The organism is Pseudomonas glycinis (genome assembly GCF_054871425.1).
The window spans coordinates 285,108-341,465 of sequence record NZ_JBTYHF010000002.1; the positions used below are offsets into that span (position 1 = coordinate 285,108).

51 protein-coding genes (2 of these 51 running past the window's edge) are annotated in these 56,358 nt (G+C 60.9%); 14 read left to right on the forward strand and 37 right to left on the reverse strand.

The window, feature by feature from the left end; genetic code table 11:
- The 3 genes from ACYSTU_RS05360 to ACYSTU_RS05370 form a co-directional block, all read right to left on the reverse strand.
- Positions 1-860 carry the 5' portion of a putative 2-aminoethylphosphonate ABC transporter ATP-binding protein gene (locus tag ACYSTU_RS05360; RefSeq protein ID WP_498996625.1) on the reverse strand. It extends 217 nt beyond the left edge of the window, so the window shows 860 of its 1,077 coding nt (coding positions 1-860); its start codon is at positions 858-860; its stop codon lies off the left edge, out of view.
- Between the two features lie 221 nt (positions 861-1,081).
- A complete protein-coding gene (locus tag ACYSTU_RS05365) occupies positions 1,082-1,945 on the reverse strand; it encodes a LysR family transcriptional regulator (RefSeq protein ID WP_038861192.1) in 864 nt (287 codons plus the stop codon).
- Positions 1,946-1,958: 13 nt separating this feature from the next.
- Complete coding sequence (locus tag ACYSTU_RS05370) at positions 1,959-4,214, reverse strand: heavy metal translocating P-type ATPase (protein ID WP_498996628.1); 2,256 nt, start codon at positions 4,212-4,214, stop codon at positions 1,959-1,961.
- A gap of 84 nt (positions 4,215-4,298) precedes the next feature.
- Here ACYSTU_RS05370 and cadR point away from each other — a divergent pair, with 84 nt between their 5' ends.
- On the forward strand, positions 4,299-4,748 hold the full coding sequence (gene cadR / locus ACYSTU_RS05375) for a Cd(II)/Pb(II)-responsive transcriptional regulator (RefSeq protein WP_016772685.1): 450 nt from the start codon (positions 4,299-4,301) through the stop codon (positions 4,746-4,748).
- A gap of 125 nt (positions 4,749-4,873) precedes the next feature.
- Here the strand turns inward: cadR and ACYSTU_RS05380 are convergent, their stop codons facing one another.
- From ACYSTU_RS05380 to ACYSTU_RS05390, 3 genes are all read right to left on the reverse strand, one after another.
- Positions 4,874-5,845 (reverse strand): thymidylate synthase, encoded by a 972-nt coding sequence (locus ACYSTU_RS05380; RefSeq protein ID WP_498996630.1) that lies wholly within the window; start codon positions 5,843-5,845, stop codon positions 4,874-4,876.
- Positions 5,846-5,895: 50 nt separating this feature from the next.
- Complete coding sequence (lgt, locus tag ACYSTU_RS05385) at positions 5,896-6,711, reverse strand: prolipoprotein diacylglyceryl transferase (protein WP_016772683.1); 816 nt, start codon at positions 6,709-6,711, stop codon at positions 5,896-5,898.
- A gap of 79 nt (positions 6,712-6,790) precedes the next feature.
- The gene (locus tag ACYSTU_RS05390) at positions 6,791-7,573 is read right to left on the reverse strand and encodes a sulfite exporter TauE/SafE family protein (RefSeq protein WP_016772682.1); all 783 of its coding nucleotides are present in this window, start codon (positions 7,571-7,573) and stop codon (positions 6,791-6,793) included.
- A 130-nt stretch (positions 7,574-7,703) separates the two neighbouring features.
- On the opposite strand from ACYSTU_RS05390, the gene ACYSTU_RS05395 reads away from it, so the two are divergent.
- A complete protein-coding gene (locus tag ACYSTU_RS05395; RefSeq protein ID WP_217878976.1) occupies positions 7,704-8,450 on the forward strand; it encodes an NRDE family protein in 747 nt (248 codons plus the stop codon).
- A gap of 338 nt (positions 8,451-8,788) precedes the next feature.
- On the opposite strand, the gene ptsP is transcribed toward ACYSTU_RS05395, so the two are convergent.
- A complete protein-coding gene (gene ptsP, locus ACYSTU_RS05400) occupies positions 8,789-11,068 on the reverse strand; it encodes a phosphoenolpyruvate--protein phosphotransferase (protein ID WP_024014698.1) in 2,280 nt (759 codons plus the stop codon).
- A gap of 22 nt (positions 11,069-11,090) precedes the next feature.
- Entirely contained in the window at positions 11,091-11,570 is a 480-nt protein-coding gene (locus ACYSTU_RS05405; RefSeq protein ID WP_003229203.1) for an RNA pyrophosphohydrolase, read from the reverse strand.
- Positions 11,571-11,713: 143 nt separating this feature from the next.
- Between ACYSTU_RS05405 and ACYSTU_RS05410 the strand changes: the two genes are divergently transcribed.
- Positions 11,714-12,370, forward strand: a complete 657-nt coding sequence (locus ACYSTU_RS05410) for a histidinol-phosphatase (RefSeq protein ID WP_130900345.1) — start codon at positions 11,714-11,716, stop codon at positions 12,368-12,370.
- A gap of 105 nt (positions 12,371-12,475) precedes the next feature.
- Here ACYSTU_RS05410 and ACYSTU_RS05415 read toward each other — a convergent pair whose 3' ends face one another.
- Positions 12,476-12,889: a DUF2269 family protein gene (locus ACYSTU_RS05415; protein WP_498996634.1), complete on the reverse strand. Its 414-nt coding sequence runs from the start codon at positions 12,887-12,889 to the stop codon at positions 12,476-12,478.
- Between the two features lie 41 nt (positions 12,890-12,930).
- The gene (gene ilvA, locus ACYSTU_RS05420; protein WP_024014702.1) at positions 12,931-14,445 is read right to left on the reverse strand and encodes a threonine ammonia-lyase, biosynthetic; all 1,515 of its coding nucleotides are present in this window, start codon (positions 14,443-14,445) and stop codon (positions 12,931-12,933) included.
- A 318-nt stretch (positions 14,446-14,763) separates the two neighbouring features.
- Here ilvA and rpiA point away from each other — a divergent pair, with 318 nt between their 5' ends.
- Positions 14,764-15,438 carry a ribose-5-phosphate isomerase RpiA gene (gene rpiA, locus ACYSTU_RS05425; protein ID WP_007913886.1) on the forward strand — a complete coding sequence of 225 codons (675 nt, stop codon included), beginning with the start codon at positions 14,764-14,766 and terminating at the stop codon, positions 15,436-15,438.
- Between the two features lie 141 nt (positions 15,439-15,579).
- Here the strand turns inward: rpiA and ACYSTU_RS05430 are convergent, their stop codons facing one another.
- The 4 genes from ACYSTU_RS05430 to ACYSTU_RS05445 all read right to left on the reverse strand — a co-directional run bounded on the left by ACYSTU_RS05430 (position 15,580) and on the right by ACYSTU_RS05445 (position 19,938).
- Positions 15,580-16,497, reverse strand: coding sequence for an SdiA-regulated domain-containing protein (locus ACYSTU_RS05430; protein WP_262136553.1), 918 nt, complete (start codon positions 16,495-16,497; stop codon positions 15,580-15,582).
- 117 nt (positions 16,498-16,614) lie between these two features.
- Complete coding sequence (locus tag ACYSTU_RS05435) at positions 16,615-17,538, reverse strand: SdiA-regulated domain-containing protein (RefSeq protein ID WP_498996639.1); 924 nt, start codon at positions 17,536-17,538, stop codon at positions 16,615-16,617.
- Positions 17,539-17,836: 298 nt separating this feature from the next.
- The gene (locus ACYSTU_RS05440; RefSeq protein WP_024014705.1) at positions 17,837-18,502 is read right to left on the reverse strand and encodes a fumarylacetoacetate hydrolase family protein; all 666 of its coding nucleotides are present in this window, start codon (positions 18,500-18,502) and stop codon (positions 17,837-17,839) included.
- Between the two features lie 41 nt (positions 18,503-18,543).
- Positions 18,544-19,938: a D-2-hydroxyglutarate dehydrogenase gene (locus ACYSTU_RS05445; RefSeq protein ID WP_252879061.1), complete on the reverse strand. Its 1,395-nt coding sequence runs from the start codon at positions 19,936-19,938 to the stop codon at positions 18,544-18,546.
- Between the two features lie 205 nt (positions 19,939-20,143).
- On the opposite strand from ACYSTU_RS05445, the gene serA reads away from it, so the two are divergent.
- Positions 20,144-21,373, forward strand: coding sequence for a phosphoglycerate dehydrogenase (gene serA, locus ACYSTU_RS05450; RefSeq protein WP_024014707.1), 1,230 nt, complete (start codon positions 20,144-20,146; stop codon positions 21,371-21,373).
- A 123-nt stretch (positions 21,374-21,496) separates the two neighbouring features.
- On the opposite strand, the gene ACYSTU_RS05455 is transcribed toward serA, so the two are convergent.
- Positions 21,497-21,922: a DUF4399 domain-containing protein gene (locus tag ACYSTU_RS05455; RefSeq protein ID WP_039757489.1), complete on the reverse strand. Its 426-nt coding sequence runs from the start codon at positions 21,920-21,922 to the stop codon at positions 21,497-21,499.
- Between the two features lie 135 nt (positions 21,923-22,057).
- Between ACYSTU_RS05455 and ACYSTU_RS05460 the strand changes: the two genes are divergently transcribed.
- Positions 22,058-22,621, forward strand: coding sequence for a transporter substrate-binding domain-containing protein (locus ACYSTU_RS05460; RefSeq protein ID WP_262136555.1), 564 nt, complete (start codon positions 22,058-22,060; stop codon positions 22,619-22,621).
- Between the two features lie 224 nt (positions 22,622-22,845).
- Here ACYSTU_RS05460 and ACYSTU_RS05465 read toward each other — a convergent pair whose 3' ends face one another.
- Together ACYSTU_RS05465 and ACYSTU_RS05470 are read right to left on the reverse strand one after the other, a co-directional pair.
- Entirely contained in the window at positions 22,846-23,331 is a 486-nt protein-coding gene (locus tag ACYSTU_RS05465; protein WP_258604072.1) for a 2-thiouracil desulfurase family protein, read from the reverse strand.
- A gap of 2 nt (positions 23,332-23,333) precedes the next feature.
- A complete protein-coding gene (locus tag ACYSTU_RS05470; protein WP_498996651.1) occupies positions 23,334-23,966 on the reverse strand; it encodes a 2OG-Fe(II) oxygenase in 633 nt (210 codons plus the stop codon).
- A gap of 108 nt (positions 23,967-24,074) precedes the next feature.
- On the opposite strand from ACYSTU_RS05470, the gene ACYSTU_RS05475 reads away from it, so the two are divergent.
- Positions 24,075-24,806 carry a DUF2059 domain-containing protein gene (locus ACYSTU_RS05475; protein WP_123441772.1) on the forward strand — a complete coding sequence of 244 codons (732 nt, stop codon included), beginning with the start codon at positions 24,075-24,077 and terminating at the stop codon, positions 24,804-24,806.
- A 104-nt stretch (positions 24,807-24,910) separates the two neighbouring features.
- Here ACYSTU_RS05475 and bipL read toward each other — a convergent pair whose 3' ends face one another.
- A complete protein-coding gene (gene bipL, locus ACYSTU_RS05480; protein ID WP_024014713.1) occupies positions 24,911-25,858 on the reverse strand; it encodes a phospholipase BipL in 948 nt (315 codons plus the stop codon).
- Positions 25,859-25,957: 99 nt separating this feature from the next.
- On the opposite strand from bipL, the gene ACYSTU_RS05485 reads away from it, so the two are divergent.
- Together ACYSTU_RS05485 and ACYSTU_RS05490 are read left to right on the forward strand one after the other, a co-directional pair.
- Positions 25,958-26,536: a DUF6436 domain-containing protein gene (locus tag ACYSTU_RS05485; protein WP_136493142.1), complete on the forward strand. Its 579-nt coding sequence runs from the start codon at positions 25,958-25,960 to the stop codon at positions 26,534-26,536.
- Positions 26,537-26,638: 102 nt separating this feature from the next.
- Entirely contained in the window at positions 26,639-29,047 is a 2,409-nt protein-coding gene (locus ACYSTU_RS05490) for a penicillin acylase family protein (protein WP_498996658.1), read from the forward strand.
- Between the two features lie 201 nt (positions 29,048-29,248).
- On the opposite strand, the gene ACYSTU_RS05495 is transcribed toward ACYSTU_RS05490, so the two are convergent.
- Complete coding sequence (locus tag ACYSTU_RS05495; protein WP_498996662.1) at positions 29,249-30,214, reverse strand: GlxA family transcriptional regulator; 966 nt, start codon at positions 30,212-30,214, stop codon at positions 29,249-29,251.
- 312 nt (positions 30,215-30,526) lie between these two features.
- On the opposite strand from ACYSTU_RS05495, the gene ACYSTU_RS05500 reads away from it, so the two are divergent.
- Positions 30,527-31,168 (forward strand): HD domain-containing protein, encoded by a 642-nt coding sequence (locus ACYSTU_RS05500; RefSeq protein ID WP_498996668.1) that lies wholly within the window; start codon positions 30,527-30,529, stop codon positions 31,166-31,168.
- Positions 31,169-31,342: 174 nt separating this feature from the next.
- Here the strand turns inward: ACYSTU_RS05500 and ACYSTU_RS05505 are convergent, their stop codons facing one another.
- The 7 genes from ACYSTU_RS05505 to ACYSTU_RS05535 all read right to left on the reverse strand — a co-directional run bounded on the left by ACYSTU_RS05505 (position 31,343) and on the right by ACYSTU_RS05535 (position 39,700).
- Positions 31,343-32,233 (reverse strand): ABC transporter permease subunit, encoded by an 891-nt coding sequence (locus tag ACYSTU_RS05505; RefSeq protein WP_016772664.1) that lies wholly within the window; start codon positions 32,231-32,233, stop codon positions 31,343-31,345.
- Positions 32,230-33,111, reverse strand: coding sequence for an ABC transporter permease subunit (locus ACYSTU_RS05510; RefSeq protein ID WP_177421658.1), 882 nt, complete (start codon positions 33,109-33,111; stop codon positions 32,230-32,232). Before ACYSTU_RS05510 ends, ACYSTU_RS05505 begins: the two co-directional genes overlap by 4 nt.
- Positions 33,112-33,146: 35 nt before the next feature.
- Positions 33,147-34,289, reverse strand: a complete 1,143-nt coding sequence (locus tag ACYSTU_RS05515; protein ID WP_016772662.1) for an ABC transporter ATP-binding protein — start codon at positions 34,287-34,289, stop codon at positions 33,147-33,149.
- Positions 34,290-34,352: 63 nt separating this feature from the next.
- Positions 34,353-35,450 (reverse strand): polyamine ABC transporter substrate-binding protein, encoded by a 1,098-nt coding sequence (locus tag ACYSTU_RS05520; RefSeq protein ID WP_498996677.1) that lies wholly within the window; start codon positions 35,448-35,450, stop codon positions 34,353-34,355.
- A gap of 186 nt (positions 35,451-35,636) precedes the next feature.
- The gene (locus ACYSTU_RS05525; protein ID WP_197892345.1) at positions 35,637-36,749 is read right to left on the reverse strand and encodes a polyamine ABC transporter substrate-binding protein; all 1,113 of its coding nucleotides are present in this window, start codon (positions 36,747-36,749) and stop codon (positions 35,637-35,639) included.
- 171 nt (positions 36,750-36,920) lie between these two features.
- Entirely contained in the window at positions 36,921-38,285 is a 1,365-nt protein-coding gene (locus tag ACYSTU_RS05530) for an aspartate aminotransferase family protein (RefSeq protein ID WP_474321901.1), read from the reverse strand.
- A gap of 56 nt (positions 38,286-38,341) precedes the next feature.
- Positions 38,342-39,700, reverse strand: a complete 1,359-nt coding sequence (locus tag ACYSTU_RS05535) for a glutamine synthetase family protein (protein WP_016772658.1) — start codon at positions 39,698-39,700, stop codon at positions 38,342-38,344.
- Positions 39,701-40,428: 728 nt separating this feature from the next.
- On the opposite strand from ACYSTU_RS05535, the gene ACYSTU_RS05540 reads away from it, so the two are divergent.
- A complete protein-coding gene (locus ACYSTU_RS05540) occupies positions 40,429-41,805 on the forward strand; it encodes a glutamine synthetase family protein (protein WP_016772657.1) in 1,377 nt (458 codons plus the stop codon).
- A gap of 285 nt (positions 41,806-42,090) precedes the next feature.
- Complete coding sequence (locus tag ACYSTU_RS05545; protein ID WP_016772656.1) at positions 42,091-42,717, forward strand: TetR/AcrR family transcriptional regulator; 627 nt, start codon at positions 42,091-42,093, stop codon at positions 42,715-42,717.
- Between the two features lie 167 nt (positions 42,718-42,884).
- On the opposite strand, the gene ACYSTU_RS05550 is transcribed toward ACYSTU_RS05545, so the two are convergent.
- The 8 genes from ACYSTU_RS05550 to ACYSTU_RS05585 all read right to left on the reverse strand — a co-directional run bounded on the left by ACYSTU_RS05550 (position 42,885) and on the right by ACYSTU_RS05585 (position 50,242).
- Positions 42,885-43,100 carry a TOBE domain-containing protein gene (locus tag ACYSTU_RS05550; protein WP_003229256.1) on the reverse strand — a complete coding sequence of 72 codons (216 nt, stop codon included), beginning with the start codon at positions 43,098-43,100 and terminating at the stop codon, positions 42,885-42,887.
- 106 nt (positions 43,101-43,206) lie between these two features.
- Positions 43,207-44,013 (reverse strand): aliphatic sulfonates ABC transporter ATP-binding protein, encoded by an 807-nt coding sequence (gene ssuB / locus ACYSTU_RS05555; RefSeq protein WP_323164133.1) that lies wholly within the window; start codon positions 44,011-44,013, stop codon positions 43,207-43,209.
- Entirely contained in the window at positions 44,010-44,792 is a 783-nt protein-coding gene (gene ssuC / locus ACYSTU_RS05560) for an aliphatic sulfonate ABC transporter permease SsuC (RefSeq protein WP_027610511.1), read from the reverse strand. Before ssuC ends, ssuB begins: the two co-directional genes overlap by 4 nt.
- Positions 44,793-44,801: 9 nt before the next feature.
- Entirely contained in the window at positions 44,802-45,950 is a 1,149-nt protein-coding gene (gene ssuD, locus ACYSTU_RS05565; protein ID WP_016772653.1) for an FMNH2-dependent alkanesulfonate monooxygenase, read from the reverse strand.
- A 25-nt stretch (positions 45,951-45,975) separates the two neighbouring features.
- Positions 45,976-46,950 carry a sulfonate ABC transporter substrate-binding protein gene (locus ACYSTU_RS05570; protein WP_323164132.1) on the reverse strand — a complete coding sequence of 325 codons (975 nt, stop codon included), beginning with the start codon at positions 46,948-46,950 and terminating at the stop codon, positions 45,976-45,978.
- Positions 46,951-47,039: 89 nt separating this feature from the next.
- Positions 47,040-47,633: an NADPH-dependent FMN reductase gene (gene ssuE, locus ACYSTU_RS05575; protein WP_039757455.1), complete on the reverse strand. Its 594-nt coding sequence runs from the start codon at positions 47,631-47,633 to the stop codon at positions 47,040-47,042.
- A 321-nt stretch (positions 47,634-47,954) separates the two neighbouring features.
- On the reverse strand, positions 47,955-48,593 hold the full coding sequence (locus ACYSTU_RS05580) for a peroxiredoxin (RefSeq protein WP_024014725.1): 639 nt from the start codon (positions 48,591-48,593) through the stop codon (positions 47,955-47,957).
- A 290-nt stretch (positions 48,594-48,883) separates the two neighbouring features.
- Positions 48,884-50,242 (reverse strand): OprD family porin, encoded by a 1,359-nt coding sequence (locus tag ACYSTU_RS05585; protein WP_323164131.1) that lies wholly within the window; start codon positions 50,240-50,242, stop codon positions 48,884-48,886.
- Between the two features lie 364 nt (positions 50,243-50,606).
- Here ACYSTU_RS05585 and tauA point away from each other — a divergent pair, with 364 nt between their 5' ends.
- Positions 50,607-51,596, forward strand: coding sequence for a taurine ABC transporter substrate-binding protein (gene tauA / locus ACYSTU_RS05590; protein ID WP_125917067.1), 990 nt, complete (start codon positions 50,607-50,609; stop codon positions 51,594-51,596).
- A 136-nt stretch (positions 51,597-51,732) separates the two neighbouring features.
- Here tauA and argA read toward each other — a convergent pair whose 3' ends face one another.
- Complete coding sequence (gene argA, locus ACYSTU_RS05595; protein WP_016772647.1) at positions 51,733-53,034, reverse strand: amino-acid N-acetyltransferase; 1,302 nt, start codon at positions 53,032-53,034, stop codon at positions 51,733-51,735.
- A 270-nt stretch (positions 53,035-53,304) separates the two neighbouring features.
- Positions 53,305-54,450: an acetylornithine deacetylase gene (gene argE / locus ACYSTU_RS05600; RefSeq protein ID WP_323164130.1), complete on the reverse strand. Its 1,146-nt coding sequence runs from the start codon at positions 54,448-54,450 to the stop codon at positions 53,305-53,307.
- A gap of 156 nt (positions 54,451-54,606) precedes the next feature.
- On the opposite strand from argE, the gene ACYSTU_RS05605 reads away from it, so the two are divergent.
- Complete coding sequence (locus ACYSTU_RS05605) at positions 54,607-55,977, forward strand: CYTH domain-containing protein (protein WP_110599916.1); 1,371 nt, start codon at positions 54,607-54,609, stop codon at positions 55,975-55,977.
- Between the two features lie 181 nt (positions 55,978-56,158).
- Here ACYSTU_RS05605 and ACYSTU_RS05610 read toward each other — a convergent pair whose 3' ends face one another.
- Positions 56,159-56,358: the 3' portion of an Lrp/AsnC family transcriptional regulator gene (locus tag ACYSTU_RS05610; RefSeq protein WP_258710694.1), read on the reverse strand. It continues 265 nt past the right edge of the window; 200 of the gene's 465 nt are visible here — the last part of the coding sequence; the start codon falls outside the window, past its right edge — the gene reads right to left on this strand; the stop codon is at positions 56,159-56,161.

Consider the following 56,358-nt stretch of genomic DNA (forward strand, 5'->3'; position numbering starts at 1 on the left):
GCCTCCGGGCGGCAGAACAGTCGACCCGAAGCGCCGTGTACGCTGCCCTCGGCCAGGCGCAGATTCATCCCACCGACCCGGGCGTGACTGTCGCTGCTGCGCTGAAACGGCAGCCAGTTGCCCTGGCCGACAAACTCGGCCACGAACGGCGTGGCCGGGCGGTTGTAGATTTCCTGCGGCGTGGTGTACTGCTCGACGCGGCCGTTGTTCATCACCGCGATGCGATCGGCCATCAGCATCGCTTCGTCCTGATTGTGCGTGACCATCAGCGTGGTGATGCCGAGGTTGCGTTGCAGCTGACGCAGCTCGGTGCACAGATGCTCGCGCACCCGCGCGTCGAGGGCCGACATCGGTTCGTCGAGCAACAGCAGCGACGGCGCCGGCGCCAATGCGCGAGCGAGCGCTACTCGCTGTTGCTGACCGCCGGACAATTGGCCTGGATACTTTTTCTCACTGCCGCTGAGGCCGACCAGTTCCAGCATCTGACCGACACGCCGGCGCACTTCATCGCGCCCGCTGCCGGCGAGGCCGTAGGCAATGTTCGCCTCGACCGTCAGATTGGGAAACAACGCGTAGGACTGGAACAGAATCCCGTAATCCCGCGCTTGCGGGGCAAGATGCGAGACATCGCGATCGCCCAGATACAACTCGCCGCTGTCCTGCTGCTCCAGCCCGGCAATGCAGCGCAGCAGCGTGGTCTTGCCACAGCCCGACGGGCCGAGCAGGCACACCAGTTCGCCGGCGGCGACATCGAGGGAGACGTTGTCCAGCGCAGTGAACGCACCGAAACGCTTGTGCACGCCGCGCACTTTCATCGGCGCGCCGGGGTTGGTCAGGGCAGTTGCGATGGCAGGATTCATGGACGGACCTCAGCAAACGGATGAGGCCAATCCTAGAGTTGTAATGCGTCCGTCATGTGGCAGCGAGGCAAAAACCGCTGATAGTGGTATTCGAGGATTTTGGTTCACTGCAGATCGTTCCCACGCTCTGCGTGGGAATGCCTCATCGGACGCTCCGCGTTCGGCTTTTGGGACGCAGAGCGTCCCGGGCTGCATTCCCACGCGGAGCGTGGGAACGATCATTACGCAGGAGACATCTCTTGGGCCAGGCCAAGAAACGCCGCGGGCAACCGCGCGCCCTTTCTTTCCTTCAGGCAATACAGATACTCCGGAATCTGCGGCGCATTCTCGATGGTCAGCACCCTCAGTTGCGGATCATGCGGCACCTCCTGCCGCGCAATGATGCTGATGCCGATATTGCGCAGCACCGCCTCACGAATCGACTCGCGGCTGCCGATCTCCAGCAACGGCCCGAAGCTGACCCCGGCGCTGGCCAGCAACTCTTCGGTCAAGCGCCGAGTAGTCGAACCCGGCTCGCGCATCAACAACGTATGCCCGGCCAGCGCGTTCAGCGTCACATGTTCCTGCGCCGCCAACGGATGATTGCGATGCACCGCCAGCACCAGCGGATCGGTGCCGAGTACCCGGCGAATCAGCCGCGCATCGTCGAGCAACTGCGACGAGGCCGCGACATCCACGCGGTAATCCTCCAGCGCTTCCAGCACCTGCTGCGAGTTGCCGATTTCCACCGACACTTCCACCTGCGGCAAACGCTCGCGGAAGGTCTTCACCAGATCGAGGATGTAATACGGCGCCGTCGCGGCAATACGCAGCGTGCCCTGCACTTGCCCGCTATTGCGCAGGAAAAACTCGATGTCCGCCTCTTGCTGCAACAGGGTCTTGACCATCGGCAGCAGCCGCGCGCCTTCGTCACTGACGCTTAAACGGCGCCCGCCACGGTAGAACAACTCCACCGAATACTGACTCTCCAGATTGCGGATCTGCGTGGTCACGGTCGGTTGGCTGAGGCCGAGCTTTTTCGCCGCCAGCGTGATGCTGCCCAGGCGGGCGACCATGTAAAACGCTTTCAGCTCGGCACTCAGCACACTCTTTCCTCATCTATTTGCGCAGCAGGCGCAAACCGTTGAACACCACCAGCAGGCTCACACCCATATCGGCAAACACCGCCATCCACATGGTGGCGAGCCCGGCGAAGGTTACCGCAAGAAAGATCGCCTTGATCACCAGCGCCAGTGCGATGTTCTGTTTGAGGATGCTCGCGGTGTTGCGCGACAGGCTGATGAACGCAGGGATCTTGCGCAGATCGTCGTCCATCAGGGCGACATCGGCGGTTTCGATCGCCGTGTCGGTGCCGGCGGCGGCCATGGCGAAACCGATCTCGGCACGGGCCAATGCCGGGGCATCGTTGATGCCGTCGCCGACCATGCCGACCCGGTGGCCCTGCTTGTACAGATCTTCAATGGCTTGCAGCTTGTCGGTCGGCAGCAAATCGCCGCGCGCCTCGTCGATCCCGACCTGGGCGGCAATCGCTTGCGCGGTGTGGACGTTATCGCCGGTCAGCATCAGGGTTTTCACCCCGAGTTCATGCAACTGACGAATCGCTTCGCGGCTGGTTTCCTTGACCGTGTCGGCCACGGCGAACAGTGCCAAGGGTCCTGCGCTGTCGAGCAGCAGCACCACGGATTTGCCCTGCTTTTCCAGCGCGAACAGCTTCTCTTCCAGCTGCGGTGAGCACAGGCCAAGTTCTTCGACCAGACGATGGTTGCCCAAGTGATAAGTCTGGCCGTTGATGTCACCTTTGACGCCCCGCCCGCCCAACGCGGCGAAGTTACCCACAGTCAGCGCGGCGAAGTTTTTATCCACAGCAGCATTGGCAATCGCCAGCGACACCGGGTGATCGGAGCGCCCGGCCAGCGCGGCAGCGATGGCCGGCGCGCTGGCATCGGCTGTCGGATCGAGCGACAGGTAATCGGTCTGCACCGGTTTGCCGTGGGTGATCGTGCCGGTCTTGTCCAGCGCCAGATAATCGAGCTTGAAGCCGCCTTCCAGATACACGCCGCCCTTGACCAGAATGCCCTTGCGCGCCGCCGCCGCGAGGCCACTGACGATGGTCACCGGGGTGGAAATCACCAGTGCGCACGGGCAGGCAACCACCAGCAACACCAGCGCGCGGTAGATCCAGTCGAACCACGCCGCGCCCATGAACAACGGCGGGATGATCGCCACGGCCAAGGCGAAGACGAACACCGCCGGGGTGTAGATTTTCGAGAATTGGTCAACGAAACGCTGGGTCGGCGCCCGTGCGCCCTGGGCCTGTTCGACGGCGTGAATGATCCGCGCTAGGGTCGAATTGTTCGCCGCAGCGGTCACCGTATATTCCAGCGAACCGGCCTGGTTGATGGTGCCAGCGAAGACTTTATCGCCGACAGTTTTTTCCACCGGCAGGCTTTCACCGGTTATCGGCGCCTGGTCGATGGTCGAGCTGCCGCTGACCACCGCGCCGTCCAGGGCGATGCGCTCGCCGGGTTTTACCCGCACGCGCGCGCCGAGATCGACGCTTTTCACCTCTTGTTCGCGCCAGTTGCCGTCAGCCTGCAAGACCGTCGCCTGCTCCGGCGTCATCTGCATCAAGCCGCTGATTGCGTTGCGCGCTCGGTCCAGCGAGCGTGCTTCGATCAACTCGGCGACGGTGAAGAGGAACATCACCATCGCCGCTTCCGGCCACTGGCCGATGAGGATCGCGCCAGTCACCGCAATGCTCATCAGCGCATTGATGTTGAGGTTGCGGTTCTTCAGGGCGATCCAGCCCTTTTTATAGGTGCCGAGGCCGCCGCTGAGGATCGACACCAGCGCAACAATCGCCACCACCCAATCCGGTGCGGCGCTGGTGAAATGAATGACTTCGGCGCCCAGCGCGGTCAGGCCGGACAGCGTCAGTGGCCACCAGTGTTTTTTCACCGCAGCCGGGGCCGGCGCGTCGACACCCGCCTCGAGTGGCTCGGCGTGCATGCCGAGGGATTTGATCGCGTCGGTAATCGGCTCGGTGCCCGGCAGATTATGGGTCACTCCAAGCACGCGGTTGATCAGGTTGAATTCCAGCTGCTGCACGCCGGCCAGTTTGCCGAGTTTGTTCTGGATCAGCGTCTGCTCGGTCGGGCAGTCCATCGCCTCGATGCGGAAGCTGCTCAGGCGCGCGTCGGCGCTGGTCTTTTCGCTCAATTGCACCCGCGCAGGTGCGGCGGCTTTTGACGAGCAGCAGGCATCGCCGCCATGCGCATGTTTATGCACGGGCTGCAATTTATGACTGTGATCGTGTCCGTCGCCGGGCTTGTGGGTGTGCAGGGAATCGCTCATTGGTCGCGTCCATGAAGGTGCCTGTTGCCAAGTAAAGACCCTGTAGCCACTATAGGGTCAAGCACCCTTTTGGAGATGGCCGTCATGAAGATCGGCGAACTGGCGAAACTCACCGACTGTGCGGTGGAAACCATCCGCTACTACGAGCGCGAAAACCTCCTGCCGGAACCGGCGCGCAGCGACGGTAACTATCGCGTCTACACCCAAGCCCACGCCGAACGCCTGACCTTCATCCGCAACTGCCGCACCCTCGACATGACCCTCGAAGAAATCCGCAGCCTCCTCGCCCTGCGCGACAGCCCGCAGGATCAGTGCGAGAGCGTCAATGCGCTGATCGACGAACATATTCAGCATGTGAAGGCGCGAATTGATGGGTTATTGGCGTTGCAGACACAACTGCTCGACCTGCGCCAACGCTGTGGCGAAGGGCCGGAGGCGGATCAATGCGGGATCTTGCAGCGGCTGGAGGTGAGTGGCGGGGTTGTCGCGACCGAAGTTGAACATTCCCACGTCGGCCGTAGCCACGGCCATTGAGCCCAACACACAACCAAATGTGGGAGCGAGCCTGCTCGCGAAAGCGGTGTATCAGTCGACACATCTGTGACTGACACGCCCTCTTCGCGAGCAGGCTCGCTCCCACAGGGATATTGCGGTGTGGTTTAGACCGCCATCGGCGCGGTCATCGGCGGATGGTGCTCATAGCCTTCCAGCGAGAAGTCGCTCGGCTCGACCAATTCCAGCCACTCCGGCTGATATACACCGGTCTTGGCAAACTCCGGCACGCGGTCGGAGATCTTCAGTTTCGGCATGGCAAACGGCTCGCGCTGGAGCTGTTCGTTGAGCATGTCCAGGTGGTTCTCGTAGACGTGCGCATCGCCGATGAAATAGGTGAACCAGCGCGGCGTGTAGCCGGTCAGGCGCCCGATCAGGCTCAGCAACGCGGCGCCCTCGGTGAGGTTGAACGGCGTACCCAGGCCCAGATCGTTGGAACGGATGTAGAGCGTCAGAGAAATCTCTTTGGTCTCGACGTTCGGATGGAACTGGTACAGCAGATGGCATGGCGGCAGGGCCATTTCATCGAGCTGGGCGCAGTTCCAGCCGTGGAACAGAATGCGCCGGCTGCCCGGATCCTTGATGATCGTGTCGACGCACTGGCGCACCTGATCGATCGCCTTGTACAGCACGACGTAGGCCTGGCCGTCTTCTTCGCCCTGAGCGATCTGCTTGTAGCCGTTGGCCAGGGTTTGTTCAATGGCGGCGGTGTTGCTCAGCGGGATCTGCTTGTACGCCGGCCATTTGCGCCATTGCACGCCGTAGATTTCACCGAGGTCGTCGTCGCCCTGACGGAACGGGTTGGCCAGCCATTGCGCGTTTTCGTTGGCATTCTGGTCCCAGACCTTGCAGCCCAGTGCGCGGAATTCAGCGGCGTTGTTCACGCCACGCAGAAAGCCGCACATCTCGCCGATGGCCGATTTGAAAGCCATTTTGCGCGTGGTGATCGCCGGGAAACCTTCCTGCAGATCGAAACGCAGCATCGCTCCCGGAAAACTGATGGTGTTGATGCCGGTGCGGTTGGCCTGTTTGGTGCCGTTCTGAATGACGTGCGAGACCAGTTCGAGATATTGCTTCATGAGTTACCTGTGTCCTTGGAGCCCCGGCGTCGCGCGCCGGGGTTCGTAGTTTAAGCCGTCGGCGCGAGCGGTGCTGCCGGGGCGCGACGATAGGCCAGCCAGATCAGCAACAGCCCGCCGACAATCATCGGCACGCAGAGCACCTGACCCATGGTCAGCCAGTTCCACGCCAGATAGCCCAACTGCGCATCAGGCACGCGGACAAACTCGACGATGAAACGGAAGATGCCGTAGAACAGCGCGAACATGCCGGAGACCGCCATGGTCGGACGCGGTTTACGCGAGAAGATCCACAGGATCAGGAACAGCGCCACGCCTTCGAGGGCGAACTGGTACAGCTGCGACGGGTGACGCGGCAACTGCGCCGGATCGCTGAACGGCGGGAACACCATCGCCCATGGCACGTCGGTGGCCTTGCCCCACAACTCGGCGTTGATGAAGTTGCCGATGCGCCCGGCGCCCAGGCCGATCGGCACCATCGGCGCGACGAAGTCCATCAGCTGGAAGAACGACTTGCCATTGCGCTTGCCGAACCACAAGGCCGCGAGCATCACGCCGATGAATCCGCCGTGGAACGACATGCCGCCCTTCCATACTTCGAAAATCAGCGTCGGGTTGGCCAGGTACGCGCTCAGATCATAGAACAGCACGTAACCCAGACGGCCGCCGACGATCACGCCCATCGATAGCCAGAACACCAGATCGGAGAGTTTCTCCTTGGTCCAGGTCGGGTCGAAGCGGTTGAGCCGGCGCGACGCCAACAGCCACGCGCCGCCGATGCCGATCAGGTACATCAGACCGTACCAGTGGATTTTCAGCGGACCGATGGCCAGGGCCACCGGGTCGATCTGCGGGTAAGGCAGCATTGCGACTCCTTGTTAGAGTTGAAAGCGAAATTCCCGGGCGACGCTGCCACCTCAGGATTAAGCCAGGATTGCCACGCGGTCAGAGCAGAAAGCTCAGACCCACGCAGAACAGCAAAGCGGCGAACAGCCTTTTCAGCAAGCGCGGCGACAACCTGTGTGCCAGACGCGCGCCGAGCCGGGCGAAGACCATGCTGGTCAGGGCGATGCCCAACAATGCCGGCAAATACACAAAACCGAGACTATGGGCCGGCAACAACGGATCGTGCCACCCCAGAATCATGAAACTTGCTGCACTGGCCAGAGCGATCGGCAGGCCACAGGCCGACGAGGTCGCCACCGCCTGCTGCATCGGCACGCTGCGCCAGGTCAGAAACGGCACGGTCAGCGAGCCGCCACCAATGCCGAAAATCGCCGAGGCCCAGCCAATCACCGTACCGGCGGCAGTCAGACCGAGTTTGCCCGGCACCGTTCGGCTGGCCTTGGGTTTGACGTCCAGCGCCAGTTGCACGGCGATCACCAGAGCGAACACGCCGATGATCTTTTGCAGGTTCGGCCCGGAGATGGCTTCTGCGGTCAGCGCCCCGAAACCGGCACCGAGCAGGATACCCACGGTCATCCAGCGAAAAATCGCCCAGCGCACCGCGCCGCGACGGTGATGTTCACGCACGGCGTTGACCGAGGTGAAGATGATCGTCGCCAGCGAAGTCCCTACCGCCAAGTGCGTAAGAATCGACTGATCGAAGCCCTGCAAAGTGAAGCTGAACACCAGCACCGGGACGATGATGATCCCGCCGCCGACGCCAAACAGCCCGGCGAGCACGCCCGCACAGGCGCCGAGCGCCAGGTAGAGCAGAAATTCCATGACCGTCTCCAGCACGCATCGGCAAAACAGGAGCGGCATGTTAACGGATGCGCAGCCTTCTGCTCCACTGGCGATGGATGCACGGACGCCGGATGCGTAGAGTGGGCAAAAAACACGCAAGGACCACCTTATGTGCCTGATTGTTTTCGCCTGGCGCCCGGACCATGCCCAGCCGCTGATCGTCGCGGCCAACCGCGACGAGTTCTACGCCCGCCCCAGCCTGCCATTGGCGCCGTGGGCGGAAGCTCCGCATGTGCACGCCGGGCGCGATCTTGAAGCCGGCGGCACCTGGTTGGGGATCGGCGCCAACGGACGCTTCGCCGCGCTGACCAATATTCGCGATCCACAGCAGCCACCGGCGACCAAATCCCGGGGCGAGCTGGTGGCGCGGTTTCTTGCTAGTGATCTGTCGATTGATGATTATTTGAGCGATGTGGTGGCTCGTGCCGCCGAATATGCCGGGTTCAATCTGCTGCTGGGCAATGCCCATGAGTTGTGGCACTTCAATGCGCGGGCGTCAGAGCCGGTGATGTTGCAGCCCGGGGTTTATGGTTTATCCAACGCGGGGCTGGATACGCCTTGGCCGAAACTGCTCAAGGCCAGGGCGGCGTTGAGCGCGGTGCTGGACGATCCGCAGCCTGAGCGATTGCTGGCCTTGCTGAGCGATGCGCAGACCGCACCCGAGGCGGAGTTGCCGGATACCGGGGTAGGCATGGCGACGGAGTCGTTGTTGTCGAGCGTGTTTATTGCCAGCCAGAGCTATGGGACCCGAGCGAGTACAGCGTTGATCGTACAAGCGGACGGCACGCGGCGGATGGTAGAGCGCAGTTTTGGGCCGTATGGCGGGCATCTCGGGGAAGTTGAGGTTTGTGTCTAACAGCAGCCCCTCACCCCAGCCCTCTCCCGGAGGGAGAGGGGGCCGACCGAAGTGTCTTGCGGTATACATCGACCTGAAAGATCGAGTCGATTATGGATTCAGCAAAGCACTTACAGGTCAACGGAGTTCTGCAGCATCCCCCAATCAGTCCCCTCTCCCTCTGGGAGAAGGGGCCGACCGAGGTGTCTTGCGGTATACATCGACCTGAAAGATCGAGTCGATTATGGATTCAGCAAAGCACTTACAGGTCGACGGAGTTCTGCAGCATCCCCCAAAGTCCCCTCTCCCTCTGGGCGGTCCGACGTTTCGGGAGGGCTAGGGTGAGGGGCTTTTGATCTTTAGAGAGCCTTGGTCACCACCGGCGAATTCATCTTGGCCAACCCGAGATTCTTCAGCGCCAGTTGCAGCGAGCTGTGGATAACCTGCGGGTTATCGATCTTCATCAGTTCCGCCAGCATCTCCTGCGCCTTGCTCAGGTTCACCTGACGCAACATCCACTTCACCTTCGGCAGGTTGGTGGCGTTCATCGACAGGCTGTCGAAACCCATCGCCATCAACAGCACCGCCGCCGCCGGATCACCAGCCATCTCGCCGCAGATACTCACTGGTTTGCCTTCGGCATGGGCGTCAGTGACGACGGTTTGCAGGGCTTGCAGCACCGCCGGGTGCAGATAGTCGTAGAGGTCGGCGACGCGCGGGTTGTTGCGGTCTACCGCCAGCAGATACTGGGTCAGGTCGTTGGAGCCGACGGAGAGGAAGTCGACCATCCGCGCCAGTTCCTTGGTCTGGTACACCGCTGCCGGGATTTCGATCATCACGCCGATCGGCGGCATCGGCACGTCGGTGCCTTCGTCGCGCACTTCGCCCCAAGCGCGATGGATCAGGTGCAGGGCTTCCTCGAGTTCGTGGGTGCCGGAGATCATCGGCAGCAGAATCCGCAGGTTGTTCAGGCCTTCGCTGGCCTTGAGCATCGCGCGGGTCTGCACGAGGAAGATTTCCGGGTGGTCGAGGGTGACGCGGATACCGCGCCAGCCGAGGAACGGGTTGTCTTCCTTGATCGGGAAGTACGACAGCGATTTGTCACCGCCGATGTCGAGGCTGCGCATGGTCACCGGTTGCGGGTGGAACGCGGCGAGCTGTTCGCGGTAGATCGCCAGCTGTTCCTTCTCGCTCGGGAAGCGCTGGTTGATCATGAACGGCACTTCGGTGCGGTACAGGCCGACCCCTTCGGCGCCACGCTTCTGCGCCCGCGCCACATCGGCGAGCAGGCCGGTATTGACCCACAGTGGCATGCGGTGGCCATCGAGGGTCACGCACGGCAGGTCGCGCAGGGTGTCGAGGCCCAGCGCCAGCTGTTTCTCTTCTTCGACGACTTCGGCGAACTGCTTGCGCAGTACTTCGCTCGGGTTGGTGTAGACCTCGCCACGGGTGCCGTCGACGATCATTTCGATGCCGTCGACCTTGGCGTACGGCAGGTCGACCAGGCCCATCACCGTCGGAATGCCCATGGCCCGGGCCAGAATCGCGACGTGAGAGTTACCGGAACCGAGTACCGAGACCAGACCGACCAGCGTGCCTTCCGGCACCTCGCCGAGCATCGCCGGCGTCAGCTCTTCGCTGACCAGAATGGTTTTTTCCGGGTAGACCAGATTCTGCTGACGCTCTTCCTGCAGATAGGCGAGCAGACGGCGGCCAAGGTCTTTGACGTCCGAGGCGCGCTCGCGCAGGTAGGCGTCGTCCATCAGTTCGAAACGGTTGACGTGCTCAGTGACCACCTGACGCAGGGCGCCCTGAGCCCACTGCCCCGTCTTGATCACCGTGGTGATTTCGCTGCCCAGCGAGGCATCGTCGAGCATCATCAGGTAGACGTCGAACAACGCGCGCTCTTCCGGGCGCAACTGGGTCGCGAGTTTGGCGGACAAGGCGCGCATGTCGGCGCGCACGCCTTCGATGGCAGTCTTGAACAGCGCCAGCTCAGCGTTGATGTCGGTGATGGTCTTGTCCGGCACCACGTCCAGGTCCGCCGGCGGCAGCATGACCACGGCGGTACCGACGGCAGCACCCGGCGAACCCGGCACGCCGACGAACTTGGCTTCCTGAATGCCCTTGCCCTGCCGGCCCAGACCACGGATCGAACCGGTGGCCTCGGCGTGGGCGATCACGCCGGCGAGCTGCGCGCTCATGGTCACGAGGAAGGCTTCTTCACCTTCGTCGAACTGGCGGCGTTCTTTCTGCTGGATGACCAACACGCCGACGACGCGGCGGTGGTGGATGATCGGTGCACCGAGGAACGAGGCGTAACGCTCTTCACCGGTTTCGGCGAAATAGCGATAGCGCGGGTGAACCGACGCGTTTTCCAGGTTCAGGGGTTCTTCACGCGTGCCGACCAGACCGACCAGACCCTCGTTGGGGGCCATGCTGACCTTGCCGATCGAGCGCTTGTTCAAGCCCTCGGTGGCCATCAGGACGAAGCGATTGGTTTCCGGATCAAGCAGGTAGACCGAGCAGACCTGGCTGCCCATGGCCTCTTTGACGCGCAACACAATAATCCCCAACGCCGCCTTGAGATCCTTGGCGGAGTTAACTTCCTGGACGATCTTGCGCAGCGTATTGAGCATGGCTCGGGGTCGAACTCCGTCGTCAGTCGCGCGCTAAAAGGCGCGGGGCAAGCTCTTTGAGAGCGCGTCGATACACCTCGCGCTTGAATGTCACCACCTGGCCCAACGGATACCAATAGCTGACCCAGCGCCAGCCATCGAACTCCGGTTTACCGGTCAGATCCATCCGCACCCGCTGCTCGTTGGAGATCAGGCGCAGGAGAAACCATTTCTGTTTCTGGCCGATGCACAGCGGTTGGCTGTGGGTACGCACCAGGCGTTGCGGCAAACGATAGCGCAACCAGCCTCGGGTACAGGCCAGTATTTCAACATCTTCACGTTCCAGGCCAACTTCTTCGTTCAGCTCGCGGTACAAGGCGTCTTCCGGCGTCTCCTCGGGGTTGATCCCCCCTTGCGGAAACTGCCAGGCGTCCTGATTGATACGGCGAGCCCATAGCACCTGGCCGGCGTCATTCGTCAGAATGATCCCGACATTGGGGCGGAAACCATCGGGGTCGATCACGGCAACAACCTCGCAAACGCATGTCGCCGCATTGTTCCACAAAGCTTGATGAGGCGGCAACGAAGGTTCCTACCTTATGTGCACTCTTGTGAAAAGACCGTATTCTTGTCGCCTTTTTACTGACTTTTCAGCGGGTAACTGCAATGCGCCTGGCTTTATTCGATTTGGACAACACCCTTCTGGGCGGCGACAGCGATCACGCCTGGGGCGATTATCTGTGCGAGCGCGGCTTCCTCGACCCGATCGCCTACAAGGCGCGCAACGACGAGTTCTATCAGGATTACCTGGCCGGCAAGCTCGACAACGCTGCCTACCTGAACTTCTGCCTGGAAATTCTCGGCCGCACCGAAATGGCCGTACTCGACGCCTGGCATAGCGATTACATGCGCGACTGCATTGAGCCGATCGTGCTGCCCAAGGCACTGGAGCTGCTGAAAAAACACCGCGATGCCGGCGACAAACTGGTGATCATTACCGCCACCAACCGCTTCGTCACGGCGCCGATCGCCGTGCGCCTGGGCGTGGAAACCCTGATCGCCACCGAATGCGAGATGATCGACGGCCGCTACAGCGGGCGCAGCACCGACATTCCGTGTTTCCGTGAAGGCAAGGTCACGCGCCTGAATCGCTGGCTGGAAGAGACCGGGCATTCGCTTGAGGACAGCTATTTCTATAGTGATTCGATGAATGATCTGCCGTTGCTGGAGCAGGTGGCGAATCCGGTGGCGGTGGATCCTGATCCGAATCTGCGGGCCGAAGCCGAGAAGCGTGGCTGGCCGGTGATTTCGTTGCGCGACTGATATCGCCTTCGCGAGCAGGCTCGCTCCCACACTGGATCTGTGTCATTGGCAAATCTCCTGTGGGAGCGAGCCTGCTCGCGAATGGAGGCGATAAGGTCTCCAGCCTTAAACCGGCTTGGCCCCCATCAACGCCGCTATGGCGACAAATCCGACGCCGCTGACAATCGCCAGGGCCAGATTGAACTTGCGATTGCCCACCCCACTGGTCCAAAGCCGATCCAGCCGGACCAGCAGCCAGACCGCGCTGAGCGTGGCCACGGCGTAGATCACGCTGGACCCCAGAATCCATAATTGGCCCAATGGCCAGCCCACCAGGTGTACCAGCCACCAGCCAGTGAAAGGCATGCTGAGCATGCCGATCAGCATCAGACACCAGATGAACAGCCACGGACGGCGCATCGTACTGGCCGGGCCTTCGCTGCGATTACGCCAGGTCAGGGCGGCGAGCCCCAGCCCGCTCACGAGGATGACCACGGTCGCCGCGACGTGGAGGACTTTCAGGGTGGTCAGGGTTTCCATGTCGTTCTCTTCCGTAGATCCATGCCCATCAGCGTAGCCGCTCAGCCAAGAAACAGCTGATAGGCCGGGTTGTCGCTTTCATCCCAATACGGGTAGCCGATTTCCGCCAGTGCCGCCGGCACCAGATGACGTTCGTCATGGGGCACTTGCAGGCCGGCGACCACGCGGCCGTCCGCTGCGCCGTGATTGCGGTAGTGAAACATCGAGATATTCCAGCGCCCGCCGAGCTTGTTGAGGAAGTTGAACAGCGCGCCCGGGCGCTCCGGGAATTCGAAGCGCAGCACCACTTCATCGACCACCTGCGCCGCGCGGCCGCCGACCATGTGGCGGATGTGCAGCTTGGCCAGTTCGTTGTCGGTCAGGTCGATAACCGGGAAACCCTGCTCGGTCAGGCTCGCCAGCAAGGCGCTGCGCGGATCGTTGTCCGGGTGAGTCTGCACGCCAACGAAGATGTGCGCTTCGCTGCCGGTGTTGTAGCGGTAATTGAATTCGGTGATCTGGCGCTTGCCGATGGCTTCGCAGAACGCCTTGAAGCTGCCGGCCTGCTCGGGAATGGTCACGGCGATGATCGCCTCGCGACCTTCGCCCAGTTCGGCGCGCTCGGCGACGTGGCGCAGGCGGTCAAAGTTGACGTTGGCGCCGGAGTCGATGGCGACGAAAGTCTGGCCGCTGACGCCGCGCTGCTCGACGTACTTCTTGATCCCGGCCACGCCCAATGCGCCGGCAGGCTCGGTGATTGAGCGGGTATCGTCGTAGATATCCTTGATCGCGGCGCAGATCTCGTCAGTGCTGACGGTGATCACTTCATCGACGTAATCCTTGCAGATCTCGAAGGTGTACTGGCCGATCTGTGCCACCGCCACGCCGTCGGCGAAGATGCCGACGGTCGGCAGAACCACGCGCTCGCCCGCTGCCATCGCGGCTTGCAGGCAGTTGGAGTCGTCCGGTTCGACGCCGATCACTTTGATGTCCGGGCGCAGATACTTCACGTACGCGGCAATACCGGCGATCAGACCACCGCCGCCGACCGGGACGAAAATCGCATCCAGCGGCTGCGGGTGCTGACGCAGGATTTCCATCGCCACGGTGCCCTGCCCGGCAATGGTGTGCGGATCGTCGTACGGGTGGATGTAGACGTAGCCTTTTTCATCGACCAGTTTCAGCGAGTAGGCCAGCGCTTCCGGAAACGAGTCACCGTGCAGCACCACTTTGCCGCCGCGCGAACGCACGCCTTCGACCTTGATTTCCGGGGTGGTCTTGGGCATGACGATGGTGGCTTTGACGCCCAACACTTTCGCCGCCAAGGCCAGCCCCTGCGCATGATTGCCCGCCGACGCGGTGACCACGCCACGAGCGCGCTCTTCGTCGCTCAGTTGCGTCAGCTTGTTGTAGGCGCCGCGAATCTTGAACGAGAACACCGGCTGCAAGTCTTCACGCTTGAGCCAGATGTCGTTGCCCAGCCGCTCGGAGAGCTGGCGGGCGTTCTGCAGCGGGGTTTCTACGGCAACGTCATAAACGCGCGAGGTGAGGATCTTCTTGACGTACTGTTCGAGCATCGGAAAGCATCACTGGCGATTGGGCGGGACCAGCGAGTCTAACCCGCCTTTTGCCGAGGCGACCACACTAAACAGGTGGTTTTAAGGTCTGGAAACCCATTCTTGAGTGAGCACCGTTGTGGCGAGGGGATTTATCCCCGCTGGAGTGCGAAGCGCTCCCCTGCATTTTTTCAGTTACACCAGCGTTCCTGGGTTTTACGACGACTGCGTCGCCGAACGGGGATAAATCCCCTCACCACAGCTTGTTTCCCCCTCTACCACCGCGAGGCCTATAATGCCGGCCTTTCTGCCCAACCCTTGCCCGCTTCCGGAGCCCGCATGACCCAGGATCAACTCAAACAGGCCGTGGCCCAGGCCGCCGTCGACTTCATCCTGCCGAAACTCGACGACAAGAGCATCGTCGGTGTCGGCACCGGCTCCACCGCCAACTGCTTCATTGATGCACTGGCCCAGCACAAGGGCGCGTTCGATGGCGCGGTCGCCAGCTCCGAAGCCACCGCCGCGCGCCTCAAGGGCCATGGGATTCCGGTGTATGAGCTGAATACCGTCAGCGATCTGGAGTTCTACGTCGACGGCGCCGATGAAAGCGATGCGCACCTGAACCTGATCAAGGGCGGCGGCGCAGCCCTGACCCGCGAGAAGATTGTCGCCGCCGTGGCCAAGACCTTCATCTGTATCGCCGACGCCAGCAAACTGGTGCCGGTGCTCGGCGAGTTCCCGCTGCCGGTGGAAGTGATCCCGATGGCCCGCAGCCACGTAGCCCGCCAGCTGGTGAAACTCGGTGGCGACCCGGTGTACCGCGAAGGCGTGTTGACCGACAACGGCAACATCATCCTCGACGTGTTCAATCTGCAGATCACTAACCCGGTGGAGCTGGAAGCGCAGATCAATGCCATCGTCGGGGTGGTCACCAACGGCCTGTTCGCCGCGCGCCCGGCGGATCTGTTGTTGCTGGGCACCAGTGAAGGCGTGAAAACCCTGAAGGCTGAGTAACAGAATGCCCGAATCACGGGCAGACGAATAAACCTGTGGGAGCGAGCCTGCTCGCGAAAGCATCGGGTCAGTCAACATATTCAGAGACTGATCCACCGCCTTCGCGAGCAGGCTCGCTCCCACAGTGTTTTGTGGTGTTGGTCAGTTTTGTGTGGGCTTCTTGAAGACGTAAAACAGATTCGGCTCGCTCACCAGGTACAACGTGCCATCATCATCCATCGCAATTCCCTCCGCCTGCGGCACGGTTTTCTGCAAACCCTGGCGCCCGCCGCTGATCGACATGGTGCTCAAGGGGCGCCCGTCGACATCCAGTTCGATAATCAACCGCGACTCGTCCGACAGTGCCAGCAAGTGCCCGCTGCGTTCGTCGTACTGCAGACTCGACAGATCACGCACGAACATCCCGGCATCGCGCTTGGGGTTGTTGATCACGTGCACCGCGTAGGTCTTGTCCGGTTTGAAGTGCGGAAAACCGTGGACCTCGTAGATCAGCATCGGGTCGCGTTCTTTGGCCACGAACAGCCGCTTGCCCACCGAGTCGTAAGCCAGCCCCTCGAAACCCTTGTTGCTGGCCATGTGCACGCCCAAGGTCATTTGCTCCGCATCTTCGGCATCGAGAAAAGTGGTGTCGGCTTCAAGGTGGATCTTGATCAGGCGTTGCTGACGCTCGTCGGTGATCACGTAGGTGTCGGCGCTGATGTACTCGACGGCTTCCGGATCGCCAAACCCCACCAGAGCGATGCGCCGCAGAATCTTGCCTTCCAGCGACAGTTCGATCAGTTCGGAATTCTTGTTGGTCACGGTGAACAGGCTTTTGCGCACCGGATCGTAGGTCAGCGCCGAGACGTCATCGTCGAGCCCGTCGATCGGTCGCGCTTCGATGATCACCCGATATTGATCCAGGCCGATCGCCTCGCTGCTCACCGGTTGCCACAGCGTGTGCAGGTTGAACCAGGCGCGCTCGAACAGGCGCAGGTATTGGCCGATCGCGAGCAACGCGATCAGGACAATCATCAACAGGACGAGGATCAGCGGTTTGGGGCGGGCAAGTCGACGCATTCAGGCAGGCTCGGATTCATGACAGGCCGATGAAATATCACGCCCGTCTGAATTGAAGCTTAATGGCCACTTGCCTCGCACGACAACTGCGCAATTCCGCAATTGCTGTAGGGAAAGTTACCGATGTTTTTCGAATCGGTAGAACAGGTTCGGTTCGCTGACCATGTACAGCGTGCCTTCCTCATCCATGGTCATGCCTTCGGCGCGGGGGATGGTGTCTTTCAGACCGTTGAAATTGCCGAGCAATGTCATGAAGCTGACTTGCTTGCCGGCCTCGTCCAGTTCCAGCAACAGGTGCGAATCGGCGGACAACACCAGCAGATGGCCAGTGCGCGGATCGACAGCCAGCGCCGACAGGTTGCGCAGATCCAGCTGATCGCTGGCCAGTTTCTGCTTCTCGCCCTGCAGGGTCTGGCCGCCATCGCTTTTCCAGGTGAACAGCGCCGGGGGGCGTTCCTCCCCCAGAATAAGTCGCTCATTGCGCGGATCCCACGTGATGGCCTCAAAAGCCTTGTTCTGATCTTTCGACGGCCCAAGGTCGTATTTGGGGAAATCGGCGATGTTCAGCTCACGGGTCGCGGCATCGACCTTAACGATCGACAGCGTATGCTCACGCTCATCGACAATGGCCAGCAAACCGTTTTCCATGACCGTCAAGCCTTCCGGATTGCTCCAGCCCACCAACGGCATCTTGCGCAAAACGTCGCCCTGAAGCGTCAGCTCGACCAGGAAGGCATTCTTGCCCATCACCGCAAACAGGGTCCTGGTCTGCGGGTTATAGGCCAGATCCGAAGCTTCGTCCTTTTCCATGCCCGGCAGCGGCTTGGCATCGATCACCACCTGATAATCCGGCAGCCAGACACTCTCCTTCTGCTCTGCCTTGCTCTCGAAGCGCTCCAGCACCCACAGCACGCCGCGATCATCCCAGTGCATGGCGAACGCCAGCCCATAGGCTGCCGCGATGACCAGCAACAGCCAGACATACCAGCGCAGGACGAAGCGCGAACGGGAGGGGGATTTCTGCTGAGTTGAAGATGCCATCAAGGGATGCGTTCCGTTAATTCAGGCCAAGGGTAATAGCACAAAGAGGCCGGCTGAGACGCCAGAATCGCGGGAATTATCCAGAGAGGATGTGAAAAAAACGGGAAATGGCGGGATTGCCGTGTGCATTTGCCAGCAGCAACACATTCAGATATTCAATGGCCCTTGTGGCGAGGGGATTCATCCCCGTTGGACTGCGCAGCAGGCCCCTCTTTAAGATCAAAAGGGGCCCGCTTCGCGCGCCACCGGGGATAAATCCCCTCACCAAAAAGCTCACCCCCCACAAGGGGTTCTGCGGTTAGCGCACGCTGCTGCTGAAGCTGCTCGCCCCCGGCAGTTCGAGGACGATTTCATCGCCGACGTTCAGCGGGCCGACGCCCACTGGCGTGCCCGTGAGGATCACGTCGCCGGCCTGCAGCGAGAAGCAGCCGGCCATGTGCTGGATCATCGGCACGATCGGGTTGAGCATCGCGCTGCTGTTGCCGTCCTGGCGCACTTCGCCGTTGATGGTCAGGCGGATGCCGATGTCGGTCAGGTCAGCGAAGGTGCTGCCGACCACGAACGGGGCGATCACCGCCGCGCCGTCGAACGACTTGGCGATTTCCCAAGGCAAGCCCTTGGCTTTCAGCTCGGCCTGCTTGTCGCGCAGGGTCAGGTCCAGCGCCGGGGCGAAGCCGGAGATCGCATCGAGGACTTCTTCACGGCTTGGTTTGGTCGACAGCGGCTTGCCGATCAACACGGCGATTTCCGCTTCGTAGTGCACCGAACCACGCTCGGTCGGAATGCTGAACCCGCCTTCCAGCGGCACCACGCAACTGCCCGGCTTGATGAACAGCAGCGGCTCGGTCGGCACCGGATTGTCCAGTTCCTTGGCGTGTTCGGCGTAATTGCGGCCAATGCACACGACTTTCCCGATCGGGAAGTGAATGCGCGTGCCGTCGACGTACTGGTGCTGATAGCTCATTTACCGACTCCTGCCTTTATTGATTCAACAGAGATTACCGATCAAACCGGGAAAATCTTGCCCGGGTTCATGATGCCGTTCGGGTCGAACACTGCCTTGACCGCTTTCATGTACTCGATCTCGGCCGGCGAGCGGCTGTAGGTCAGGTAATCACGCTTGGTCATACCGACGCCGTGCTCGGCCGAGATTGAGCCGTTGTATTTCTCGACGGTTTCGAACACCCACTTGTTGACGGTGGCGCACTTGGCGAAGAACTCGTCCTTGCTCAGGTTTTCCGGCTTGAGGATGTTCAGGTGCAGGTTGCCGTCGCCGATGTGGCCGAACCAGACGATCTCGAAATCAGGATAGTGCTCGCCAACGATCGCATCGATTTCACGCAAGAACGCTGGCACCTTGGAAACGGTCACCGAGATGTCGTTCTTGTACGGCGTCCAGTGGGAAATGGTTTCGGAGATGTACTCGCGCAGCTTCCACAAGTTGTGCAACTGGGTTTCGCTCTGGCTCATCACGCCGTCGAGCACCCAGCCCTGTTCTACGCAGTGTTCGAAGGTCTCCAGCGCGCTGTTGGCCACTTCTTCGGTGGTCGCTTCGAATTCCAGCAGGGCGTAGAACGGGCACTCGGTGTCGAATGGCGCCGGCACGTCGCCGCGGCCCATGACCTTGGCCAGGGCCTTGTCGGAGAAGAACTCGAACGCGGTCAGATCGAGCTTGCCCTGGAAGGCGTGCAGAACCGGCATGATCGAATCGAAATCGGCGGTGCCGAGGACCATCGCCGTGAGGTTTTTCGGTGCGCGATCAAGGCGCATGGTCGCTTCGACAACGAAACCGAGGGTACCTTCGGCGCCAATGAACAGCTGGCGCAGGTCGTAACCGGTGGCGTTCTTGATCAGGTCCTTGTTCAGCTCGAGCACGTCGCCCTTGCCGGTGACGACTTTCATGCCGGCCACCCAGTTGCGGGTCATGCCGTAGCGAATCACTTTGATCCCGCCGGCATTGGTGCCGATGTTGCCGCCAATCTGGCTGGAACCCGCCGAGGCGAAGTCGACCGGATAGTACAGGCCGTTCTCTTCGGCGACGTTCTGCAGATGCTCGGTGACCACACCCGGCTGGCACACGGCGGTGCGGTCGGTGAGGTTGACGTCGAGAATCTGGTTCATGTAATCGAACGAAACCACCACTTCGCCATTGGCCGCCACCGCAGCGGCGGACAACCCGGTGCGCCCGCCGGATGGCACCAGCGCAATTTTGTGGGTATTGGCCCAACGCACCACGGCCTGCACTTGCTCGATGGTCTTGGGAAACACGATGGCGCTCGGCGCCGGGGCGAAGTGCTTGGTCCAATCCTTGCCGTAAGTGTTCAGGGAGTCGGCGTCGGTGAGGACTTTGCCAGGCTCAACCAGGGTCTTCAGTTCATCAATCAGCGCAGGATTGGTCATCGACAGAACTCTCGAACAATTCATGGTCATCCTGAGAACGCTTCACGTCGCAGGAATGAGTGTTTAGCGGGGTGGCTATGCTAGCATACCGACCCCGCAGGACAGTGCCCAAGGCCAGATCCGCGGTGACGGCTTTGTTGCCGTGCGGGTCAGCTCCAGGCTGCTCCCTCCCTGCCATTTTTCTCCGGGATACAGGTTTACGCAGATGAGCAAGACTTCTCTCGATAAGAGCAAGATCAAGTTCCTTCTTCTCGAAGGCGTCCACCAATCGGCTGTCGACGTCCTCAAGGCGGCGGGCTACACCAGCATCGAATACCTGACTGGTTCCTTGCCGGAAGCCCAGCTCAAGGAAAAGATCGCTGACGCTCACTTCATCGGCATCCGCTCGCGCACGCAACTGACCGAAGAGATCTTCGATCACGCGAAGAAACTGGTCGCGGTCGGCTGTTTCTGCATCGGCACCAACCAGGTTGACCTCAGTGCGGCCCGCGAGCGCGGTATTGCCGTGTTCAACGCGCCGTACTCCAACACCCGTTCCGTAGCGGAACTGGTGCTGGCCGAAGCGATCCTGCTGCTGCGCGGCATCCCTGAGAAGAACGCATCCTGCCACCGTGGCGGCTGGATCAAGTCCGCCGCCAACTCGTTCGAGATCCGCGGCAAGAAGCTGGGCATTGTCGGCTACGGCTCGATCGGCACTCAGCTGTCGGTGCTGGCTGAAGGTCTGGGCATGCAGGTGTTCTTCTATGACACCGTGACCAAGCTGCCACTGGGCAACGCTACGCAGGTCAACAACCTGCACGAGCTGCTGGGCATGTCCGACATCGTCACCCTGCACGTCCCGGAAACTGCCGCCACTCAGTGGATGATCGGCGAGAAGGAAATCCGCGCCATCAAAAAGGGCGGCATTCTGATCAACGCTGCACGCGGCACCGTGGTCGAACTCGACGCCCTGGCGGACGCGATCAAGGACAAGCACCTGATCGGCGCGGCCATCGACGTTTTCCCGGTGGAGCCCCGCTCCAACGACGAAGAGTTCGAAAGCCCGCTGCGCGGCCTAGACAACGTGATCCTGACCCCGCACATCGGTGGCTCGACCGCCGAAGCGCAAGCCAACATCGGTCTGGAAGTAGCAGAGAAACTGGTCAAGTACAGCGACAACGGTACTTCGGTGTCGTCGGTGAACTTCCCGGAAGTGGCCCTGCCGGCTCACCCTGGCAAGCACCGCCTGCTGCACATCCACGAGAACATCCCGGGTGTGATGAGCGAGATCAACAAGGTCTTCGCCGAAAACGGCATCAACATCTCCGGTCAGTTCCTGCAGACCAACGAGAAAGTCGGCTACGTGGTGATCGACGTCGACGCCGAATACTCGGAGCTGGCGCAAGAGAAGCTGCAACACGTCAACGGTACTATCCGTAGCCGTGTTCTCTTCTGAAGAAGCAGCGGCAAGCTTCAAGCTACTAGCGGCAAGTGAACAGCGCTTTTGCTTTACCTTGCCGCTTGCAGCTAGCCACTTGAAGCTGAATTAAAAAAGGGAGCCCCGCAGGGCTCCCTTTTTTTATTTCACGTTGACCGTGATTTTTTCCGAAACGATCGATGGGTCGAACGGCATGTGGCCGCTGTCGCCGAGGATCAGTTGCAAGGTGTGTTTGCCCGGGGCCAGTTTGATCGTGGCTTCGGTCTGCGCCTTGCCGAAATGCATGTGATGGGCGTCAGTCGGGATCGGCGCGCCTTCGGCCGGCAGGTCGTCGACGTCGATCAGCAGGTGATGGTGGCCGGTGTTCTTGGTGGTGTCACCCGCCGGGGCCAGCGCGATGTTCTTGACGCCGAACTTGACCTTGAATTCCTGCGAGACGGTAGCGCCGTCCTCGGGAGAAACGATGAACACTTCAGCATCCTTCGGCGCCGGTGTCGCCGCACTGGCCAGCACCGAAACACCCATCAGCACACCGGCCAACGCTGCACGTGACATAAAGCTTTTCATTTTCTTCTCCAGTTTTTCCGTAAAATCCGCACGGTCATGACAACTTCATGACCATTCGTTGTCGAAGGCACTCGACAACCATAGCAAAGCGAGCCTGAATCAGAGCGTCGCGATAATGATTTCAAAGGAGTGACCATGCGCCTGCTGCCTGGCCTGATCTGCCTGCTACCCCTTCTGAGCCCGCTGGCTCACGCCGAACTGATTGATGACGTCAACGACCGTGGCGAGCTGCGCATAGCCCTTGAGGCTAATACACCGCCCTTCAATTACAAGGAGGGCGACACCCTCACGGGGTTCGAGGTCGAGCTTGGGCAACTTCTGGCCCAGGAGCTGGATGTACGCGCCGACTTCATCGTCACCGACCAGGGCGACCTGCTCCAGGGCGTTGAAAGCGGCAAGTACGACGTCGCGCTCAACCACATAGCACTGACACCCGAACTCAAGGATCGTTTCGACTTCAGCGAGCCGTACGGCGAGGTTGATGGGCAGTTGTTGGCGAAGAAGGACGAGACGCCGCGGCCGATGGTGCTGGTGCAGGCGTTGACCGAAGCGAAGCCGAAAGCGGCAGTGCCGGTCGAGTTGGCGATTCCCTTCCAGAAGGGCAATCCGGCGTTTCAGGCCAGCCTCAAGAGCGCGCTGGAACGGATCAAGGCGGATGGGCGGTTGGCGGCGTTGTCCGAGAAGTGGTTGAAACCGTAAGAGTCCCTCACCCTAACCCTCTCCCGGAGGGAGAGGGAACTGATCCGGGGATGCTTTAGAGGTACGCCGACTTGGGATTGCTATACCGAATCCGAAATCGACTGATCATGGCTTTGTCGAATCCCTGGTCGCCAAGGTCTTTCAGGTCGATGGACAGCGCCAGACACCTCGGTCGGCCCCCTCTCCCCCCGGGAGAGGGCTGGGGTGAGGGCAACGATGGCGGATCAGTCCAAAGCCGCCAGAGTCACCGCCGCCTCAGCCAGCTCAAGCTCACTGAAAACCCGAACCCCATGACGCTTGAGCAACGCCGCCGTCACCCCCTCGCCACTGACTCTGACCCCACTGAACGTGCCGTCATACGTCAGCAGATTCCCGCAAGAAGGACTGTTGGCCTTGAGCACCGCCACCCGAATGCCGTGCTTTTGCACCAGTTCCAGCGCTTGCCGCGCCCCCTCGAGAAACTGCGCGCTGACATCCTCGCCATCGGTAGTGATCACAGCAGCAGTGCCATCCAGCACCTCACCGCCCTGCCCGCCAGGAATCTCAGCCGCCGCCCGCGGCGTCGGCAATCCACCGGCCACCTCCGGACACAACGGCACCACGCGCCCTTCTTCGATCCACTGCTCGAGCAGATCAAACGGCCCGCTCGCGCCACCGTCATAGCGCACGCGATGGCCAAGCAGGCAGCGACTGACCAGGATCTTTTCCATGTTCAGAACGGCTCGTTGCCACGGCGACGGAACCAGCCAGTCAGCGACAGGCGCTCGCGATGGGCCGGCATCACTTCGTGGGGCACTTCGCCGGAGAGAAACACCACCAGACAGCCGCCGGTCGGCTGTACGTCATGCACACGTTCTTCGCCCAGGTACATGCGCAACTGTCCGCCGTCCTCCGGCAACCAGGCCTCGTTGAGGTAAATGACGGCCGAGACCATGCGCCGGTCATCATCGCGAAAGCGGTCGACGTGCTTGAGGTAAAACGCGCCGGGCGGGTACAGGGCGAAATGGCATTCGAAATCCTCAAGCCCCAGAAACAAGCCGCGATTGAGTGCCTCGCGCAGACTGTCCATCAGGCTCAGGTAACGGTCGGTGGCCTCGGCCTGACCCGGGTCGATCCACTGGATGTGATCGCCGCGAATACCCTCGCGAATCTCCGAAAACGGCCCGCGACCGACCGCTGCCGGCGCCAGCTCACCTTCGGCTTCACGTTTACGGCACTCGGCCGCCAGCGCCCGGGTCAGATCGGCGGGCAGGAAGATGTTCTGCTGCGACCAGCCGCGTTCGGCCAGGTCGTCGACAATGCGTAACAGCAGCGGGTGTTCAGAGGATATCGGCATGGCGCGCATAGTATGCCGACGGCAACAAATCCGACAGAGCCACGCAGCGCCTTGCTACGAATTCTCGACAAGTACCGGCACCGCACGGACAATAGTCCGCTGCTGACAGGAGTCCCTATGCGCCGTTTGCTTTTTTCACTGTTGATGTTCTGCGTATTGCCCGCCTGGGCGGACGGCTTTGATCAGTTGTACAAGGTCGCCGGCTGGCCAGAACAACGCGCGCATTTCAACGATGCCCTGAGCGCCGCCCAGCAGCGCTATCAGAACAGCCTGCCGCCTGCGGTATTTCAGGCGCTGGTCAACAACAGCAATCAACGCTTTGCCGCGCAGGCCATGGATCAGCGTGCCGAAGCGCAACTGCGGCAGAAACTCGCCGACCCTAAACCCGCGCTGACCTTCTTCCAGTCACCGCTGGGCAAGAAAATCGTCGCCGCCGAATTGCTCGCAACCCGTCGCGATCAACTGGCAAAAAATGCTCAGGGCCTGCCGAAGATGCAGGCCAGCGACAGTCGCTTGCTGATCATCGGCCATCTCGCCCAGGCCCTGCCAGCCCGTGAGGCGGGCGCCGAGGTCAGCCTGGCGATTGCCGGCGTAGCGGCGGACAGCTTGAGTTCGATGATCCCGGGACTGCTCGGCGGTGGACAGGCACAGGGCATGTTGAACGGTCAGCGCCAGCGGCTGATGGATCAGATCGGCGCCGATCTGAACAACACGCTGCTCTATGTCTATCGCGACTTGTCGGATGAAGAGCTCGAAGAATTTGCGACGTTTGCCGAGTCGACCGAGGGCAAGGCTTACTACCAGGCGGCACTGGCGGCGATTCGGGCGGGGTTGGCGGTCGGCCAGTGATGTTCGTTACCTGAAAGATCGCATTCGCGAGCAGGCTCGCTCCCACAGTTGTAACGCATTCCCCTGTGGGAGCGAGCCTGCTCGCGAAGAGGCCCTCCCAGGCACTAGAGATTCCGCCCCCTGATCCGCTTGCTCAAGAATTCGAAATACTCCTCACGCATCTCCGCCGTTTCATTGGCCAGGTGATGCCGTGCCTCGGCCAGAAGCAGAATCTGCGGCCGGTCGAACTTCCATTTCAACACCTGCAGATTGTGCTGCCAGTCGACAGTCATGTCCGCCTGCCCCTGAATGATCAGCGGCCGTCGCGGACTTTTTTTCGCGTGCTCGACGCGGATGATCCAGCGCGACAGCGCGCCCACCCATTTCGTCGGCAGGCGCCTTGGCTGTAACGGATCGGCCTGCAGAAACGGCAGGAAATCCGGATCGTTGGAGTTCTCGCTGAAGCGTCGCGCGACCCCGCGTACAAACGGCCGCAGCAGGTAATAACTCAACTGCGACCAGCCCCACGCCCTCGGCCGCACCAACGGCGCCAGCAAAATCACTTGCCCCTGCGCCGGGCTGTTCTCACCATGGTTGAGCAGATGATCGACGACAATCGCGCCACCGGTGCTTTGCCCGCACAAATGCCAAGGCTGCGGCAGCGCGATCGAGTTCGCTTCAGCGAACAGCGCCTGCAACACGTCCTGGTATTCAGAGAAATCACGAATGCTCGCCCGTGGCCCGCTCGACAATCCGTGCCCTGGCAAGTCACAGGCAATCACGGCGAAATCCTGATCCAGCGCCCATTCGATCACATGCCGGTACAGGCCGATGTGATCGTAGTAACCATGCAGCAGAAACAGCGTCGCCTTGACCTTCTCCGGCCACCAGCAATGGCTGACCAGCTCGTAGCCATCGACTTCGAAACGCCCCATGCCGCGCCACACATCGCGCTCGGCGAAGTCGGTCTTGTAGAAGCGCTGATAAGCCTTCGCCTCATCCGATAACGGCTGCCACTCGGCCAATGGCTTGAGGCTCGCGCGTAAATGATCGGGGTCGAAAGTATCAGGCATGCGCACATTCCAAAGCGGTAAACGGACTTTATCGGCCTGCGATATTCATCTGTCGGAGCAAGCATGGCAAGCTAGCCAACCTTTTCAGATTCCGAAATCATGCGTTCGCCCTACCGCACCGCACTGTTCGCCAGCCTGCTCGCGCTGATCTGCGCCGGGGTGCTGTGGGCGGCGTATGACTGGTTTCAGGGCCGCTATCTGCGCGCGTTCAGCGAACATACGACGGTATTTTCCGGTGACCCGCTGCGCCTGCCGGACAACCTCGCCGGGCCGGGCAATATCCGCCTGGTGCACTTCTGGGACCCGGCCTGCCCGTGCAACGTCGGCAATCAACAGCACCTGAGCGAGATGGTCGAACAGTTCGGTCCTCGCGGCGTGGAGTTCTTCGCCGTGCAAAAGCCCGGCAGCCACGGCCAGTTGCCCGCCACCCTCGCCAGCCTGAAAACCATCATCGTCCTGCCCGGCGCCGAACAGATCCCCGCCAGCCCCGCCGTGGCGATCTGGGATCGTAGCGGCAAACTCGCCTACTTCGGCCCGTACAGCGAAGGTTTGACCTGCAACTCCAGCAACAGCTTTATCGAACCGATTCTGCATGCCCTGACGGAAGATCGCCCGGTCAATGCCACGCACACGCTGGCGGTGGGTTGTTATTGCCCGTGGCCGGCGGACGCGAAGTAAGGCATTCCGGACTTTTCAAGGACAGCGCTGCACCGCACAGATGCTCTGTGCTAAATGTTTGCAGCCCGACGGGCGGCCTTTTCGCCTGCACAAGGAGTCACCATGAAGCGTGCGTTGATCGTCGTTGCCTTGCTCATCGTTGTCCTGCTCGGCGCCGCCGGCGGGTATATCTACAGCAAGCAGCCGACGCGCCAGGGCCAGGTCGAGTTGCGCAACCTGCAAGGCTCAGTGACCGTGCGCTACGACGAGCGCGGTGTGCCGCATATCCGCGCCGAGAATGAAACCGACCTCTATCGCGCCCTCGGTTATGTGCACGCGCAGGATCGTCTGTTCCAGATGGAAGCCATGCGCCGCCTCGCCAGGGGCGAGCTGGCCGAAGTGCTCGGGCCGAAACTGCTCGACACCGACAAACTGTTCCGCAGCCTGCGCATCCGCGAGCGTGCGGCCAGTTACGTCGCCAGCCTCGACAAGCAGTCGCCGGCGTGGAAGGGCCTGCAAGCCTATCTGGACGGCATCAACCAATATCAGAGCAGCCACGCCGCGCCGATCGAGTTCGACGTGCTGGGCATCCCCAAGCGGCCGTTCACTGCCGAAGACAGCATCAGCGTCGCCGGTTACATGGCCTACAGCTTTGCCGCCGCGTTCCGCACCGAGCCGCTGCTGACCTACGTGCGCGATCAGCTCGGCGCCGATTACCTCAATGTCTTCGATCTGGACTGGCAGGCCAAAGGCGTTCTGGCCACCGATCACACCCGCCACGCACCGGCCCTCGCCGCCGGCGACTGGCAGGACCTCACCGCCCTCGCCCGCCTCAGCGAACAGGCGCTGCTCGACAACGGCCTGCCGCAGTTTGAAGGCAGCAACGCCTGGGTGATTGCCGGCAGCCGCAGCCAGAGTGGCAAGCCGTTGCTGGCCGGCGATCCGCATATCCGCTTTTCGGTGCCGTCGGTGTGGTACGAGGCGCAGCTGTCGGCGCCGGGTTTCGAGTTGTACGGCCATCATCAGGCACTGGTGCCGTTCGCGTTTCTGGGACACAACCTCGATTTCGGCTGGAGCCTGACAATGTTCCAGAACGACGATCTCGACCTGATCGCCGAGAAGGTCAACCCGGACAACCCCAATCAAGTCTGGTATCGCGGTCAGTGGACCGAGATGCTCGTCAGCGAACAACAGATCAATGTGAAGGGGCAGGCGCCGGTGACCCTCACCTTGCGCCAGTCCCCGCACGGGCCAATCGTCAACGATGCTCTTGGCAGCGCTGCCGGCAAGATCCCGATTGCGATGTGGTGGGCGTTCCTCGAAACACCCAACCCGATCCTCGACGGTTTCTACCAGCTCAACCGCGCCGACACGTTGGCCAAGGCCCGCGCGGCAGCGGCCAAGGTGCAGGCGCCGGGCCTGAATCTGGTGTACGCCAACGCCAAAGGCGATATCGCCTGGTGGGCCTCGGCCCTGCTGCCCAAACGTCCGGCCGGGGTGAAACCGGGCTTCATCCTCGACGGCAGCACGCCTGAGGCGGACAAGGAAGGCTATTACCCGTTCAGCGCCAACCCGCAGGAAGAGAATCCGGCGCGCGGCTATATCGTCTCGGCCAACTTCCAGCCCGTGTCGCCGACCGGCATGGAGATCCCCGGTTACTACAACCTTGCCGATCGTGGTCAGCAGCTTGACCGTCAGCTCAGCGACAACCGGGTGAAGTGGAGCAACGAGGCCAACCAGCAACTGCAACTGGGCACGGCGACCGGTTACGGCCCGCGCCTGTTGGCGCCGCTGCTGCCGGTGTTGCGTGAGGTGGTCAGTGATCCGGCGCAGCTGAAACTGGTCGAGCAACTGGCGCAGTGGCCCGGCGACTATCCGCTGAATTCGATCAGCGCGACGCTGTTCAACCAATTCCTCTACGACCTTGCCGACGCGGCGATGCGCGATGAGTTGGGCAATGACTTCTTCGAAACACTGCTGTCGACGAGGGTGATCGATTCGGCGCTGCCACGCCTGGCGGCCAAGGCGGATTCACCGTGGTGGGACAATCGCAGCACGCCGGCCAAAGAAACCCGCGCCAATGTCGTGCGCACGGCGTGGGCGGCGAGCATGGCGCATCTGAAACTGACCCTCGGCGATAACGTGGCCGGTTGGCAGTGGGGCGCGGCGCACACCCTCACCCACGGCCATCCGCTGGGGCAGCAGAAGCCGCTGGATCGCCTGTTCAACGTCGGCCCGTTCGCAGCGCCGGGCAGCCACGAAGTGCCGAACAACCTCTCGGCAAAGATCGGCCCGGCTCCGTGGCCGGTGACGTATGGACCGTCGACCCGACGCCTGGTGGACTTCGCCGATCCGGTGCATGGACTGACGATCAACCCGGTCGGCCAGAGTGGCGTGCCACTGGACAGTCACTATGACGACCAGGCCGAGGCGTATGTGGAGGGGATTTATGTGCAGGCGCATTTCAGTGAGGAAGAGGTGCTGGCGAATACGCGCAGTACGTTGAAGCTGCTGCCGGCGCGCAAGCCCTGAAGAGCCCCTCACCCTAGCCCTCTCCCAGAGGGAGAGGGGACCGATTGGGGGATATTCATGAGAAACGCCGACGTGAAAGATTGGCGCCGAATCCATAATCGATAACGTCTTTCAGGTCGATGTAACACGCCAGACACTGCAGTCGGCTTCCTCTCCCTCTGGGAGAGGGCTGGGGTGAGGGCTTTCGAGCTCAAGCCCGGATCAAACATTCAGCGCAAAATTCATCCGAAACTGCTGCGGCGTCACGCCTAATCTGCGGTTGAACACACTGCGCATATGCTGCGCATCACGAAACCCGCACTGATAGGCCACGGTCTTCAGCGGCGCCGTGGTGCTTTCCAGCATGACCCGCGCCGCATCCACCCGCGCCCGTTCGACAAACTCCGCCGGGGTCACTTTCGCTTCTCGCGCAAATACCCGGGAGAAATTGCGCGCACTCATGTTCGCCGCATTGGCCAGATCGGCGATCGTCAGATCGCCAGTGAGATTGGCCAGCACATACAACTGCACCAGCGCTACCGCTGACGTCGGTTCGGCATGCGGCGTGAGGAATGGGCTGAACTGCGATTGCCCGCCCGAGCGCTGGGTGAACACCACCAGCCGTTTCGCCACACTCAGCGCGACCTCGGCACCGTGGTCGCGCGCCAGCAGGTACAGCGACAGATCGATGCCCGCGGTGACCCCGGCCGAGGTGTAGAGCGCGCCGTCCTCGACATACAGGCGATCCGCCGCGACCCGCGTGGTCGGGCACAACTGCGCCAACGCCTCGGCATCGTTCCAGTGCGTGGTGACAGTGCGCCCCTCGAGCAAACCGGCGCGGGCGAGCATGAACGCGCCATTGCAGATCGAGCCGAAACGCCGGGCGCGGCCACAGGCTTCACGCAGCCAGGCATCGAACGTGGGGCCAAAATCCATGAACGGCAATTGCGGGCCACCGGCGACCAGCAACAGGTCAGGGCTATCCTTTGCTTCGCTGAAGTGGCGATGGGCATTCAGGCTCATGCCGTTGGAACAGGCCATCGGTCCATGCTCGACGCCGATCACTTGCAAGCGATAGTGATCCTGCGGCGCAAGAAAGCGGTTGGCTTCGGCGAACACGTCCATCGGGCCGCTGACGTCCAGTGACTGCACGCCGGGGAACACCACAATGGCGACGGATTTGTTCATGACTCAACCGTCCTCGATCCTTTGGCAAACACACAAACCCGTGGGAGCGAGCTTGCTCGCGAAGAGGCCAACACACGCAACATAGCTGTCGAATGAGAAACCGCTTTCGCGAGCAAGCTCGCTCCCACATGGGCCATGTCCAAATGGTTGATCGAGCTAACCCTGGCCAGCCCACACCCGACAAGTGAGCTTGGCACGATTTGCAGGTGCAATGGCAAGGATCGCATCCATGACTCGATTGTTCGCTTGGCGCGCGGGGAACAGACTTTCTCCAGCAGCGCCACGACGGCGTTTTTCGACGAGGAAACCGTTATGACCAGCACTATCGCCGGCATCAAGATCCCTGACAGCGCCCTCGCCCGGGCCACCACCGAATACATCCGCGACATCGAATCCGACCTGCTCTATCACCACTCGCGCCGGGTGTTTCTGTTCGGTGCCCTGAGCGGCGAGCGCCAGCGACTGGCCTATAACCCGGAGCTGCTGTATGTCGGCGCGATGTTCCACGACCTTGGTCTGGTCGCAGGTCATCGCAGCGATGACGAGCGCTTTGAAGTGGACGGCGCAAATGCCGCCGCAGCCTTTCTCACACCGTACGGGCTGAGCGACGACGATATCGAGCAAGTCTGGCTGTCGATCGCATTGCACACCACGCCGGGCGTACCCAGGCATCTGCGCCCGACCGTCGCGCTGGTGACGGCCGGGGTGGAGATGGACGTGCTGGGCATGGACTACGCGGCGTTCAGCAGCGTGCAGCGCGAAGCGGTGGTGCATGCGCATCCACGTGGGGAGGGTTTCAAGGAGTGCATCATCTGCGCGTTCGCCGACGGCTTGCGTCATCGCCCGCAGACCACGTTTGGCAATGTGAAGACTGATGTGCTGGTGGATCAGGAGCCAGGGTTCAAACCGATGAATTTCGTCGAGGTCATCCGCCAGTCTCCCTGGACTGCTTAAAACCAGATTTGGAATCTGGGCCCTGTGGCGAGGGGATTTATCCCCGTGGGGTTGCGAAGCGACCCCAAAAAAAGGCCTGCTGCGCAGTCCATCGGGGATAAATCCCCTCACCACAAAAGCCCGCTACCACATTTTGATTTGGGTTGGCCTCGGGAATGAAACCAACCCGCCGGCTCACACAGTCTGTGGCGCAGGCGCGCGACGTGCGTCCGGTTGTTTCCACGAATCGGCAGCGCTTTCTTCGATGGCTTGCTGGATGGCTTTCTTGCGGGCTTCTTCGGCGCGGCGGCTGAAGAACCAGACGAGGAAGGTCACCAGCGACACGGCCAGCAGAATCAGGCTGGCCACGGCGTTGATTTCCGGTTTCACACCCAGGCGCACCGCCGAGAACACTTCCATCGGCAGGGTCGTCGAACCCGGGCCCGACACGAAGCTCGCCAGCACCAGGTCATCCAGCGACAGCGCGAACGACATCATCCCGCCCGCCGCCAGTGACGGCGCGATCATCGGGATGGTGATCAGGAAGAACACCTTCCACGGCCGCGCGCCCAAGTCCATCGCCGCCTCTTCGATCGACAGGTCCAGCTCACGCAAGCGCGCCGACACCACCACCGCCACATACGCCGCGCAGAAAGTGGTGTGGGCGATCCAGATGGTGACGATGCCGCGCTCCTGCGGCCAGCCGATCATTTGGGCCATGGCCACGAACAGCAGCAACAGCGACAGACCGGTGATCACTTCCGGCATCACCAACGGCGCAGTCACCAGGCCACCGAACAGCGTACGGCCCTTGAAGCGGGTGATACGGGTCAGCACGAAGGCGGCCAGGGTACCCAATGCCACCGCAGCAACCGCGGTGTAGCAGGCGATTTCCAGCGAGCGCAGCACCGAGCCCATCAGTTGCGAGTTGTCGAGCAGGCCGACGTACCATTTGATCGACCAGCCGCCCCACACCGTCACCAGTTTCGAGGCGTTGAACGAGTAGATCACCAGGATCAGCATCGGCAGATAGATGAACAGCAGACCCAATACCAGCATCAGGCTGGAGAAACGGAAGCGCTTCATTCTTTACCCTCCATTTCCTTGGCCTGACTGCGGTTGAACAGAATGATCGGCACAATCAGGATCGCCAGCATCACTACCGCCAGCGCGGACGCCACCGGCCAGTCGCGGTTGTTGAAGAATTCTTGCCAGAGCACCTTACCGATCATCAGGGTTTCCGGGCCGCCGAGCAGTTCCGGGATCACGAACTCGCCGACCACCGGAATGAACACCAGCATGCAGCCGGCAATGATCCCGTTCTTGGACAGCGGAATGGTGATTTTCCAGAAGCTGTTGAAGGTGCTCGAACCCAGATCAGACGCAGCTTCCAGCAGACTCTGATCGTGTTTGACCAGGTTGGCGTAGAGCGGCAGGATCATGAACGGCAGGTACGAATAGACAATCCCGATGTACACCGCCAGGTTGGTATTGAGAATCTGCAGCGGCTCGTCGATCAGGCCCATGCTCATCAGGAAGCCGTTGAGCAGGCCGTTGTTGCTGAGGATGCCCATCCACGCGTAGACGCGGATCAGGATCGCCGTCCAGGTCGGCATCATGATCAGCAGCACCAGCACCGTTTGCAGCTCTTTGCGCGCGCTGGCGATGGCGTAGGCCATCGGGTAACCGATCAGCAGGCAGAGCACGGTGCTGATAAAAGCCATTTTCAGCGAGCCAAGATAGGCCGCGATGTACAGCTCGTCGTCACCAAGCAACGCGTAGTTGCCCAGGTTCAGCAGCACTTGCAGCTTCTGCTCGGCGTAGGTGTAGATCTCGGTGTAAGGCGGGATCGCCACGTCGGCTTCGGCGAAGCTGATCTTCAGGACGATGAAGAACGGCAGCATGAAGAACAGGAACAGCCAGATGAACGGCACCCCGATGACCATCTGCCGGCCATTGGGGATGATTCGGTTTATACGGCGTTTGAATTTGCGCATGTTCATGAGCGAAGTACCACGCCGCTATCGTCTTCCCACCACACGTAGACCTGATCGCCCCAGGTCGGACGCGCGCCGCGACGTTCGGCGTTGGCGACGAACGACTGCACCAGTTTGCCGCTCGGCAATTCGACGTAGAACACCGAGTGTCCGCCCAGATAAGCGATGTCGTGGACCTTGCCGCTCGACCAGTTGTACTCGCAGGTCGGCATGTCGGCGGTGACCAGCAGCTTCTCCGGACGAATCGCGTAGGTGACCGACTTGTCCTGCACCGAGGTGCTGATGCCGTGACCGACGTAGATCTGCCGGTCGAGGTCCTTGCAGGTGATGGTCGCGTGGCCTTCGGCGTCGTCGATCACTTCGCCTTCGAAGATGTTGACGTTGCCGATGAATTCGCAGACCAGACGGCTGGTCGGGGTTTCGTAGATGTCGATCGGGCTGCCGATCTGCGCGATCCAGCCCAGGTGCATGATCGCGATGCGCTCGGCCATGGTCATGGCCTCTTCCTGGTCGTGGGTCACCATCACGCAGGTCACGCCGACGCGCTCGATGATTTCCACCAGTTCCAGTTGCATCTGCGAACGCAGTTTCTTGTCCAGTGCGCCCATCGGTTCGTCGAGCAGCAACAGCTTCGGGCGCTTGGCCAGCGAGCGGGCCAGGGCCACGCGCTGACGCTGACCGCCGGACAGTTGATGCGGCTTGCGCTTGGCATACTGGCTCATCTGCACCAGCTTGAGCATCTCGGCCACGCGGGCGTCGATTTCAGCCTTGGGAATCTTGTCCTGCTGCAGGCCGAAGGCGATGTTCTGCGCCACGGTCATGTGCGGGAACAAAGCGTAAGACTGGAACATCATGTTGATCGGACGGTCGTACGGCGGCATGTCGGTGATGTCGACGCCGTCGAGGAAAATCCGCCCTTCCGTGGGCCGTTCGAAGCCTGCAAGCATCCGTAGCAAGGTGGATTTGCCCGATCCCGAACCGCCGAGCAGAGCAAAAATTTCGCCCTTCTTGATTTCCAGGGACACGTCGTCCACGGCAATCGTCTCGTCGAACTTCTTCGTGACCCGGTCGATTTTGACCAGCACCTGTTTTGGTGTCTGGTCGCCCTCGAGGGCTTTCTTGTAGGCGCCGGAGGCAACTGCCATTTACGAAACTCCCAACAGAAGCAGCAGTTCGCCCCGCAAGACGAACCCTGGATAGTTTGTGCGTTATTTGCCCGACTTGACCTTGGTCCAGCTGCGGGTCATCAAACGCTGAATATTGGCTGGCAACTCGGTCGACACGTAGGTCTTGTCGAGGACTGCTTGCGGTGGGTAAACCGCTTCATCGGTGCGAATGGATTGTTCCATCAGCTTGTCCGAACCCGGGTTGGGGTTGGCGTAACCGACGTAATCACTGACCTGGGCGATCACCTCAGGTTTCAGCAAATAGTTGATGAAGGCGTGGGCTTCCTTGACGTTGGACGAATCCTTGGGGATCGCCAGCATGTCGAACCACAGCGCGCCGCCCTCTTTCGGAATCGAATAGGCGATGTTGACGCCCTTCTTGGCTTCCTCGGCACGGTTCTTCGCCTGGAAAATGTCGCCGGAGAAACCGATGGCCACGCAGATGTCGCCGTTGGCCAGATCGCCGATGTACTTCGAGGAATGGAAATAGGTCACGTAGGGACGCACCGCGAGCAGCTTGGCGGTGGCCTTTTCGTAGTCCTTGGTGTTGGTGCTGTTGGCGTTCAGGCCCAGGTAATTGAGCATGGTCGGCATCATTTCATCAGCCGAATCGAGGAACGCGACACCGCAGCTGTGCAGCTTCTTGATGTTTTCCGGCTCGAACAGCACGGCCCAGGAATCGATCTTTTCGATGCCCAGCACAGCCTTGACTTTGTCGACGTTGTAGCCGATGCCGTTGGTGCCCCACAGATACGGCACGGCGTAGAGGTTGCCGGGGTCGTTCTGTTCCAGGCGCTTGAGCAGCACCGGGTCGAGGTTGGAATAATTCGGCAGCTGCGCCTTGTCGAGCTTCTGGAACGCGCCCGCCTTGATCTGCTTGCCGAGGAAGTGGTTCGACGGCACGACCACGTCGTAACCGGTACGCCCGGCGAGCAGCTTGCCTTCCAGGGTTTCGTTGGAGTCGAAAACGTCGTAGACCGGTTTGATCCCGGTCTCTTTCTCGAAGTCGGCCAGGGTCGATTCGCCGATGTAATCGGACCAGTTATAAATATGCACCGTACCGGCGGCCTGGGCTCCGACAGCGATTGTCAGGCCGGCAGCGGCCAGCAGGGCTTTGCGCAAAGAAGAAAATACAGGCAAGTGGAGGTCCTCTAAATTGATTGGGCCCAAGTTGCCCCGCGCTGCATGACAGCCATGGCTGCCCGACAACAAAACCGGCGCGCAACTTACCCTCGAAAAACCGATCCAGCAAAACTTTCTGTCATTTAATTATCCGCTGGCCGCCGTCGCGACGACGACGGCCAGTGGTTGTGGCGACAAACCGGCTTATTTGCCCGATTTGATCTTGGTCCAGCTGCGGGTGATCAGACGCAGTGTGGCGGCGTCCAGATCGCTGATCGCATAGAGCTGCTTCTTCACTTCAGCCGACGGGTAGATGCTCGGGTCGCTGGTGATGTCCTTGTCCACCATAGGCGTCGCCGCCTTGTTGCCGTTCGGGAAACGCACGGCGTTGGTGATGCCGGCCATCACTTGCGGCTCCATCAGGTAGTTCATGAACTTGTAGGCGGCTTCGACGTTTTCCGCATCCTTGGGAATGGCGACCATGTCGTAGAAAGTACCGGCGCCTTCTTTCGGAATGGTGTAGGCCAGCTTGACCTTGTCACCGGCTTCCTGGGCGCGGGTCTTGGATTGCTCCAGGTCACCCGAGTAACCGACGGCGACGCAGATGTTGCCGTTGGCCAGGTCGGAGATGTACTTGGAAGAGTGGAAGTAGGCGACCGACGGACGGATCTTCAGGAACAGGTCTTCGGCGGCTTTCAGATCAGCCTTGTCCTTGCTGTTGGTCGGCTTGCCCAAATAGTGCAATGCCGCCGGAATCATTTCGGTCGGCGCATCGAGGAAGCTCACGCCGCAGCTTTTGAGTTTCTCCATGTTTTCCGGTTTGAACACCACGTCCCACGAATCGATCTTGTCGATGCCCAGCGCAGCCTTGACCTTGGCCGGGTTGTAGCCGATGCCGATCGAGCCCCACATATACGGGAAGGCGTGCTTGTTGCCCTGGTCGCTGGCATCGCCAACGGCCTTGAGCAGGTCTTCGTCGAGGTTTTTCCAGTTCGGCAGCTTGGACTTGTCCAGCTCCTGGTAAACGCCGGCCTTGATCTGCTTGGCGAGGAAATTGTTGGAAGGCACCACGATGTCATAACCGGACTTGCCGGCCAGCAGCTTGGCTTCCAGGGTTTCGTTACTGTCGAAGACGTCGTAGACGACTTTGATCCCGGTGGCTTTTTCGAAGTTGGCCACGGTGTCCGGCGCGATGTAGTCGGACCAGTTGTAGACGTGCAGTACCTTGTCGTCCGCGTGCACCGCACCCGCCATCATGCCCGCCATGGACAGCGCGAGCAGAGTCTTGCCAGCTAGCTTTTTACCTAATGCCTTCATGCGTCATGCTCCAAATTTTTCTTTTTTGAACCACTTTGTTCAGCGGCCGAACCCGGACAACTGGAACCGCGGCTAGTCTGGCAAGATCCGAGGCGGTCTTTCAACAAAAGACCAGCCTTTCTGACAGCTTTGAGCGAGTGCGCCGCAGCTCCCCCGCCCAAAGCCTAGCACCTAGGCCTGCAGCGCACCGAGGGTCAGGTCCAGACACTTGCGTGCCTTTGTAACCAGCTCATCGATCTCCGCTTTGCTGATCACCAGCGGCGGCGCAATGATCATGGTGTCGCCCACCGCGCGCATGATCAGGCCGTTGTCGAAGCAGAACTGCCGGCAGATCATGCCCACGCCCCTGCCTTCGTAACGCTTGCGCGTGGCCTTGTCCTGCACCAGCTCGATCGCCCCCAGCAGACCGACGCCGCGAACTTCACCCACCAACGGGTGATCGTTCAGCTCGCGCAGACGTTTCTGCAAATACGGTGCCGTTTCGTTGTGGGCGTTCTCGATAATTTTTTCGTCGCGCAGGATGCGGATGTTTTCCAGGCCCACCGCGGCTGCCACCGGGTGGCCGGAGTAAGTGAAGCCGTGGTTGAAATCGCCGCCTTCATTGAGCACGGCCACCACCGAATCACGCACGATCAACCCGCCCATCGGGATGTAGCCGGAGGTCAGGCCTTTGGCGATGGTCATCATGTGCGGCTTGAGGTCGTAGAAATCGCTACCGAACCACTCACCAGTACGGCCGAAGCCGCAGATCACTTCGTCGGCAACAAAGAGGATGTCGTACTTGGCGAGGATTTCCTTGATGCGCGGCCAGTAGGTATCAGGCGGAATGATCACGCCGCCGGCACCCTGGATCGGCTCGGCAATAAAGGCACCGACGTTGTCGACGCCGACCTCGAGAATCTTTTCTTCGAGCTGATTGGCCGCCCAGATGCCGAACTCTTCCGGCGACATGTCGCCGCCTTCGGCAAACCAGTACGGCTGGGCGATGTGGACGATGCCCGGAATCGGCAGGTCGCCCTGCTCGTGCATATAAGTCATGCCGCCGAGGCTCGCGCCGGCCACGGTCGAACCGTGATAACCGTTCTTGCGGCTGATGATGACTTTCTTGTTCGGCTGGCCTTTGATCGCCCAGTAGTGACGGACCATGCGCAACATGGTGTCGTTGCCTTCGGAGCCGGAACCGGTGAAGAACACGTGGTTCATGCCTTCTGGCGCCACGTCGGCAATCGACTTGGCCAGTTCCAGTGCCGGCGGGTGTGCGGTCTGGAAGAACAGGTTGTAGTACGGCAGTTCGCGCATCTGTTTGGCGGCGGCATCGGCCAGCTCATCGCGACCGTAACCGATCGCCACGCACCAGAGGCCAGCCATGCCGTCGAGGATCTTGTTGCCTTCGCTGTCCCACAGATAAACGCCCTTGGCGTTGGTGATGATCCGCGGGCCCTTCTCTTTCAGTTGCTTGAAGTCGCTGAACGGGGCCAGGTGGTGTTCGCTGCTCAGCGCTTGCCACTCACGGGTTTGCGGGTTGTTGCTGGTCATGCCAATTCTCCTTGTTATCGGTGAAGGCGCGACGGCTGGCCGCCGCGCCCGGCGTATCAGACGGCGAAGAGCAGGTACTCACGCTCCCAGGAACTGATCACGCGCTTGAAGTTTTCATGCTCGGCCCGCTTGACCGCGACGTAGCCGGTGATGAAGGTCTTGCCGAGGTACTTCTCGATGGTCGCGCTGTTTTCCATACGCTCCAGCGCGTCCTCGATGGTCAGCGGCAGGCGCAGGTTGCGGCGCTCGTATCCACGACCGACCACTGGCGCGCTCGGGTTCAGGCCCTCGACCATGCCGATGTAACCGCAGAGCAGGCTCGCGGCGATCGCCAGGTACGGGTTGGCGTCGGCGCCCGGCAGGCGGTTTTCCACGCGGCGGTTCTGCGGGCCGGCATCCGGTACGCGTAGGCCGACGGTGCGGTTTTCCTCACCCCACTCGACGTTCACCGGTGCCGAAGTATCCGGGAGGAAGCGGCGGAACGAGTTGACGTTCGGTGCGAACAGCGGCAACAGCTCGGGGATCAATTTTTGCAGACCACCGATGTGGTGCAGGAACAACTGGCTCATGGTCCCGTCTTCGTTGGAGAAGACGTTCTTGCCGGTCTGAATGTCGATGATGCTCTGGTGCAGGTGCATGGCGCTGCCCGGCTCGCCGGTCATCGGCTTGGCCATGAATGTCGCCGCTACGTCGTGCTTGAGCGCGGCTTCGCGCATGGTGCGCTTGAACACCAGAATCTGATCGGCCAGCGAAAGGGCGTCACCGTGACGGAAGTTGATTTCCATCTGCGCCGTGCCGTCTTCGTGGATCAGCGTATCGAGGTCCAGCTCCTGCAATTCGCACCAGTCGTAGACATCTTCGAACAGCGGGTCGAATTCGTTGGCCGCTTCAATGGAGAACGACTGCCGACCGATTTCCGGACGGCCCGAGCGGCCGATCGGCGGCTGCAACGGATAGTCGGGGTCGTCGCTGCGCTTGGTCAGGTAGAACTCCATTTCCGGCGCCACGATCGGCTGCCAGCCCTTGTCGGCATACAGCTTCAAAACTTTCTTGAGGACGTTGCGCGGCGACAGCTCGATCGGGTTGCCTTGCTTGTCGTAGGTGTCGTGGATCACCTGCGCGGTCGGCTCGATCGCCCACGGCACCAGGTACACGGCGTTCTGGTCGGGGCGGCAGATCATGTCGATGTCGGCCGGGTCGAGCAGTTCGTAATAGATGTCGTCTTCGACGTAGTCGCCGGTCACGGTCTGCAGCAGCACGCTCTCCGGCAGACGCATGCCTTTCTCGGCGATGAACTTGTTGGTCGGCGAAATCTTGCCCCGGGTAATGCCGGTCAAGTCGCCGATCATGCATTCGACTTCTGTGATCTTGCGGTCTTTCAACCAATCGGTGAGCTGGTCGAGGTTGTTACTCATAAATGCCTCTGGGCTGAGTCTCCTGACGCGATGTCAGGCAATTTTGACGCTTGCGGCGTCGCGTTAAAGGGGGCTTGCTCGCGCAGTGCCGGCTTACGCCTGGCACCGCGCATAGACAATGAAAGAGGAGCTTACCTGCCCTTGACGCTGGCGTTGCATTTCCCGTGCACTTTGCAAACGTGCAGAATCACAAGCATGACGCTGAGTGCGGCACGGGCTTTGGGAGGGAAAGAGTTCTATAGTGAAAGGAGACGCCATAAAGCGGATGCTGTGCCCGACGTCCAGAATATCGGACGCTGCCGTTTTGCCGGATGTTGACGAGCGTGTCGTCGACAGGCTGCGCGCCTTGCTGGCTGCGCTCCGGACGGATTGATCGCCACTGATGTGATGAGCATGCAGACCGGACTGTTGCGAGCAGTCGGTGATGCCGATTAACGGCAGGCGAGACATGAAGCACCCCGGTATTATTGCTGTTATGGGTTTGACCGGAGCTTAGCCTTGTTCATTTTTTTACACAACACCCCCGTAAAAAATACAACACGGCCTGCTCAAGCCCGCAGCTGAGCAACGTTCAAGGTTTGAAAAAACGCCCCAAAGTGCCCCATAAATGCCCTTCAAGCGCTTTTTCGGGGCAAAAAAGGCCTCGCTTGACTTCGGCAGGCCGTTCGGGTTGACTGAAACCAGAAAAGATCAATGATTGATATTTTTAACAACAAAGGTGTTGCATCATGTCGGTACCCCCGCGTGCCGTTCAGCTTAACGAAGCGAACGCGTTCCTTAAGGAACATCCTGAGGTTCTGTACGTTGACCTTCTGATTGCGGATATGAATGGTGTGGTGCGCGGCAAGCGCATCGAACGCACCAGCCTCCACAAGGTTTACGAGAAAGGCATCAACCTGCCGGCCTCTCTATTTGCTCTGGATATCAATGGCTCCACGGTGGAAAGCACCGGTCTGGGCCTGGACATCGGCGACGCCGATCGCATCTGCTATCCGATCCCCGATACCCTGTGCAACGAGCCATGGCAGAAGCGCCCGACCGCGCAGCTGTTGATGACCATGCACGAACTCGAAGGCGATCCGTTCTTCGCCGATCCCCGTGAAGTGCTGCGCCAGGTGGTGACCAAGTTCGACGAGCTCGGCCTGACCATCTGCGCCGCCTTCGAACTCGAGTTTTACCTGATCGACCAGGAAAACGTGAACGGCCGTCCGCAGCCGCCACGCTCGCCGATCTCCGGCAAACGCCCGCACTCGACGCAGGTCTACCTGATCGACGACCTCGACGAATACGTCGACTGCCTCCAGGACATTCTGGAAGGTGCCAAAGAGCAAGGCATCCCGGCCGATGCGATCGTCAAGGAAAGTGCCCCGGCGCAGTTCGAAGTGAACCTGCACCACGTCGCCGACCCGATCAAGGCCTGCGACTACGCCGTCCTGCTCAAGCGTCTGATCAAGAACATCGCCTACGACCATGAAATGGACACCACCTTCATGGCCAAGCCGTATCCGGGCCAGGCGGGCAATGGTCTGCACGTACACATTTCGATTCTGGACAAAGCCGGCAAAAACATTTTTGCCAGCGAGGATCCCGAGCAGAACGCCGCGCTGCGTCACGCGATCGGCGGTGTGCTCGAGACCCTGCCGGCGCAGATGGCTTTCCTCTGCCCGAACGTCAACTCCTACCGTCGCTTCGGCGCGCAGTTCTACGTACCGAACTCGCCGTGCTGGGGCCTGGACAACCGCACCGTGGCGATCCGCGTACCAACCGGTTCTGCCGATGCCGTACGTATCGAGCACCGCGTGGCCGGCGCCGACGCCAACCCGTACCTGCTGATGGCTTCGGTACTGGCCGGCGTGCACCACGGCCTGGTCAACAAGATCGAACCGGGCGCGCCTGTCGAAGGCAACAGCTACGAGCAGAACGAACAGAGCCTGCCGAACAACTTGCGCGATGCCCTGCGCGAGCTGGACGACAGCGAGGTGATGGCCAAGTACATCGATCCGAAGTACATCGATATCTTCGTCGCCTGCAAGGAAAGCGAGCTGGAGGAGTTCGAACACTCCATCTCCGACCTTGAGTACAACTGGTATCTGCATACCGTTTAAATGGTTTGCAGCTTCAAAAAAACGCCGTTGGCTGATTCAGCCAGCGGCGTTTTTTTATGGCCGAACACAAAACCTGTGGCGAGGGGATTTATCCCCGTTGGGTTGCGAAGCAGCCCCAAATCCATCCCACTCGGTGCGTCAGGAATACCCGGCTCTCAGGGTTTACGACTGCTGCGCAGCCGAACGGGGCGGTGCGACGTTTCGCTAAATCCCCTCGCTACAGGGTACTGGCAGACAACACCTGAACCGCCTCGTACAATGCCCGCTGCCCCGCAGGAGACTTCCATGACGCGTCCCGCCACCGTTCGCAAACCCCGTGCCCGCAGTCAGGCGCGGATCGATTCGATCCTCGATGCCGCGCGCACGCTGCTGGCGGCCGAGGGCGTGGCCAGTCTGTCGATCTACAGCGTCGCCGAGCGCGCGCAGATTCCGCCCTCCTCCGTGTATCACTTCTTCGCCAGCGTACCGGCGCTGCTCGAAGCACTGACTGCTGATGTCCACGCAGCCTTCCGCGCTTGCCTGCAAGCGCCGATCAATCACGATGCTTTGCGTGACTGGCGTGATCTGTCGCGACTGGTCGAACAGCGCATGCTGGAGATCTACGACGAAGACGCCGCCGCGCGGCAGTTGATCCTGGCGCAACACGGCCTGACCGAAGTGACCCAGGCCGACCGCCAGCACGATCTGGAACTGGGCGACCTGATGCACAAGCTGTTCGACCAGCATTTCGAGTTGCCAAGGCTGCCGGACGATGTCGATGTGTTTGCCCTGGCGATGGAACTGGGCGACCGGGTCTATGCCCGTTCGGTGCAGCAGCACGGGCAGATCACCCCGCGCATGGCCGAGGAAGGGATGCGCGTGTTTGATGCCTACATTGGCCTGTATCTACCGCCGTATCTGCCCAAGCGCTGAGACATGATCGTTCCCACGCGCAGCAAAGGAATGCAGCCCGTGACGCTCCGCGTCACTGGACGCGGAGCGTCCCTAGAGGCATTCCCACGCGGAGCATGGGAACGATCGACAGGCACAAAAAACCCCGCAGGGCTCACACCCTCCGGGGTTGTTTTTTGTTCACCGGCTTACAACTTGGCGATCGATACCTCGGTGGATTTCACAAAGGCGATCACCTCACTGCCGACCACCAGCTCCAGCTCTTTAACAGAGCGGGTAGTGATCACCGAAGTGACGATGCCCGAAGCGGTCTGCACGTCGATTTCCGACAGCACGTCGCCGAGGACGATTTCCTTGATCGAGCCTTTGAACTGGTTGCGCACGTTGATGGCTTTGATAGTCATGGCATTTCTCCTAGGATCGAAATGAGCTGCAAGCGGCAAGCTATAAGCTGCAAGTAAAAGCACCAGGCTTGTTCTTGCGGCTTGTAGCTTGAAGCTTGCAGCTGCTTCATTGCGCCCAACGCAATTGCGTAGGCAGGGGTGAAACGGGTTCCGGCGCCGGCGGTTCGCCGGGCAGGGACAGAACACGGTTGAGCACTTCGGTTTCCAGTGCGGCGAGGCGATGCGAGCCACGGACACGCGGGCGCGGCAGTTCGACGTGCAGGTCGAGGCCGACTTCGCCGTCCTCGATCAGGATCACCCGATCGGCAATCGCCACCGCTTCACTGACGTCATGGGTCACCAGCAGCACGGTAAAACCGTGTTGCTGCCACAGCCGTTCGATGAGTTGCTGCATCTCGATGCGGGTCAGGGCATCCAGTGCGCCGAGCGGTTCGTCGAGCAGCAGCAGGCGCGGCTGGTGAATCAGCGCCCGGGCCAGCGCCACGCGCTGCTTCTGGCCACCGGACAACGCCGCCGGCCATTCATTGGCGCGATCAGCCAGACCCACGGCTTCCAGTGCATCCAGCGCTTGCTGGCGCCAGTTGCCCTTGAGACCGAGACCGACGTTGTCGATGATCTTTTTCCACGGCAGCAGCCGCGCTTCCTGGAACATCAGCCGGGTATCGTCGCGCGCCTGGCTGAGCGGCGCGGAGCCGGCCAGCAGCTCGCCGCCAGTCGGTTGATCGAGGCCGGCGAGCAAGCGCAAGAACGTGCTCTTGCCACAACCGCTGCGCCCGACCACGGCGACAAATTGCCCCGCCGGAATGTGCAGATCGATGTCGCGCAGCACCTGCCGCGCGCCGAAGGTTTTCTGCAGGTTGCGCACCGCCAGCGGAATCCCGCGCAACAGGCGTGAAGGTTGTTGAGCGGTCATGCCGCACCTCCCTTGGCAACCTGATAGGCCGGGTGCCAGCGCAGCCACACACGTTCGAGTCCACGGGCGGCGAGGTCGGCGAGTTTGCCGAGCACCGCGTAAAGCAGGATCGCCAGCACCACCACGTCGGTCTGCAAGAACTCTCGAGCGTTCATCGCCAGATAGCCGATGCCGGAGCTGGCCGAGATGGTTTCAGCGACGATCAGCGTCAGCCACATGAAGCCCAAAGCGAAGCGCACGCCAACCAGAATCGACGGCAACGCACCCGGCAGAATCACCTGCCAGAACAGGCTGAAACCGCTCAGGCCATAACTGCGCGCCATCTCCACCAGCGCCGGGTCGACGTTGCGGATGCCGTGATACGTGTTCAGGTAAATCGGAAACAAGGTGCCCAGCGCCACCAGAAAAATCTTCGCTGACTCGTCGATCCCGAACCACAGGATCACCAGCGGAATCAGCGCCAGATGCGGCACGTTGCGGATCATCTGCACCGAGCTGTCGAGCAGGCGCTCGCCCCACTTCGACAGGCCGGTGATGAAACCCAGCACCAGACCAATGCTGCCGCCGATGGTAAAACCGAGTGCCGCGCGCCAGCCGCTGATCGCCAGGTGCGTCCAGATCTCGCCGCTGCGTACCAGACTGACGCCGGCTTCGATCACTGCCACCGGTGCCGGCAGAATCCGTGTCGATAACCAGCCCGCCGACACCGACAACTGCCACACCGCCAGCAGCAACACCGGCAACGCCCAAGGCGCGAGGCTGTGGATAAATTTGTTCATGGCCGCGCCTCAGCTCTGCGATGCGGCTTTGGGCAGGATGTCGTTGGCGACCATCTCGCCGAACGGGCTGACATAACCGGCGCTCTTCGGCAGTTCCGGGCGTTCAACGTCGAGGTGCGGGAACAGCAGCTCCGCCACGCGATACGATTCTTCGAGGTGTGGATAACCGGAGAAGATGAAGGTGTCGATGCCCAGATCGGCATATTCCTTGACCCGCGCTGCCACGGTCGGGCCATCGCCGACCAGCGCAGTACCGGCACCGCCACGTACCAGACCGACGCCGGCCCAGAGGTTGGGGCTGACTTCGAGGTTGTCGCGGCTGCCGCCGTGCAGCGCGGCCATGCGTTGCTGGCCGACCGAATCGAAGCGCGCCAGCGAAGCCTGCGCACGCTGGATGGTGTCGTCGTCCAGATGCGAGATCAGCCGGTCCGCAGCCTGCCAGGCTTCGGCGTTGGTTTCACGCACGATCACATGCAGACGAATGCCGAAGCGCACGGTACGGCCGAGTTTGGCGGCTTTGGCCCGGACTTGTGCGATCTTCTCGGCAACCGCTGCCGGTGGTTCGCCCCAGGTCAGCACCATCTCGACCTGCTCGGCGGCCAGATCCTGCGCCGCTTCCGAAGAGCCACCGAAATACAGCGGCGGACGCGGTTGCTGGATCGGCGGATAGAGCAACTTGGCACCCTTGACGCTGATGTGCTCGCCGTCGTAATCGACGGTTTCGCCTTCCAGCACACGGCGCCAGATGCGGGTGAACTCCACCGAGGCCTGATAGCGTTCTTCGTGATTGAGGAACAGTCCGTCACCGGCCAGTTCTTCCGGATCGCCACCGGTGACCAGATTGAACAGCGCACGCCCGCCGGACAAGCGATCCAGCGTTGCTGCCTGGCGCGCCGCGACCGTCGGGGAAATGATCCCGGGGCGCAGGGCGACCAGAAACTTCAGGCGCTGGGTCACCGGAATCAGCGAGGCTGCCACCAGCCATGAGTCTTCGCAGGAGCGTCCAGTGGGAATCAGCACCCCGCCAAAACCCAGACGATCCGCCGCTTGCGCGACCTGTTGCAGATAACCGTGATCAACCGCGCGGGCGCCTTCGGCGGTGCCAAGGTAATGGCCGTCGCCGTGGGTTGGCAGGAACCAGAAGATGTTGAGGCTCATGGAGTGGTCTCCTTATGGATTCGAATTACTGGGCTGGGGAGCTTTGGGCCACAGCGGCCGGCGGGGTCCAGATCACATCCTTGATGCTCAACGGCTTGGGAATCAGCTTGAGCTGGAAGAACGTGTCGGCGATTTTCTGTTGCGCGGCGACCACTTCCGGAGTCACGAACAACGCGCCGTAGCCCTGGCGTTTCACCGAGGTCAGGGTGATGTCCGCCGGCAGGCCCAGCAGCGGCGCGACCTGTTGCGTCACGTCTTCGGGATTGGCTTGCGACCATTCACCGACCGCGCGCACCTCTTCGACGAGGGTCTTGATTACCTCGGGATTTTTCTGCGCGTAAGGTTTGGTCGCGAGATAGAACTGGTGGTTGTCGACGATGCCTTTGCCGTCACGCAGGGTGTGCGCTTGCAGTTGTTTCTCGGCAGCGGCCTGATACGGATCCCAGATGACCCAGGCGTCAACGCTGCCACGTTCGAACGCAGCGCGGGCATCGGCCGGCGGCAGGAACACGGTCTGAATATCGCTGTACTTGAGGCCGGCGTCTTCCAGTGCACGCACCAGCAGGTAGTGCACGTTGGAGCCTTTGTTCAGGGCGACTTTCTTGCCTTTGAGATCGGCCACCGATTTGATCGGCGAGTCTTTCGGCACGAGGATCGCTTCGCTGTTCGGCGCTGGCGGTTCGTAAGCAACGTAGAGCAGATCAGCGCCGGCAGCTTGAGCGAAAACCGGTGGGGTTTCGCCGGTCACACCAAAGTCGATCGAGCCGACGTTGAGGCCTTCGAGCAGCTGCGGGCCGCCGGGAAACTCAGTCCATTGCACGTCGACGCCTTGCGCGGCGAGGCGTTTTTCCAGCGTGCCCTTGGCTTTGAGCAGCACCAGCGTGCCGTACTTCTGATAACCGATCCGCAATGTCTCGGCTTGAGCTTGGGTGATGGCGCCGAAGGTGACAGCCGCAGCAAACAGAGCGACCAGACCACGACGCAAAAATACAGTGCGCATAGCGCTCTCCTTTTTGCTGTTGGGTTTTGGCTGCACCTGCTTGCCCGTTGGCGGGCGAGTAAGGCCAGTACTTCAAATTTCGATGAGGCTTAAATGCTCCAGCGAGCACTCAACAAACGTTCGTTCAGCAGGCCCGGCTCCAGCGGTTTCGGCCGGCGCGCCATGGCGCCGATGAACTGGTCCAGGGCCTCGTGCAAGCGTTGCTCCAGGGCCGGCGCCAGTTGCGCGGTGGCACTGCCTTCGCCGTAAGCGATCTGGCTGTCCTCGGCGAAAATGCCCTGAAGCATTTCCTGCGCTTTGAGTGCCGACAGCACAGGCTTGAGCGCGTAATCGACCACCAGCATGTGGGCGATGCTGCCGCCGGTAGCCATCGGCAAGACAACCTTGTGATTCAAGGCACGCTCCGGCAGCAGATCCAGCAGGGTCTTCAGCGCACCGGAAAACGAGGCCTTGTACACCGGTGTGGCGATCAGCAGGCCATCGGCGTTTGCGATCTGTTGCAGCAGGTCGAGGACCTTCGGGCTGTCGAAGCGCGCGTGGAGCAGATCCTCGGCCGGGAAGTCCCGCACCTGATAACTCACCACTTCCACCCCTTGCTGTTGCAACCAGCGTTGCGAACGCTCCAGCAGCACCCCGGAACGGGAGCGCAGGCTGGGGCTGCCACCGAGTGAGACGACCAGCATTGCAGATTCCTTTAAGCGTTACGGGCGATTCGCAGGCTGCGATCTCGCTTCAATGGCAGTGACCTTACCAGCTGATTTATATATCCATAAATCATATTTATTCATTTGTTTATGCATTTAAGAGATATACCGCTGCGCAGAATACAGGCGAAAAAAAAGGCCGTCGAAACGGCCGAAATTCCCCTGCGTTGTAGTCACACGAAGATCGTTCCCACGCTCTGCGTGGCAATGAATCCATGGACGCTCCGCGTCCACTGTGACGCGGAGCGTCACGGGCGGCATTCCCACGCAGAGCGTGGGAACGATCAAAATCTCACTGACTTATTTGTTCGGCTGCGGCGTCAGGCGTAGGTACGGCTTCACCGCGCGATAGCCTTTCGGGAAGCGCTGCTTGATCTCGTCCTCATCCTTGAGCGACGGCACGATCACCACTTCTTCACCGTCCTGCCAGTTGGCCGGGGTGGCGACCTTGTAGTTGTCGGTGAGCTGCAGCGAGTCGATCACCCGCAGGATCTCGTGAAAGTTGCGCCCGGTGCTCGCCGGATAGGTGATGGTCAGGCGAATCTTCTTGTTCGGATCGATGACGAACAGTGAACGCACAGTCAGCGTGTCATTGGCGTTCGGGTGGATCAGATCGTAGAGATCGGAGACCTTGCGATCGGCATCGGCCAGGATCGGGAAGTTGACGATGGTGTTCTGGGTTTCGTTGATGTCCTCGATCCACTTGTGGTGCGAGTCCACCGGGTCGACCGACAGCGCGATGGCTTTGACGCCGCGCTGGCTGAATTCATCCTTGAGCTTGGCGGTGAAACCCAGCTCGGTGGTGCACACCGGAGTGAAGTCCGCCGGATGGGAAAACAGCACGCCCCAGCTATCGCCCAGCCATTCGTGGAAACGAATTTTACCGGCGCTGGAGTCCTGTTCGAAATCGGGGGCGATGTCGCCGAGTCTGAGGCTCATGGTGCTGCTCCTGATGAGGGATGGGAGACAACAACTGTAGCTCGGGATCAATCAGCGTGAAAAAGAATAAATAACTAGATATCTAGATCATTAGTGAATATTAAACATCTGTTCATTGGACACCAGACGGCATCGCGACGAACATCCAACGCAAGGTTCGAGAAGGCCTTGAGTTGCAGCAAAGAGGGAAATCGAGAAGGGCTTACGGGGGTGAGCCTGACTCGAAACGCAAAAGCCCCGTCCGGCGCGATGCCGGACGGGGCTTTTTTTCTTCAGTTGCTCGAGCGCTATTACAACAGCGGGATCGAGTAGCTGAGGATCAGACGGTTTTCGTCCTGGTCGCGTTGACCAGCGATGTCGGTGCGCCACGAAGCGTTTTTCCACATAAAGCCGACGTTCTTCAACGGGCCTTCCGGAACCACGTACGCCACGGTCAAATCGCGTTCCCACTCGGAAGCGCCATTCGAGGTCTGGACGCCACGAGCGTAGGTATCAACGTTGTCACCACGCAGATAAACCATGCCAGCGGTCAGGCCAGGCACGCCAACCTTGGCGAAGTCGTAGGAGTAGCGTGCTTGCCAAGTGCGCTCGCCGGCACGGTTGAACTTCTGGATCTGCATGTCGGTGATGGTGTAGTTAGACGAGCCGTCACCCTGGTTCAGCCAAGGGAAGTCGCTGCTGCCATTACTCACCTGATAGCCACCACCAAAGGTGTGACCGGCAACGGTGTAAAGGAACAAGCCGCTGTACAGGTTGTTGTCGACCTTACCTTTGCCGTTACCCAGCGTACTGTTGCCGTACGCACCGTTGCTGAAGTAGTCCGAATCGTTGCCATTGCGGCCGTCATCGGAGCTATTGAAGTACCGGAAGTCGGACTTCAACACACCTGGGCCAATCGACCAGTTATGCACCAGACCCAGGAAATGCTGCTTGTAGAAGTTTTCCAGGTTGCCGTAGTAGTACTGGGCCGTCAGATCCTTGGTGATCTTGTAGTCACCACCCGCGTAGATGAACTTGTTGCTGTTTGTGGTGCGCGCAGTTGCGCCACCGATCGACAGCTGCTCATTGTTGCTGGAGTTACGACCTTTCACATGTTCGATCTGGCCACCGACCAGAGTCAGGTCCTTGATCTCGCCGGAAGTGATCTGGCCACCCTGCCAGGTTTGTGGCAGCAGACGACCATCGTTGGTGACGATGACCGGGTTCTTCGGCTGCAAGGTACCCAGCTTCAGTTCGGTCTGGGAAATCTTGGCTTTGGCCGTCAGACCCAGGCTGGAGAAGTTATCAACCGCCTGACCGTTGGATTCGCTTGGGAAAACAGTGCCGCCGTAGGCACTGCCAGGGGTGCCATCACCGTTAACGTTACCGTTGGTGCCGCCACCCGAATCCAGACGTACGCCCAGCAGGCCGATGGCATCGATACCGAAGCCGACAGTGCCTTGGGTGTAACCCGAAATGAAACGCAGATCGAAGCCTTGGCCCCATTCTTCGTTGCGACTTGGTTCGGCAGTGCCGTTACGGTTGTCAGTGTTGATGTAGAAGTTGCGCAGACCCAGAGTAGCCTTGCTGTCTTCGATGAAACCGGCGGCGCCTGCCTGCTGCGCCATAACCCCAACGGCCACAGCCAGGGCCAAGGTGGACTTGTTCATGTATCGCTCCTCTCGTTCTAATTCTTGTGTTCCTGGTTCGGGGTCGATTTGCCCTGAATCCTAAGATGCGCGATTAGCGCCAGACCGTGACTGCCAAGTCAATCGTAACCTTGTGTGTCTACGACCATCGTCTAATCGCCAGTGATTGGGTCCCTGCAGCGTAAAGACTTCCTGATAATCCCAAAAAGAATTTATTCATTCTTTTTCATACCATTCGGGTATATGGCCCATTAATGGCCCTCTTCGCCGGGAAACAGCGTATCGGCGCCTAAGCTCATTCCTAAATGGTATTTGTTGACCTTTTTTTAGATCGATTAGCTTTGCCGTGCTCCCAACACGGCAAATCCCATCGAAAAGGCGACGCATCATGGCGAAACGCGCACTATCAAGTCAATTTGTTACAGTTTGTGTGTCGGCACTGTTTTCTTTTTCCGCACATGCCGCCGGTCTGACGGTCGGCTACCAGACCGGGATCGATCCGAGCAAAGTGCCGCAGGCCGATGGTGTCTATGAAAAAACCATCGGCGAGCAGATCGACTGGCGTCGTTTCAACAGCGGCCCGGAAGTCGTCACTGCCATTGCTTCTGGCGACGTGCAGATCGGCAACCTTGGCTCAAGCCCACTGGCAGCAGCTGCTTCACGCAATCTGCCGATCGTGGCGTTTATCGTTTCGGCGCAGATTAATGCCGCCGAAGCCTTGGTGGTGCGCAACGGCAGCGGCATCGACAAACCGCAGGACCTGATCGGTAAAACCATCGCCACACCGTTCGTGTCGACCTCGCACTACAGTCTGCTTGGGGCGCTGAAGCACTGGGGCCTGAATACTTCGCAAGTCAAAGTGGTCAACCTGCAACCGGTGGAAATCGCCGCCGCGTGGAAGCGTGGCGACATTGACGGGGCGTTTGTCTGGTCGCCGGCACTGGGCGAGATCCGCAAGACCGGCAAGACCCTGACCGATGCGGCCCAAGTCGGCCAGTGGGGCGCGCCGACCTTCGAAGTGTGGGTGGCGCGCAAGGACTTTGCCGAGAAGCATCCCGAGGTCGTGGCCAAGTTTGCCAGGGTCACCCTGGACTCGTTCGCTGATTACGCCGCGCACAAGGACAGCTGGACGGCGGACTCGGTGCCTGTGCAGAAAATCGCCAAATTGACCGGCGCCAATGCGGTGGATGTACCGGAACTGCTGGCCGGGTCGGCATTCCCGGATGCCAAGGCGCAGCAAAGCACCGCGCTGCTGGACGGCGGCACCGCCAAGGCCATTGCCGAAACGGCGAAATTCCTGAAGGAACAAGGCAAGGTCGAGACGGTGCTACCTGATTATTCGCCGTACGTCAGTGCCAAATTCATCACTGACTGAATGCAGAACCCTGTAGTGAGGGGATTTATCCCCGCTGGGTCGCGTAGCGACCACCTATGTTTTCACTTGGAAACGCTAGGGGACTGCTGCGCAGTCCAGCGGGGATGAATCCCCTCGCCACAGACCTCGCTGTTGTTCAGAGGGTCTTTTCGAAGATCTTCGAGTTGCGCTGATAGTTGTACAGCGACGCCCGTGCCGCTGGCAGGCGTTCCACGCTGCTCGGCTCGAATCCGCGCTCGCGGAACCAGTGCGCGGTGCGCGTGGTGAGTACGAACAGGGTTTTCAAACCCTGCGCCCGCGCACGGGTTTCGATGCGTTCTAGCAATTCGTCGCCGCGTCCGCCATGGCGATACTCGGGATTCACCGCCAGGCACGCCAGTTCGCCGGCATCGGAATCGGCAATCTGATACAGCGCCGCACAGGCGATGATCATGCCTTCGCGCTCGACCACGCTGAACTGCTCGATCTCGCGCTCCAGCACTTCCCGCGAGCGGCGCACCAGAATGCCCTGCTCTTCCAGCGGACTGATCAGGTCGAGCAGGCCGCCGACGTCTTCAATCGCCGCCTCGCGCACCAATTCGAATTGCTCCTGCGCCACCAGCGTACCGCCACCGTCACGGGTGAACAGTTCGGTCAGCAGTGCGCCGTCTTCGGCGTAACTGACGATATGACTGCGCGCCACGCCGCCACGGCAGGCTTCGGCGGCGGCATCGAGCAACTCCGCTTGATAGTTGCTCATGCCCAGACGCTGCAAATGGGCCGGCACTTGCTGTGGGCGCAGTTCGCGCACCAGTTTGCCGTTCTCGTCGATCAGGCCGAGCTCGGCGCCGAACAACAGCAGCTTGTCCGCGCCCAGATCAATGGCGGCGCGAGTGGCGACGTCTTCGCAGGCAAGGTTGAAGATCTCGCCGGTCGGCGAATAGCCCAGCGGCGACAGCAGCACGATCGAGCGCTCGTCGAGAAGGCGGTTGATGCCCTTGCGATCAACCCGACGCACTTCACCGGTGTGGTGATAGTCGACACCTTCCAGCACACCGATCGGCCGCGCGGTGACGAGGTTGCCGCTGGCCACGCGCAGGCGCGAGCCCTGCATCGGCGACGAGGCCATGTCCATCGACAGGCGCGCTTCGATGGCGATGCGCAACTGGCCGACCGCGTCGATCACACATTCCAGGGTCGCGGCATCGGTGATGCGCATGCCGTGATGGTAATGCGGGGTCAGGCCACGGGCGGCGAGGCGGGTTTCGATCTGCGGGCGCGAGCCGTGCACCAGCACCAGACGCACGCCCAGACTGTGCAGCAAGACCAGGTCGTGGACGATATTGCCGAAATTCGGATGCTCGACGCCGTCGCCAGGCAGCATGACGACGAAGGTGCAATCGCGGTGGGCATTGATGTAAGGGGACGCGTGGCGAAGCCAATTAACGTATTCGGGCATGAACCTGGGCCTGTAATAAAGAGCAGCCGAAAAAAGGGGCGAAACGAAAAACGCACAGCGGGCTGATGGTTATCGTCGGAACAGGCTTGGCGACACGCGCGCTCTCCTCATGAATACGGGTTGGATTCCCGGTAATTTAACTGTGCCCTGTAGGAGCTGCCGCAGGCTCGGGCCGCGTTCGGACGATCTTTTGATGTTGCTTTAAAGATCAAGATCAAAAGATCGTCCGAACGCGGCCCGAGCCTTCGGCAGCTCCTACGAGGAATGCGTTCAATCCTTCAGGCAGTAATGTTCAATCAACTGCCGAATCAGATGCACGGTAGGCTGCAAACGTGACATTTCAAGGTACTCGCCGGGTTGATGCGCGCAGGCAATGTCGCCGGGGCCGAGGACGATGGTTTCGCAGCCGAGGCGCTGAAGATAAGGCGCTTCGGTGCCGAACGCTACTGCTTCGGCGCGATGGCCGGTGAGCTTTTCGGCGATGCGCACCAGTTCGGCATCCTCTGACTGTTCGAACGGCGGCACTTCCGGGAACAGCGGTTTGTAATCGATTTTCACCTTATGCCGCTCGGCCACCGGGTTGAGCTTGCGCAGGATTTCCGCGCGCAGCAGGTTCGGGTCCATGCCCGGCAGCGGCCGCAGGTCAAACTCCAGCGAGCATTGGCCGCAGATGCGATTGGGGTTGTCGCCACCATGGATGCAGCCGAAGTTCATCGTCGGTTGCGGCACGCTGAATTGTGGATTGCTGAATTCGCGCTGCCACAACAGGCGCAGACCGCGCAGTTCGCCGATGGCATCGTGCATCGCTTCAAGGGCGCTGTGGCCCAGGCGTGGATCAGACGAGTGGCCGCTCTGCCCGAGAATGTCGATGCGCTCCATCATGATGCCTTTGTGCATGCGAATCGGCTTGAGCCCGGTCGGCTCGCCGATCACCGCCGCGCGGCCCAGCGGTTGCCCGGCCTCGGCCAGCGCGCGGGCGCCGGACATCGAGCTTTCTTCGTCGCAGGTGGCGAGGATCAGCAGCGGTTGCTTGAACGGCTGATCAAGCAGCGGCTGCACGGCTTCGATGATCAGCGCGAAGAAACCCTTCATGTCACAACTGCCCAGCCCGACCCAGCGGCCATCGACTTCGGTGAGCTTCAGCGGGTCGGTCTGCCACAACGCGTCGTCGTACGGCACGGTGTCGCTGTGCCCGGCCAGCACCAGGCCGCCGGGGCCGCTGCCGAAACTGGCGAGCAGATTGAATTTGCCGGGGCTGACCTGCTGGATATCGCAGCTGAAACCCAGGTCACCGAGCCAGCCCGCCAGCAGATCGATGACGGCGCGGTTGGACTGGTCCAGGTTCGGTTGGGTACAGCTGACCGATGGCGCGGCAATCAGCGCGGCGAACTGGTCTTGCATGGACGGCAATGGCATCACTGACTCCAGGTCCCGGATTGAGGCCCACTATAGAACCATCCGGCGCGCGGAATAAACCGCCGCAGGGCGTAGGAAGTTTGACTCCTGTACACTGCACGGCCTTGGCAGCCACACATTCCCCCGGCTGCGCTCCCGATTCTGGATGTTCCGGCCATGCAAAAAGAAACTGAAATCAAACTCCGCGTCAGCCGCGAAACCCTCGCTGCCCTGCGCGAGCACCCGCTGCTGAAGAAACGCAACAAAAGTGGCTGGGAACGCCGTGAGTTGATGAACCAGTACTTCGACACCCCCGAGCGCGACCTCGCCCAGGCCAAAGTCGCCCTGCGCCTGCGCAAGGACGGTGACGAAGTGATTCAGACCCTCAAGACCCGTGGCCAGAGCGTCGCCGGTCTGTCCGAGCGTAACGAGTACGACTGGAAACTGGCGAAAGCCAAGCTCGATGTGAAGAAACTCGACGGCGAATGCTGGCCCGAGGCATTGGCCGAGCTGGACAAGAAAACCCTCAAGCCGATCTTCACCACCGATTTCGTCCGCGAGCGCGCCGAAATCGCCTGGGGCCGTGGCAAGACCAAAGTGGTCATCGAAGCCGCGTTGGATCTCGGTCACGTAGTGGTCGGCAAGCAGAAGGAAGAAATCTGCGAGCTGGAACTGGAGCTGCGCGAAGGCGAGCCTGCCGCGTTGCTGGAACTGGCTGCCGAACTGGCCGAAACCCTGGCGCTGATGCCATGCGATATCAGCAAGGCCGAGCGCGGTTATCGCCTGCACGACGCCAACAGCTACTCGCTTAGCCTGCCAGCGCCGCAGCTGACCAGCGAAACCCGTCTCGACGACGCCTTCGCCGCGTTGAGCTGGCATTTGCTCGGCAGCAGCCAGCGTCTGGCCGAACAATATCGCTTCAACGGCCACTGGCGCCTGTTGCAGGATTGGGTCGAGAACCTCGCGGAAATGCGCGCCCTGCTCAGCAGCCTGGGCCAGGCGGCGCCGCGTCAGTCGACCCACGATTTGCGCGTGGCCCTCGATGCCTTGCTCGAAGACTGGCGCCCACTGGTACAGGTCGGCATCGAAGACGAAGACGTGCGCAAAGCCGCGCCGGAGCAGTTCCTCGAAGAGCTGGAAGACCCGCGCTGGGGCCAGTTCTCGCTGAACGCTTCACGCTGGCTGTTGGCCCGCACCTGGACCGCCGACCGCAATACTCGCGGCAATCGTCAGGGTGACGCGCAACTGCACAGCTGGTTGCCGCGTCTGCTGGGCGAAGAAGCCACTGCTCTGCAGCTGCAACGCTATCAGCAGCAGCCGGAAGATCTTGCTGAACAACTGCCGCGTATCGAACGCATTCAGGTCTGGTTGCACCACGCGCGCAACGTGCTGGACATCCCGGAAATGGATCGCCTTTACGGTGAGCTGAACAAACTGGCGCAATTGGCCAACGAGCCGACCATCACCGACGAACTGCTCGATGCACGCAAGCATCAGGCGATTGCGGTGTACCAGAACCGCGCCTGGAAAATCCTGCTGCGCAGCTAAACACCTTCCCACCCGATCGTTCCCACGCTCTGCGTGGGAACGCCTCAATGGACGCTCTGCGTCCGCTTTGGGACGCAGAGCGTCCCGGGCTGCATTCCCACGCGGAGCGTGGGAACGATCAAGCGGGGACTGCTGCGCAGCCCAGCGGGGATAAATCCCCTCGCCACGAAGGCCATCCGCACTAGACCGGCAGGCTGGTGGTGGACTTGATCTCCGACAGCGCCACGATCGAATTCACTTCCTGTATCCCCGGCACCAGCGACAGCTTCTCGAAGAAGAACCGCTCGTACGCCTCGATATCCGCCGCGACAATGCGCAGCATGAAATCCACCGCCCCCATCAGCACATAACACTCCAGCACTTCCGGAAAGCCGCGAATCG

What these genes read in the sequence shown, in the direction of transcription:
- ACYSTU_RS05475 (WP_123441772.1), top strand. Translation starts at nt 24,075, where the DNA reads ATGCGCCGTTTGCTTTTTTCACTGTTGATGTTCTGCGTATTGCCCGCC.
- ACYSTU_RS05550 (WP_003229256.1), bottom strand. Translation starts at nt 43,100, where the DNA reads ATGACTATCAAAGCCATCAACGTGCGCAACCAGTTCAAAGGCTCGATC.
- ACYSTU_RS05490 (WP_498996658.1), top strand. Translation starts at nt 26,639, where the DNA reads ATGAAGCGTGCGTTGATCGTCGTTGCCTTGCTCATCGTTGTCCTGCTC.
- ACYSTU_RS05485 (WP_136493142.1), top strand. Translation starts at nt 25,958, where the DNA reads ATGCGTTCGCCCTACCGCACCGCACTGTTCGCCAGCCTGCTCGCGCTG.
- ptsP (WP_024014698.1), bottom strand. Translation starts at nt 11,068, where the DNA reads ATGCTCAATACGCTGCGCAAGATCGTCCAGGAAGTTAACTCCGCCAAG.
- ACYSTU_RS05525 (WP_197892345.1), bottom strand. Translation starts at nt 36,749, where the DNA reads ATGAAGGCATTAGGTAAAAAGCTAGCTGGCAAGACTCTGCTCGCGCTG.
- ACYSTU_RS05395 (WP_217878976.1), top strand. Translation starts at nt 7,704, where the DNA reads ATGTGCCTGATTGTTTTCGCCTGGCGCCCGGACCATGCCCAGCCGCTG.
- ACYSTU_RS05390 (WP_016772682.1), bottom strand. Translation starts at nt 7,573, where the DNA reads ATGGAATTTCTGCTCTACCTGGCGCTCGGCGCCTGTGCGGGCGTGCTC.
- ACYSTU_RS05530 (WP_474321901.1), bottom strand. Translation starts at nt 38,285, where the DNA reads ATGACCAGCAACAACCCGCAAACCCGTGAGTGGCAAGCGCTGAGCAGC.
- ACYSTU_RS05415 (WP_498996634.1), bottom strand. Translation starts at nt 12,889, where the DNA reads ATGGAAACCCTGACCACCCTGAAAGTCCTCCACGTCGCGGCGACCGTG.
- ssuD (WP_016772653.1), bottom strand. Translation starts at nt 45,950, where the DNA reads ATGAGCCTCAACATCTTCTGGTTCCTGCCAACCCACGGCGACGGCCAT.
- ACYSTU_RS05440 (WP_024014705.1), bottom strand. Translation starts at nt 18,502, where the DNA reads ATGAGCTATCAGCACCAGTACGTCGACGGCACGCGCATTCACTTCCCG.
- ACYSTU_RS05500 (WP_498996668.1), top strand. Translation starts at nt 30,527, where the DNA reads ATGACCAGCACTATCGCCGGCATCAAGATCCCTGACAGCGCCCTCGCC.
- ACYSTU_RS05505 (WP_016772664.1), bottom strand. Translation starts at nt 32,233, where the DNA reads ATGAAGCGCTTCCGTTTCTCCAGCCTGATGCTGGTATTGGGTCTGCTG.
- ACYSTU_RS05370 (WP_498996628.1), bottom strand. Translation starts at nt 4,214, where the DNA reads ATGAGCGATTCCCTGCACACCCACAAGCCCGGCGACGGACACGATCAC.
- ACYSTU_RS05545 (WP_016772656.1), top strand. Translation starts at nt 42,091, where the DNA reads ATGACGCGTCCCGCCACCGTTCGCAAACCCCGTGCCCGCAGTCAGGCG.
- ACYSTU_RS05540 (WP_016772657.1), top strand. Translation starts at nt 40,429, where the DNA reads ATGTCGGTACCCCCGCGTGCCGTTCAGCTTAACGAAGCGAACGCGTTC.
- ACYSTU_RS05470 (WP_498996651.1), bottom strand. Translation starts at nt 23,966, where the DNA reads ATGCGCGCCATGCCGATATCCTCTGAACACCCGCTGCTGTTACGCATT.
- ACYSTU_RS05445 (WP_252879061.1), bottom strand. Translation starts at nt 19,938, where the DNA reads ATGACCAATCCTGCGCTGATTGATGAACTGAAGACCCTGGTTGAGCCT.
- argA (WP_016772647.1), bottom strand. Translation starts at nt 53,034, where the DNA reads ATGCCCGAATACGTTAATTGGCTTCGCCACGCGTCCCCTTACATCAAT.
- ACYSTU_RS05495 (WP_498996662.1), bottom strand. Translation starts at nt 30,214, where the DNA reads ATGAACAAATCCGTCGCCATTGTGGTGTTCCCCGGCGTGCAGTCACTG.
- ACYSTU_RS05605 (WP_110599916.1), top strand. Translation starts at nt 54,607, where the DNA reads ATGCAAAAAGAAACTGAAATCAAACTCCGCGTCAGCCGCGAAACCCTC.
- ssuE (WP_039757455.1), bottom strand. Translation starts at nt 47,633, where the DNA reads ATGCTGGTCGTCTCACTCGGTGGCAGCCCCAGCCTGCGCTCCCGTTCC.
- ACYSTU_RS05465 (WP_258604072.1), bottom strand. Translation starts at nt 23,331, where the DNA reads ATGGAAAAGATCCTGGTCAGTCGCTGCCTGCTTGGCCATCGCGTGCGC.
- ACYSTU_RS05455 (WP_039757489.1), bottom strand. Translation starts at nt 21,922, where the DNA reads ATGAAAAGCTTTATGTCACGTGCAGCGTTGGCCGGTGTGCTGATGGGT.
- ssuC (WP_027610511.1), bottom strand. Translation starts at nt 44,792, where the DNA reads ATGAACAAATTTATCCACAGCCTCGCGCCTTGGGCGTTGCCGGTGTTG.
- ACYSTU_RS05430 (WP_262136553.1), bottom strand. Translation starts at nt 16,497, where the DNA reads ATGCGTCGACTTGCCCGCCCCAAACCGCTGATCCTCGTCCTGTTGATG.
- argE (WP_323164130.1), bottom strand. Translation starts at nt 54,450, where the DNA reads ATGCCATTGCCGTCCATGCAAGACCAGTTCGCCGCGCTGATTGCCGCG.
- ACYSTU_RS05585 (WP_323164131.1), bottom strand. Translation starts at nt 50,242, where the DNA reads ATGAACAAGTCCACCTTGGCCCTGGCTGTGGCCGTTGGGGTTATGGCG.
- lgt (WP_016772683.1), bottom strand. Translation starts at nt 6,711, where the DNA reads ATGCTGCCTTACCCGCAGATCGACCCGGTGGCCCTGGCCATCGGTCCG.
- ACYSTU_RS05535 (WP_016772658.1), bottom strand. Translation starts at nt 39,700, where the DNA reads ATGAGTAACAACCTCGACCAGCTCACCGATTGGTTGAAAGACCGCAAG.
- ACYSTU_RS05460 (WP_262136555.1), top strand. Translation starts at nt 22,058, where the DNA reads ATGCGCCTGCTGCCTGGCCTGATCTGCCTGCTACCCCTTCTGAGCCCG.
- rpiA (WP_007913886.1), top strand. Translation starts at nt 14,764, where the DNA reads ATGACCCAGGATCAACTCAAACAGGCCGTGGCCCAGGCCGCCGTCGAC.
- ilvA (WP_024014702.1), bottom strand. Translation starts at nt 14,445, where the DNA reads ATGCTCGAACAGTACGTCAAGAAGATCCTCACCTCGCGCGTTTATGAC.
- ACYSTU_RS05580 (WP_024014725.1), bottom strand. Translation starts at nt 48,593, where the DNA reads ATGAGCCTCAGACTCGGCGACATCGCCCCCGATTTCGAACAGGACTCC.
- ACYSTU_RS05435 (WP_498996639.1), bottom strand. Translation starts at nt 17,538, where the DNA reads ATGGCATCTTCAACTCAGCAGAAATCCCCCTCCCGTTCGCGCTTCGTC.
- ACYSTU_RS05515 (WP_016772662.1), bottom strand. Translation starts at nt 34,289, where the DNA reads ATGGCAGTTGCCTCCGGCGCCTACAAGAAAGCCCTCGAGGGCGACCAG.
- ACYSTU_RS05380 (WP_498996630.1), bottom strand. Translation starts at nt 5,845, where the DNA reads ATGAAGCAATATCTCGAACTGGTCTCGCACGTCATTCAGAACGGCACC.
- serA (WP_024014707.1), top strand. Translation starts at nt 20,144, where the DNA reads ATGAGCAAGACTTCTCTCGATAAGAGCAAGATCAAGTTCCTTCTTCTC.
- ACYSTU_RS05570 (WP_323164132.1), bottom strand. Translation starts at nt 46,950, where the DNA reads ATGCGCACTGTATTTTTGCGTCGTGGTCTGGTCGCTCTGTTTGCTGCG.
- ssuB (WP_323164133.1), bottom strand. Translation starts at nt 44,013, where the DNA reads ATGACCGCTCAACAACCTTCACGCCTGTTGCGCGGGATTCCGCTGGCG.
- bipL (WP_024014713.1), bottom strand. Translation starts at nt 25,858, where the DNA reads ATGCCTGATACTTTCGACCCCGATCATTTACGCGCGAGCCTCAAGCCA.
- cadR (WP_016772685.1), top strand. Translation starts at nt 4,299, where the DNA reads ATGAAGATCGGCGAACTGGCGAAACTCACCGACTGTGCGGTGGAAACC.
- ACYSTU_RS05410 (WP_130900345.1), top strand. Translation starts at nt 11,714, where the DNA reads ATGCGCCTGGCTTTATTCGATTTGGACAACACCCTTCTGGGCGGCGAC.